This is a genomic window from Micromonospora sp. NPDC047465 (assembly GCF_040643125.1).
Lineage (GTDB): Bacteria > Actinomycetota > Actinomycetes > Mycobacteriales > Micromonosporaceae > Micromonospora.
Genome location: NZ_JBEYTP010000042.1, coordinates 1982 through 59414, shown reverse-complemented (window position 1 = coordinate 59414; position 57433 = coordinate 1982). Strand labels below are relative to the sequence as shown.

General features: G+C 70.3%; 49 protein-coding genes and 4 pseudogenes. 19 read left to right on the top strand and 34 right to left on the bottom strand.

All coding sequences use genetic code 11. The annotated features are described in order from the left end of the window. The coding region (locus tag ABZ793_RS28320; protein ID WP_357462328.1) for an ATP-binding cassette domain-containing protein at positions 1–464 on the bottom strand (464 nt) is incomplete at its 3' end. A 187-nt stretch (positions 465–651) separates the two neighbouring features. Here ABZ793_RS28320 and ABZ793_RS28315 point away from each other — a divergent pair. Next, positions 652–1251, top strand: coding sequence for a hypothetical protein (locus tag ABZ793_RS28315; protein WP_357462326.1), 600 nt, complete (start codon positions 652–654; stop codon positions 1249–1251). 105 nt (positions 1252–1356) lie between these two features. On the opposite strand, the gene ABZ793_RS28310 is transcribed toward ABZ793_RS28315, so the two are convergent. From ABZ793_RS28310 to ABZ793_RS28300, 3 genes are all read right to left on the bottom strand, one after another. Next, the gene (locus tag ABZ793_RS28310; RefSeq protein WP_357462324.1) at positions 1357–1851 is read right to left on the bottom strand and encodes a hypothetical protein; all 495 of its coding nucleotides are present in this window, start codon (positions 1849–1851) and stop codon (positions 1357–1359) included. 86 nt (positions 1852–1937) lie between these two features. Further along, positions 1938–2171, bottom strand: coding sequence for a hypothetical protein (locus tag ABZ793_RS28305; protein WP_357462322.1), 234 nt, complete (start codon positions 2169–2171; stop codon positions 1938–1940). Further along, positions 2168–2578 carry a hypothetical protein gene (locus tag ABZ793_RS28300; RefSeq protein ID WP_357462320.1) on the bottom strand — a complete coding sequence of 137 codons (411 nt, stop codon included), beginning with the start codon at positions 2576–2578 and terminating at the stop codon, positions 2168–2170. The genes ABZ793_RS28305 and ABZ793_RS28300 overlap by 4 nt, the downstream gene beginning before the upstream one ends. A 518-nt stretch (positions 2579–3096) precedes the next feature. Here ABZ793_RS28300 and ABZ793_RS28295 point away from each other — a divergent pair. After that, entirely contained in the window at positions 3097–3294 is a 198-nt protein-coding gene (locus tag ABZ793_RS28295; RefSeq protein WP_357462317.1) for a hypothetical protein, read from the top strand. A gap of 403 nt (positions 3295–3697) precedes the next feature. Here ABZ793_RS28295 and ABZ793_RS28290 read toward each other — a convergent pair whose 3' ends face one another. From ABZ793_RS28290 to ABZ793_RS28240, 11 genes and pseudogenes are all read right to left on the bottom strand, one after another. Beyond that, complete coding sequence (locus ABZ793_RS28290; RefSeq protein WP_357462316.1) at positions 3698–4741, bottom strand: acyl-CoA desaturase; 1044 nt, start codon at positions 4739–4741, stop codon at positions 3698–3700. A 37-nt stretch (positions 4742–4778) separates the two neighbouring features. Continuing rightward, positions 4779–4943 (bottom strand): hypothetical protein, encoded by a 165-nt coding sequence (locus ABZ793_RS28285; protein ID WP_357462314.1) that lies wholly within the window; start codon positions 4941–4943, stop codon positions 4779–4781. A 429-nt stretch (positions 4944–5372) separates the two neighbouring features. After that, positions 5373–5600, bottom strand: a complete 228-nt coding sequence (locus ABZ793_RS28280; RefSeq protein WP_357462311.1) for an STAS domain-containing protein — start codon at positions 5598–5600, stop codon at positions 5373–5375. A gap of 195 nt (positions 5601–5795) precedes the next feature. Further along, positions 5796–6011, bottom strand: a complete 216-nt coding sequence (locus ABZ793_RS28275; protein ID WP_357462308.1) for an ATP-binding protein — start codon at positions 6009–6011, stop codon at positions 5796–5798. Positions 6012–6413: 402 nt separating this feature from the next. After that, entirely contained in the window at positions 6414–6710 is a 297-nt protein-coding gene (locus ABZ793_RS28270) for a helix-turn-helix domain-containing protein (protein ID WP_357462305.1), read from the bottom strand. Positions 6711–7988: 1278 nt separating this feature from the next. Beyond that, positions 7989–8204 (bottom strand): annotated as a pseudogene (locus tag ABZ793_RS28265) (disulfide bond formation protein DsbA); the annotation flags it as partial. Between the two features lie 129 nt (positions 8205–8333). Further along, complete coding sequence (locus ABZ793_RS28260; protein ID WP_357462302.1) at positions 8334–9800, bottom strand: NAD(P)/FAD-dependent oxidoreductase; 1467 nt, start codon at positions 9798–9800, stop codon at positions 8334–8336. Then, positions 9797–10057, bottom strand: coding sequence for a (2Fe-2S)-binding protein (locus ABZ793_RS28255; RefSeq protein ID WP_357462300.1), 261 nt, complete (start codon positions 10055–10057; stop codon positions 9797–9799). The genes ABZ793_RS28260 and ABZ793_RS28255 overlap by 4 nt, the downstream gene beginning before the upstream one ends. Positions 10058–10100: 43 nt before the next feature. Continuing rightward, the gene (locus ABZ793_RS28250) at positions 10101–11288 is read right to left on the bottom strand and encodes an FAD-dependent oxidoreductase (protein WP_357462297.1); all 1188 of its coding nucleotides are present in this window, start codon (positions 11286–11288) and stop codon (positions 10101–10103) included. After that, positions 11285–12205, bottom strand: coding sequence for a dihydrodipicolinate synthase family protein (locus ABZ793_RS28245; RefSeq protein ID WP_357462295.1), 921 nt, complete (start codon positions 12203–12205; stop codon positions 11285–11287). The genes ABZ793_RS28250 and ABZ793_RS28245 overlap by 4 nt, the downstream gene beginning before the upstream one ends. Before the next feature lie 73 nt (positions 12206–12278). Then, the gene (locus ABZ793_RS28240) at positions 12279–12815 is read right to left on the bottom strand and encodes a helix-turn-helix domain-containing protein (RefSeq protein WP_357462292.1); all 537 of its coding nucleotides are present in this window, start codon (positions 12813–12815) and stop codon (positions 12279–12281) included. Between the two features lie 300 nt (positions 12816–13115). On the opposite strand from ABZ793_RS28240, the gene ABZ793_RS28235 reads away from it, so the two are divergent. The 11 genes and pseudogenes from ABZ793_RS28235 to ABZ793_RS28185 form a co-directional block, all read left to right on the top strand. Then, positions 13116–14723 carry an ABC transporter substrate-binding protein gene (locus ABZ793_RS28235; protein WP_357462290.1) on the top strand — a complete coding sequence of 536 codons (1608 nt, stop codon included), beginning with the start codon at positions 13116–13118 and terminating at the stop codon, positions 14721–14723. 7 nt (positions 14724–14730) lie between these two features. Further along, positions 14731–15819: an ABC transporter permease gene (locus ABZ793_RS28230; RefSeq protein ID WP_357462287.1), complete on the top strand. Its 1089-nt coding sequence runs from the start codon at positions 14731–14733 to the stop codon at positions 15817–15819. Further along, positions 15816–16733 carry an ABC transporter permease gene (locus ABZ793_RS28225; RefSeq protein WP_350710275.1) on the top strand — a complete coding sequence of 306 codons (918 nt, stop codon included), beginning with the start codon at positions 15816–15818 and terminating at the stop codon, positions 16731–16733. Before ABZ793_RS28230 ends, ABZ793_RS28225 begins: the two co-directional genes overlap by 4 nt. A gap of 2 nt (positions 16734–16735) precedes the next feature. Then, positions 16736–17713 (top strand): ABC transporter ATP-binding protein, encoded by a 978-nt coding sequence (locus ABZ793_RS28220; RefSeq protein ID WP_357462284.1) that lies wholly within the window; start codon positions 16736–16738, stop codon positions 17711–17713. Beyond that, positions 17710–18693 carry an ABC transporter ATP-binding protein gene (locus ABZ793_RS28215; protein ID WP_357462281.1) on the top strand — a complete coding sequence of 328 codons (984 nt, stop codon included), beginning with the start codon at positions 17710–17712 and terminating at the stop codon, positions 18691–18693. The genes ABZ793_RS28220 and ABZ793_RS28215 overlap by 4 nt, the downstream gene beginning before the upstream one ends. Before the next feature lie 10 nt (positions 18694–18703). Continuing rightward, positions 18704–19942 carry an amidohydrolase family protein gene (locus ABZ793_RS28210; RefSeq protein WP_357462279.1) on the top strand — a complete coding sequence of 413 codons (1239 nt, stop codon included), beginning with the start codon at positions 18704–18706 and terminating at the stop codon, positions 19940–19942. After that, entirely contained in the window at positions 19939–21585 is a 1647-nt protein-coding gene (locus ABZ793_RS28205; protein WP_357462276.1) for a DUF885 domain-containing protein, read from the top strand. The genes ABZ793_RS28210 and ABZ793_RS28205 overlap by 4 nt, the downstream gene beginning before the upstream one ends. Before the next feature lie 45 nt (positions 21586–21630). Continuing rightward, the gene (locus ABZ793_RS28200; protein WP_357462273.1) at positions 21631–22008 is read left to right on the top strand and encodes a nuclear transport factor 2 family protein; all 378 of its coding nucleotides are present in this window, start codon (positions 21631–21633) and stop codon (positions 22006–22008) included. Further along, entirely contained in the window at positions 22005–22331 is a 327-nt protein-coding gene (locus tag ABZ793_RS28195; RefSeq protein ID WP_091105867.1) for a TIGR04076 family protein, read from the top strand. The genes ABZ793_RS28200 and ABZ793_RS28195 overlap by 4 nt, the downstream gene beginning before the upstream one ends. Next, on the top strand, positions 22328–23338 hold the full coding sequence (locus ABZ793_RS28190; RefSeq protein ID WP_357462271.1) for an LLM class flavin-dependent oxidoreductase: 1011 nt from the start codon (positions 22328–22330) through the stop codon (positions 23336–23338). Before ABZ793_RS28195 ends, ABZ793_RS28190 begins: the two co-directional genes overlap by 4 nt. Positions 23339–23645: 307 nt before the next feature. Then, positions 23646–23894, top strand: a pseudogene (locus tag ABZ793_RS28185) (SitI3 family protein); the annotation flags it as partial. An 81-nt stretch (positions 23895–23975) separates the two neighbouring features. On the opposite strand, the gene ABZ793_RS28180 reads toward ABZ793_RS28185, so the two are convergent. The 4 genes from ABZ793_RS28180 to ABZ793_RS28165 all read right to left on the bottom strand — a co-directional run bounded on the left by ABZ793_RS28180 (position 23976) and on the right by ABZ793_RS28165 (position 32782). Continuing rightward, entirely contained in the window at positions 23976–27788 is a 3813-nt protein-coding gene (locus tag ABZ793_RS28180; RefSeq protein WP_357462269.1) for a S8 family serine peptidase, read from the bottom strand. 265 nt (positions 27789–28053) lie between these two features. Beyond that, on the bottom strand, positions 28054–31035 hold the full coding sequence (locus tag ABZ793_RS28175; protein ID WP_357462266.1) for an AAA family ATPase: 2982 nt from the start codon (positions 31033–31035) through the stop codon (positions 28054–28056). A 420-nt stretch (positions 31036–31455) separates the two neighbouring features. After that, positions 31456–31614, bottom strand: a complete 159-nt coding sequence (locus tag ABZ793_RS28170; protein ID WP_357462263.1) for a hypothetical protein — start codon at positions 31612–31614, stop codon at positions 31456–31458. 595 nt (positions 31615–32209) lie between these two features. Beyond that, positions 32210–32782 carry a hypothetical protein gene (locus ABZ793_RS28165; RefSeq protein ID WP_357462261.1) on the bottom strand — a complete coding sequence of 191 codons (573 nt, stop codon included), beginning with the start codon at positions 32780–32782 and terminating at the stop codon, positions 32210–32212. 167 nt (positions 32783–32949) lie between these two features. On the opposite strand from ABZ793_RS28165, the pseudogene ABZ793_RS28160 reads away from it, so the two are divergent. Together ABZ793_RS28160 and ABZ793_RS28155 are read left to right on the top strand one after the other, a co-directional pair. Further along, a pseudogene (locus tag ABZ793_RS28160) lies at positions 32950–33042 on the top strand (IS5/IS1182 family transposase); the annotation flags it as partial. Positions 33043–33524: 482 nt separating this feature from the next. Beyond that, the gene (locus tag ABZ793_RS28155) at positions 33525–33842 is read left to right on the top strand and encodes a hypothetical protein (RefSeq protein WP_357462258.1); all 318 of its coding nucleotides are present in this window, start codon (positions 33525–33527) and stop codon (positions 33840–33842) included. Between the two features lie 325 nt (positions 33843–34167). Here ABZ793_RS28155 and ABZ793_RS28150 read toward each other — a convergent pair whose 3' ends face one another. From ABZ793_RS28150 to ABZ793_RS28120, 7 genes are all read right to left on the bottom strand, one after another. Continuing rightward, positions 34168–35178 (bottom strand): dipeptide ABC transporter ATP-binding protein, encoded by a 1011-nt coding sequence (locus tag ABZ793_RS28150; RefSeq protein WP_357462256.1) that lies wholly within the window; start codon positions 35176–35178, stop codon positions 34168–34170. Continuing rightward, positions 35175–36170 carry a succinylglutamate desuccinylase/aspartoacylase family protein gene (locus tag ABZ793_RS28145; RefSeq protein WP_357462253.1) on the bottom strand — a complete coding sequence of 332 codons (996 nt, stop codon included), beginning with the start codon at positions 36168–36170 and terminating at the stop codon, positions 35175–35177. Before ABZ793_RS28145 ends, ABZ793_RS28150 begins: the two co-directional genes overlap by 4 nt. A gap of 4 nt (positions 36171–36174) precedes the next feature. Continuing rightward, complete coding sequence (locus ABZ793_RS28140) at positions 36175–38136, bottom strand: dipeptide/oligopeptide/nickel ABC transporter permease/ATP-binding protein (protein WP_357462250.1); 1962 nt, start codon at positions 38134–38136, stop codon at positions 36175–36177. Then, positions 38126–39115 (bottom strand): ABC transporter permease, encoded by a 990-nt coding sequence (locus tag ABZ793_RS28135; RefSeq protein WP_357462247.1) that lies wholly within the window; start codon positions 39113–39115, stop codon positions 38126–38128. The genes ABZ793_RS28140 and ABZ793_RS28135 overlap by 11 nt, the downstream gene beginning before the upstream one ends. Before the next feature lie 28 nt (positions 39116–39143). Then, complete coding sequence (locus ABZ793_RS28130) at positions 39144–40634, bottom strand: ABC transporter substrate-binding protein (protein ID WP_357462245.1); 1491 nt, start codon at positions 40632–40634, stop codon at positions 39144–39146. Between the two features lie 90 nt (positions 40635–40724). Next, positions 40725–42221, bottom strand: coding sequence for an ABC transporter substrate-binding protein (locus ABZ793_RS28125; protein ID WP_357462242.1), 1497 nt, complete (start codon positions 42219–42221; stop codon positions 40725–40727). Continuing rightward, positions 42211–43923, bottom strand: coding sequence for an ABC transporter family substrate-binding protein (locus ABZ793_RS28120; RefSeq protein ID WP_357462239.1), 1713 nt, complete (start codon positions 43921–43923; stop codon positions 42211–42213). Before ABZ793_RS28120 ends, ABZ793_RS28125 begins: the two co-directional genes overlap by 11 nt. 395 nt (positions 43924–44318) lie before the next feature. Here ABZ793_RS28120 and ABZ793_RS28115 point away from each other — a divergent pair, with 395 nt between their 5' ends. Further along, complete coding sequence (locus tag ABZ793_RS28115; protein WP_357462236.1) at positions 44319–45077, top strand: IclR family transcriptional regulator; 759 nt, start codon at positions 44319–44321, stop codon at positions 45075–45077. Positions 45078–45190: 113 nt separating this feature from the next. Here the strand turns inward: ABZ793_RS28115 and aceB are convergent, their stop codons facing one another. Next, on the bottom strand, positions 45191–46777 hold the full coding sequence (gene aceB, locus ABZ793_RS28110; protein ID WP_357462233.1) for a malate synthase A: 1587 nt from the start codon (positions 46775–46777) through the stop codon (positions 45191–45193). Positions 46778–47792: 1015 nt separating this feature from the next. On the opposite strand from aceB, the gene ABZ793_RS28105 reads away from it, so the two are divergent. Next, positions 47793–47957 (top strand): hypothetical protein, encoded by a 165-nt coding sequence (locus ABZ793_RS28105; RefSeq protein ID WP_357462230.1) that lies wholly within the window; start codon positions 47793–47795, stop codon positions 47955–47957. Positions 47958–48223: 266 nt separating this feature from the next. Here the strand turns inward: ABZ793_RS28105 and ABZ793_RS28100 are convergent, their stop codons facing one another. The 6 genes from ABZ793_RS28100 to ABZ793_RS28075 form a co-directional block, all read right to left on the bottom strand. Beyond that, positions 48224–49153 carry a PfkB family carbohydrate kinase gene (locus ABZ793_RS28100; RefSeq protein ID WP_357462227.1) on the bottom strand — a complete coding sequence of 310 codons (930 nt, stop codon included), beginning with the start codon at positions 49151–49153 and terminating at the stop codon, positions 48224–48226. Then, a complete protein-coding gene (locus tag ABZ793_RS28095; RefSeq protein WP_357462224.1) occupies positions 49150–50037 on the bottom strand; it encodes a PfkB family carbohydrate kinase in 888 nt (295 codons plus the stop codon). Before ABZ793_RS28095 ends, ABZ793_RS28100 begins: the two co-directional genes overlap by 4 nt. 13 nt (positions 50038–50050) lie before the next feature. After that, a complete protein-coding gene (locus ABZ793_RS28090; protein WP_357462221.1) occupies positions 50051–50896 on the bottom strand; it encodes a hypothetical protein in 846 nt (281 codons plus the stop codon). A gap of 29 nt (positions 50897–50925) precedes the next feature. Further along, the gene (locus tag ABZ793_RS28085) at positions 50926–51915 is read right to left on the bottom strand and encodes an ABC transporter substrate-binding protein (RefSeq protein ID WP_357462219.1); all 990 of its coding nucleotides are present in this window, start codon (positions 51913–51915) and stop codon (positions 50926–50928) included. Positions 51916–51968: 53 nt separating this feature from the next. Further along, the gene (locus ABZ793_RS28080; protein WP_357462216.1) at positions 51969–52922 is read right to left on the bottom strand and encodes an ABC transporter permease; all 954 of its coding nucleotides are present in this window, start codon (positions 52920–52922) and stop codon (positions 51969–51971) included. A 65-nt stretch (positions 52923–52987) separates the two neighbouring features. Then, complete coding sequence (locus ABZ793_RS28075) at positions 52988–53755, bottom strand: ATP-binding cassette domain-containing protein (RefSeq protein WP_357462213.1); 768 nt, start codon at positions 53753–53755, stop codon at positions 52988–52990. 271 nt (positions 53756–54026) lie between these two features. Between ABZ793_RS28075 and ABZ793_RS28070 the strand changes: the two genes are divergently transcribed. Together ABZ793_RS28070 and ABZ793_RS28065 are read left to right on the top strand one after the other, a co-directional pair. Then, a complete protein-coding gene (locus ABZ793_RS28070; RefSeq protein ID WP_357462211.1) occupies positions 54027–55433 on the top strand; it encodes an FAD-binding oxidoreductase in 1407 nt (468 codons plus the stop codon). Continuing rightward, positions 55430–56371, top strand: a complete 942-nt coding sequence (locus ABZ793_RS28065) for a YhfZ family protein (protein WP_357462208.1) — start codon at positions 55430–55432, stop codon at positions 56369–56371. Before ABZ793_RS28070 ends, ABZ793_RS28065 begins: the two co-directional genes overlap by 4 nt. 807 nt (positions 56372–57178) lie before the next feature. Here ABZ793_RS28065 and ABZ793_RS28060 read toward each other — a convergent pair. Continuing rightward, a pseudogene (locus ABZ793_RS28060) lies at positions 57179–57433 on the bottom strand (hypothetical protein); the annotation flags it as partial.

Sequence of the window (57433 nt, the reverse complement as noted above, 5' to 3'; positions counted from 1 at the left end):
TCGGCGGCGGTGAGCAGGCCGAGGTCGTCCAGCGGTACGGCGTCGGCGCGCACACGGCCCAGGACGTCGGCGTAGATCTCCTCGGCGGTGCGCTCTGGCCGGTCGAACACCGTGTCCTGGGTCAGAACGCCGATGCGCAGGTCGGGGCGGCGCCGGACGTGACCGGCCAGGTCCAGCCGGCCGGCGAGGACGGCGAGGAGCGTGGACTTGCCCGCACCGTTGGCGCCGGTGACCAGCAGCCGGTCGGTGGCGGCGAGGTCGAGACGGTCGAGGGTGAGTCGGCCGGGTATCCGCACGTGACGCAGGCTGACGAGGGTCCCGTCGGCGGTGGCGGTGGCGGTGGCGGTGGCGAGCGCGGTGGCGCGGAACCGCAGCGGTTCGGGTGGTGACGCGACGGCGGCACGTTCGAGGTCGTCGAGCCGGCGGCCGGCGGCGCGTACCCGTCGGGCGATCTGGTTCTGCACCCTGCCGGCGGTGTCAATGATGAGTTCATTCGCCCAGGTTGAGAGACCGCGAACACCCCTACTTCTGAACCACCGAAGCCAACGCGACGATCATCTGGTGTACGGTGCTGCCGGCCGAGACGGGGACGGGATGCACGGTATGACGAGTACAAGAGCGAACGGCGCCCGCAGGCGGCTGACTGGCGTCGTGGTCGTGCTCCTGACCGGGCTGCTCGCCGCGACCGGATGCACACGACCCGGCGATACCCGCAAGTCAGAGGCGCAGCCGGCCCTGTCCCCCACCACCACTGCCATGCGACTGGACAAGCCGAAACGGCTGCTGGACCGCTGGCCCGAATCGGTCGACCGATCACTGCTCGAGACCGCCCAGCAGAACATGGGAAGCCTCAAGAAGCTGCTCAGCGGTCAACCGACCAGCGCCATCAGCACCGCCTACGTCACCTGGGAAGGCGAGTACTCGCCGGAGCGCGGCTGGTACCGACCAGCCGGAGGCAGCACCGTCCTCATCAGTGGAGTGTCCGGCACCGTCAGCGACCCCACGGCCTCACTCGACGCCACCTTCGCCAACCTGACCCGCCTCACCACGGTCGCCCCCACCGCGCCTGGCCCGCTCGGCGGCGAAGCCCGCTGCGGCACCGGCCAAAACAAGGGCATCCACGTCGAAGCCTGCGGCTGGGCCGACAATCACACCGTCGCGCTGGTGACCTTCATCGGATTCCCCGCAGCGCAGAGCCGAGCCGACGACTTCCGCCAGATCCGATCACAACTGGAAAACCCGGTCCGCTAATACTCCAACGTCACGCCTTTGCTGGCGATAACCACAGTTGGGCCGGCAGGACCGAGGTGGAATACGTGTCACTGGACGCCGCACGCCAAGTCGCGGAGCGCACCCTCAACAGTGTGGGCATCCGACCGGTGTCGGCGCTTCGGGGAAGTCCTCGCGTTCGTCCAGCCAGCCGCACAGCCGATCAGCCAGCGTGAAATCTTCGGGAAACAGCGCATGCTCAAGGCAACGGACGTTCGGATCCCACCCCCACATCCGGCCGTCCGGCGTGCTGAAGTCGACCAGCGACCAGATCGCGCAGCCCCAAGCCAACAAGGGAACGACCGAGGCAGGATGGTTGGGGCGCCGGCACCACCCCAAGTACTCCACCAACAGCCGCTCGCTGTCGCTGAAGCTGTAGGTCGTGTCGGTGAGGGACAAGGCCTCACCCCCGCGGCCGAACCCGCCGTCGGCGACTTCGAGGTAGATCCGCTTGAGCAGCGCAGGCATCGAATGCCCGACCGCAGCTTCGAGTTCAGCCACGGCCTCAGGTGGCGCGGGTGGTGGCAGCTTGCCGGCCGGCGTCTGCTCGCGGATCCGCTGGATGATCTCGTCGTCGGTCACGGCGGCATCGATAGCACCTGCCACCGCCATCAAAGCCAGCCGCGCATCCGCGCCCGTGCCAACTGCCGGTAGGTAATGAGCCTCGGCTATTCCGACAGCTGGGCGACCGCCTGCTCGATCTTCTTCGCGGCTGTTGGCTTCGCCCGTCCTGTGGCTCGGACCAGCACTGTCCCGTCGCTGCTGCGGTAGTGGTACTCGGTGCCCAGGATCGGCGCGTTCTTCAGCAGCCCCTGGTGCACGATGAGCAGATCGCGGGCCGGGATCGCCGCCAGGAGCACCGCCTGGTGCGGGTGGATGCCGCACATCCGGATCAACGTCATCCGCGACACCGACACCGCCAACCGATGCGCCAACCGGCTGCCCGGCCGACCACCCAACGCCACCGCGACCGCCTCCAGATCACCCGCCGCCGGCACCGTGTGACGCGCATACCGCCCCGGGTCAGCCCCGGCACCTGCTCGACGAACGTCCGCCGCCGGCAGTTGCTGTTGACGCAGGTGAACCTCCGGACAGTCAAAGCGACCAGCACCTCATGGCCGCCCAACCTGATATCGGCCAACCGCCGTACATATCGGTCATGCATCGTGGTCGACCAGGCGCCGCAGGCTACGTATGCGGCCCGCACCGTCCTCGTCGCCGCGTCGATCCTGACCCCGATGCCCCGCACCACCACCGCTTCCAGCCGCAGACCAACCAGATGCGGCAGCAACGCCAAGATGATCTCCATCCGGGAACCCAACCCGAACTACCGACGAGCACGACTCACAAAATGTGTGCCAGAGCCAGTTTCAGGCGGAGCCGACATCTACGGCGCATCTCGATTCCTGGTTGTGCTACACCCCAATGCGGGTTCGGCGAAAGACAAGCCGCCGTGCGTGCCCTTGCAGGGCTTTCGCGCTCGGACGGCTGCCCGCGTCGGGGTACGCCAGCGACCAGTCCTGCTGCGCCAGTTGCTACCGGCCTTGGCCAGACCCCGGCTACCCGGGTAGCCGATGGTCAGCAGCGTGATGAGAAACCATGCCTGGTTGTCGCGAACGATGTCCACCCGACAAAGCTCCAACAGTGTGCTGCGGCGCACGACGGATGGCGACGCCAGGTATGGTGCAGTGTGTGTCGCCGGGCGGTCGCCCGCGATCCAGGCACCGCCACCGGGTGCCAGCGCGAACGCGGGCCTGTCACGAAGACGGCGTGGCAAGAATTGCCCGCGACCCAAGGCACTCCTCTCCCGAAGATTCGGACTGCTGCATGATTCTGAACGGCAATGATCGTCCGGCGTTGTTTCTCGCCATGCCGGCCGCCGACGGGCTCGACGACCCGGGCATGACTTTCGACGGCAGCGAGGAGGCGATGCGGCGACTACGCCATCCGTTCGCGGTGAACCCGGCCCGTCCATCGCTGCGGCCGACGGCAACTGGGGGCGACAACCCGGAGCAGCGCGTCTGATCCCGCAGGTCGGAGGACACGTGCGCTCCAGTCGTTGATCATGGGGCGTGTGGTGGCCCTGCATTGGCTCGCCGTGATCCTCGCGATTGCCACCGGCGTCCTTGTCTCCGGAATCGCCGGCGGTCTGGTGGCCGTACCGCTGCTCGCCGTGTTCAATACCGTCGGCCGATACCTGGCCCGTCGTCCCGGAGGCGAGCAGACTCCCGACCGGACGCCCGCCGGGCACCCAGCCCACCGTCGGCTGGCAGGCCGGGATCGAGGAGCGACCGACCGGGCCGATCAGCGCGGCGATCCGGCCGCGCCGCCACCGGCGGACACCTGCGGGGACCGGGCCGACGAGGTACGTGGGGAACATCGACGACCAGCGCCCCGCTCACGCTGTCATCGAGGCGGCGTGGCAGCGTCAGCGAACGGTGACGTCCGTTCGCGGTTCGCGGGATCCGATGTGGTGCAGGTGGCGTAGTGCCTCTGCCCAGGAGCGGCCCAGGGTGGTTTCGTGGTAGTCAATGTCGTGCTCGGCGCAGAACCGCCGGATCAATGGCCGGGCATGGCGCAGGTTGGGACACGGCATGCTGGGGAACAGGTGGTGTTCGATCTGGTAGTTCAGGCCGCCGAGCATGGTGTCGACGAACAGCCCGCCGCACACGTTGCGGGAGGTGAGGACCTGCCGCCGCAGGTAGTCGACGGTGTCCTCGGCGCCGAGGATGGGCATGCCCTTGTGGTTGGGGGCGAAGGAGCAGCCGAGGTAGAGACCGAGCACACCCTGGTTGACGAGGATGAACGCGATCGCCTGCGCGGGGCTCAGGACGAGGAGCACGGCGGCGAGGTAGCCGCCCAGGTGCAGGGTCAGTAGTCCGGCTTCGGCGGGCCGGCGGGGGACGCGGCGCGGGCCGAGGACGGCCCGCACGCTGTTGGCGTGCAGGTGCAGGCCTTCCAGCAGGAGCAGCGGGAAGAACAGGTACGCCTGGTAGCACGTCACCAGTGCGCCGACGCCACGCCGTCGGCTGGCCTGGTCGGTGGTGAAGGACAGGGGCGCCACGGTGATGTCGGGGTCCTTGCCTTCGGTGTTCGGGTGGGCGTGGTGCCGGTTGTGCTTGTCCAGCCACCAGCCGTAGCTAATCCCGGTGAGGAGGTTGCCGTGCACCAAGCCGATCAGGTCGTTTGCCCGGCGCGAGCGGGCTATCTGCCGGTGTCCCGCGTCGTGGCCGACGAACCCGGCCTGGGCGAAGACCACCGCGAGGGCCACCGCGACACCCAACTGCCACCACGATTGACCCAACCAGGCGAACAGTGCCCACAGTCCGGCGAAGGAACCCACGACGAGACCGATGCGCACCGCGTAGTAGCCCCGCCGCCGCCCGAGCAGACCCGCCGCGCGGACCTGCCGGGACAGGTCGGCGTAGTCGCTGCCCCGCTGGCGGTCGGCGCCAAGGCTGGTGTCGCTCATGCTGACTGCTCCCGTTCGCCCTCGTCCGCCGGCTGTCTCAGCGACGCCGGCCCGACCAGCCGGTCAGCCGGGCCATGAGCTGTTGAAGCTTCTGCTGCATGCCGGGTTCGGCCGCCTGGCGGCGGCCACGCCGCATCAGGTCACGCCCCCGCGGGCTGTTGATCAGGCCCTTGATCCGTTCGCTCACCGAACCCGACGTCACGGTGCACTCCCTCCTGGCCGGCCGTTTCCGGCTGACTCTCGTGCCTCTTCACGTTCAGTCTGGCCCGATCGTCGGGCCGGCTAGGGTGCATTGCGCGGATTGCGGCCGAGCGCCACCGGGACCCGCTGTCGGCGTGGCATGGAGCCGGTAGGCGGGGGTAGCGCCCGTGCCGCCTCCACGGGCCTGACCGACGAGGGGAGAACGGATGACGAGCGGGGAACATTGCCCGGGCGGGCCGGGCCGCAAGGCCGGTCAGGCCCGGGACGCAGCCGTCGGCGTCGGCCACGACGCGGCACGGGCCGGTGGCCGGGTGTCGCACCAGGTTGTGGAACAGCGCGGGGAGGTGACCCCCGAGACCCGCCGACTGGCGCGCAACCTCGTCGAGGAGGCCACGACGCAGGCACGGGTGCAACCCCCAGCCCCACGCGCTCAGATCGCGACGGGTGGCAGCTCTGCTACCCGGCCCAGCATCTGCATGATGCCGGTCATGTCGAGGACCCGGCGGACCTGCCCAGCGGCGTTGACCAGGGTAAGGTCCACTCCCCGGCTGGCCGCGTGGTGCGCGCCGACCAGGGTGCTGATCACGGTGGAGTCGATGAAGGTCAACCCCGCCAGGTCCACCTCCACCGTCCCGACCTGGGCGATCGTCTCGTGCACAGGTCGTCGAGCCGGTCGGCGCCCGACATGTCGATCTCACCGGACAGCGCCACGACACTACAATCGGCACCGGCGTCGACACGTTAGTGCCAGGTCTGCTCCGGGACCACTGTCACCGTCCCTCGTTCACGGTCGATCGGGCGGACAGCCGCGCTGTCACCGAGGCGTTCGTTCCCTGTCCGGAGTTGTCGATCATCAGTCCTTCGGTGAGCTGCTGTGCCAGCCACAGTCCCCGGGCGACGGCAGGGCGACGGCCATCTCACCCAACCCAGGCCCGTTGTCTCTGACTTGGCAGGTCAGCATGTCGTGGTGCTGCCACAGACGCACCTCGCCGCTGCCCCCGCCATGGCGCACCACATTGGTGACCAACTCGTGCGCCGCCAACACGAAGTCCTCCAGCCCGTGGCCCACCAGACCTGCCGAACGAGCTGCTGCGGCGACCGCGTGACGCAGCGCGTGGTCACCCGTGCAGCGGTGATCTCTTCCGACAACGCCACTTCGTCGGCGGCATGAGAGGTGTTCCACCCGGCACCCACGTCGCCCGTTCCGCAGCTGCCCATGGTCGGACGCTACATGCCGCCGATCCGCCGTGCCCGGGCACGGCGGCCGGCGTCCGATGGCGGCACCTCGGACTGCCGGTCTCGCACAGCATCCCGGCCGCCGGCCGGGATGTGAAGAGGTGCGACGAGCGGGAGTACAGGCTGCCAGGACCGAGGCGGGGACGGGGCTTCGCTCTGGCGGGCCGGCCGGCTCACTGCCCGTCGACGACCTCACACGAGAGCGGGCCGGCCGGTCCTGCCGCTGCGGCCCACGCTACTGCTTCTCGTTCTGCCGAAGGGCTTCCTCGAGTTGGTCTTCCAAGATGATGATCCGGCAGGCGGCCTCCAGGGCGGTGCCCTGGTCGACCATTTCCCGGGCCCGGGCTGCCAGGCGCAGTTGGTAGCGGGAGTAGCGGCGGTGCCCGCCGGTAGAGCGGTGCGGGTTGATCAATTTCGCCTCGTCCAGGCGGCGCAGGAAGTCCTGCGTGGTGCTGAGCATCTCCGCGGCCTGGCCGATGGTGTAGGCCGGGTAGTTCTCGTCGCCGAACATGTCATCGGGGTTTTGCCCCATGTCACCTCCACGTCGAGGGCCCCGGCGCGTAAGCGCCGGGGCCCAGGGTTACGGGTCAGAACACCATCTGCCGACAGGAACGTCGGCTTGTCGTATCCGCACCAGCCGCAACTGACGGCTTCGGGTGCGGGGATCGCATAAGCGTGACCGGAGACCACCTCTCGTTCGATGGAAACTGCGGTGTCCGCCCGGCCTGACATGACGGCCGACGGCGGGCGATCCAACGGTGTACGGCCCTCCCTTTCCTCTGCTACTTCTTCCCCTTGCTGTCGTACGGTCCACCGGTGCCGGAGCCCACGCGACTTCATGGCCCCTACACGTACGGCGAACATCAGGTGAAGCCCCAAAAGAGCCTTGGCCCCACCTGCACCCCGGCGCGTATCACGCCGGGACTGACGTGCTCCTACTGCCTCTCGGGAGGGAACGGTGAAGAATGTTCCTCTCCTCGCCGCCCGTCGTGACCCCACGGCCGGGCGGCCCGTCTGCGTCTTGACGGATCTTTCCTCTCGACTGAAAGAAGACTATTCCATGCCACAGAAGATGTCTAGTCGTTCCAGCCTAGATTTTCTGGCCTCCGGTCATCAGAGTGACTGGCCCGTCGAGCAAGCATGGCGAGAGCCGTGGCGACAACGACCCGACGCCGATGCCGCCCACCAGCCGATGAACACCGCCGCACGGTCGAGGAGGAACCCAGGCCGGCCGCGTTGGTCGCGCTCGCCGCCCACGACGCAGCACTCCGGAGGCCCTCGCCGGCGGGTACGGCCCACGCATTCCTCGCCATCGCCGTGTTCATGTCGGCGTCGCCGCGACGGCCATGCTCCCGCCCGCGTTCCTGGGGCTCGGGGCATCGGGGCTGGCGACGATCACCACACCCGGCCGTGGACAGCCGGGCCGTGATCGAACAGGCCAAGGACATCGCCATGGGCGAGTGCCGGTGTACTGACTAACTCCCGACGCAAGGGCCAGCAAACCTGGACCAGCAGCGTCGGCCTCAAGCAGCACCTCGACCAGAGGGTTCAACGCCTCCCACCCGTCTGCGGCAGCAGCGTCGACCGCGCGGCGCACCGCGCCGAGCGGCCCGCCCTCCTCCAGCACCGGTGGCTGAACCCGTGTCCCCCAGATCACCCCGCCATCCTGCCCGCGCTAACAAACCCGCCCGAACCCGTTTTCCCCGCAGCGGCCCATCCGGCAGCACAGCGCCGCACCGGAACGCGTGCACCAGAGCCCCCTCCACGACAAGTAGATCTCTGCCGGCTTGACCGGCGACGGGTGGAGCTACAGCGCCTCGTTGCCATGCTTCTGCTCGGCGGCGATCGCCACCCGTACCGGGCCCATGCCGGGCCTGAGCCACTCCCGGTACCACTCCTGCGACCCGTCACGGCCATCGTTGAGCACGGACAGGCTCATCACGTGGAAGCGCACGGTCACCGGGCGGACCCGTTCCACCTCCAGCAGCCAGCGGGAGGCGTTCCAGGCCCACGGGCAGCGCGGCACATGTCAGCGGTCGTCATGGCGAAAGCTCCAGCCCTTCAGCGGTCGCGGGAAGCGTCCCCGCGAGCCTGACGGCCCGATCGGCCCGATGGCAGGGCCGATCTGCGCCGCGTCGACTGGGCCGATCCTCGGTCAGTCCGCGGCGGGCGGTTCGTCGCCGACCGCGAGGGCGCGCAGCGGGACGGGCTTGACCGGCGCCTGAGCGGTGAACGCGCCGACCTGTTCCGGCCCCCGGCCGGTCAGCGTGGAGATGAGCTGGCAGAGGCCCGGCTGGCAGGACCGCCCCTGGCACAGGCCCATCCCGGCGCGGGTCACCAGCTTCACGGCGTTCGCGGTGCCGAGGTGCGGATTGGCCCGCAGCGCGCGGCGCACGTCGCCGGCCCGCACCTCCTCGCACCGGCAGAGCACGGTGTCGTCGGTGACCAGGCTGCCCAGGGCCGCCCGGTCCGGCGCGAACCGGTCGAGCACCTGCGTGACGAAGCGTCGCCGGCGGCGCAGCTCCCGGCGGACCGGGCGGGCCAGCGTGACGGCCCGGTGCTCGTCGAGCAGCCCCAGGTCGCGCAGCACGCCGAGGGCGGCGAGCCGGCCCTCGACCTCCGCCTGCTCGGCACCCGCGACGCCGGTCAGCTCGCCGGCCACCGCGATCTGAGGCACCGAGGTCCGCAGCCACTCGTCGTGCCGCACCACCCAGCCGCCTGCGGGGGAATCCCAGGTCACCGCGCAACCGGCCTGCCGGGCCAGCTCGACGGAGGGGACGAAGCCGTACCCCAGCGCCAGCACGTCGCAGGGAACGTCCCGGTCGGTCCCGGGCACCGGCAGCCCCGTGGGTCCGACCTCGGCGAGGGTCACCGTGGTCAGGTCCGGGTCGCCGGCGGCGCGGCGGACCACCGTGCCGAACCGGACGGGCACGCCCGCCCGGTGTAGGACGCGCAGCGCGTCGACACCCTCGGCGATCTTGCCTCCCGCGCCCGCCACGGCGGCCAGCCCGGCCGGTCCGGGCAGGAGGTCGCGGCGGCGCTGGATCAGCGCGACCTCGACCACCCGGGCGCCGGCCCGAACCAGTTGGGCGGCCACGACCAGCAGCAGCGGGTGGCCCCCGGCTAGGACGAACCGGCCGCCCGGCAGCAGGCCCTGTGCCTTGACGAACGTCTGCACACCGCCCGCCGTGAGCACTCCCGGCAGGGTCCAGCCCGGAAACGGCACCGGCAGGTCGTACGCGCCGGCGGTGAGCAGCACCGCCCGGGGTTCGAGCAGGCGGACCCCGGCCGGACCGTGCGTGGCGACCCGGTAGCGGCCCGGCGGGGGCTGGTCGCCGGCGTACCCGTCGAGGCCGGCCCGGGTGCCGAGGACGCCCCACACCGTGGTGTCGGCGAGCCACCGGACGCCGGGAGCGGCGGTGGCCTCGGCCAGGAGCGCCCGACCGGCGGAGGACGATCCGGCCGGCGGGGTGAACCCGGCCGGCGGTTGGCGGTAGATCTGCCCGCCCGGCTGCTCCTGCTCGTCGACGACGGTGACGGCGGCGCCGTGCCGGCCGAGGGTGGCGGCGGCGGCCAGCCCGGCTGGGCCGGCGCCGACCACCACCACGTCGGGCGCGCTCACCGGGGCACCGCCGTGCGGACCCGCATGCCGGCCCGCACCCGGATCAGGCAGGAACGCTGGCAGGGCACGTCGTCCACCGTCACGACGCACTCGAAGCAGATCCCCATGTTGCAGTAGGGCGCCCGGCGGGCACCGCCGCGCGTGGTGCCGACGGACCGCTCACCGGCGGCGAGCAAGGCGGTGGCCAGCGACTCGCCCGGGTGGGCGGGAACGGTCCGCCCGTCCACCTCGATGGTGACCGGCTCGGGTCGGCCCATCGGGGTGCGCCTCGGCTTGTCCGGAGGGTTCGACGGGCGGTGTTCAGACAAAGTTCAGCGCTCCGAAGCGGGAGGGTGAGTAGTCCTCGATCGACCGGTCGGTCTCGCCGGTCACGACCATGCCGGCGAGGAGCCGGGCGTAGGTGAGGCCGAGGGTGAAGGCCGAGCCGCCGGTGGCGACGAACAGTCCGGGCCGGCGCGGGATCGCGCCGAGCAACGGCAGGTGGTCCGGGGTGAGCGTGGTCATGCCCGTCCACGTCCGGATCACCGGCAGGTCGAACACCGCCGGGACCACCCGGGCGGCGTCGGCGTTGCCGACCAGCGACTCGTACCGCAACTCCGGGTTGGTCTCCAGGTCGACCTGTCCAGCCCGGCTGACCAGCTTGGCCGGCCATCCGCCACCGATCAGCACGTTGCCGTCCTCGGTCTGCTTCATCGACAGCCGCCGGCCGACGTGCTGGATCAGGTGCGGCAGGAACGGCCGGCTGCGGGCGGTGGCGCTCATCGTCAGCCCGACCGGGAAGACCGGCAGCCGGACGTCGGCCATCGAGGCCAGCTCGGCGGTCCAGACCCCGCCGGCGAGTACCACCGTGTCGGTCAGGTGGGTCTCCCCGGCGGTGTCCCCGGGCCCGGTCACTGTGCGCAGTTCCCAGTGCCGGCCGCGCCGGTGCAGCCCGGTGACCCGGCAGCCGGTACGCAGCACGGCGCCGTACCGGCCGGCGGCCCGGGCCAGCGCCGGGGTGACCAGCCGGGGGTTGGCCTTGCCCTCGCCGGGCACGTGACCGGCGGCGAGCACGGTGTCCGCCAGGTACGGCGCGAACCGGCGCAGCTCCGGGCCGGAGAGCACGGCGACGTCGAGGCCGTACTCGCGTTCCAGGGCGGCCTTCCGGTCCAGCACGGCGATCTCCGCCGGGGTCTCGGCGAGCATCAGCCCGCCGGTGCGGGACACCCCGCATCGCTCACCGAGCTCGTCCTCGACGGTGGCCCAGGCCCGCATGGCGTCCAGGTGCAGCGGGAGCGCGCGGGCCGCCGCGCGGGCCCCGTCGTCGCCGTGCTCGACCATCCGGAACTCCAGCTGGAAGTGGAGGCTGCCCGCGTTCTGCCCGGAGGCGTGCCGGTTGACCTGGTCCTTCTCGACGAGCAGGACCCGGTTGCCGGCGCGGGCCAGGTGCCAGGCGGTCGCGCAGCCGAGCAGACCGCCGCCGATGACCGCCGTGTCGTACGAAGTCATGGGAGCAGGTCGAGCTGGGTCATGGTGGCCCGGACGCGGTCCTGTTCGGCGGGGGTCAGCGGGAGCAGCGGCGCGCGGACGTGACCGGCCGGTACGCCGCGCAGGGTGAGCGCGTACTTCATGATCGCCTGCGCGTTGCCGAACCGGGCGCCGTAGTCCGGCCCGAACCAGTCCTCCATGATCACCCGGTCGCGGGCGCCGAGGACCCGGGCCCGGTCGAGGTCCCCGGCGCGCAGGGCGCGGAAGAAGTCGGGGTGGTCGGCGCCGAGCACGGCGCCGGCTCCCATCAGCCCGTCGCCACCGATCGTGGTCATCAGCTCGATGCCGACCTCGTTGGTGGGGATGCCGAAGTAGCGCACGCGGTGGCGCAGGGCGACGAGGCTGCGGACGAATCCGCCGAAGTCCGGGGTGGAGTTCTTGACCGCCACCACGGTGTCCAGCCCGCTCAGCTCCGACAGCAGGTCGGCGTCCAGGTCGACGCCGGTGCCACGGGGCCAGTTGTAGACGCAGAGCGGCAGGTCGACCGCCTCGGAGACGGTCCGGTAGAAGGCCACGATCTCCGACCGGGTGGGCACCACGTACGGCGGCGGGGTGAGCAGGATGCCGTGCAGGCCGGCGTCCCGGGCGGCCTCGGCGTGCCGGATCGCCTCCGCCGGCGTGTACGCGTTGCAGCCGCCGAGCACCGTGAGGCGGTCGCCGACCCGTTCGGCGGCCGTCCGGAACAGCGCGGCGCGTTCCTGTTCGGTGAGGCTGAACCACTCGCCCGTGGTGCCCCCGACGATGATCCCGTGCAGCCGCTCGGCGGCGAGCCAGTCCAGTTGGACGCGCCAGGCGGCGAGGTCCAGCTCGCCGGTGGCGGTGAACGGGGTGGTGACGGCCGGCAGGTAGCCGAACCAGTCGACGCTGTCGCGGTCCACTGCGGGGTCCTTTCGACGGGCGGCGTCGTACCGCCCGCGTGCGCGACGCGGGCCGGGTGACGTGCCGGGTGGGTCAGGGGGTAGGCGGGGTGACCGCGATGATGAGCCGGGCCCGCTGGTCGCTGGCGTTGCGGTAGAGGTGGGGCAGCCGGGAGTCGAAGGTGATCGCCTCGCCGGTGCTCAGCACGTACTTCTCGCCACCGATCTCGGCGACGACCTCGCCGGTGACGGCGATCGCGCACTCGGTCGAGGGGTGCGCCCACGGCTCGCCGGAGCTGGAGTCGCCGGGCGCCAGCTCGGCTTCGAGCACCTCCAGGTCGCCCCGCCCCGGGGTGAGCCGGTCGTAGGCGATCTGCCCGGGGGGAGCGGCGAGCCGGGTCCGCGAGCCGGGCCGGCTGATGTGCACCAGCGGCGCGTCCGGCTCGGAGAACAGCGCCGCGATGGAGGTGTCGAAGACCTTGGCGAGCTTACGCAGGGTGGCCAGGCTGGGGTCTGTGGCGCCGTTCTCGATCTGGCTGAGCAGGGCGGGCGAGACGTCGGCCGCGGCCGCGAGCTGGCGCAGCGTGAGGGAGTGCTGCTGGCGCAGGTCGCGGAGCTGGTCACCGAGCATGCGTCTTTCCTCGTTCCAAAACAGTGTGGCTAGAAATGTTTGACGCAACTATACGCCCCTGTCTAGCATGGTCAAACACAAGGCGAACGTGTTTGGCGTAACTAGACAAGCGACGTCGGGGCACGAACCGGACAGGACTCCCGTCCGGATACATCCAACCTCATGACGGTCTACGGGCGAAGCCCCGCGAGCCGCCATCGGTTGGCACCGGCCCCCGACCTCGGCGTCACCGGCGACGTCGGCGCGACAACCCCCAGAGCCCGTCCCGCGCGGGCCGGCCCATACGAAGGTAGGAACAGCATGTCGGTGTCCCCTCGCCGGCTCCGCGTCGGAGCAATCGCTCTGGCGGCGCTGGTCACAGCCTCCAGCACCGCGTGCAGCGCGGGCGGCAGCGGAGGAAACGGTAACGGTGGTTCGGCCAAGACCCTCACCGTCAACACCTCGTTCGTCCTCAAGACGCTCGACCCCGGCCGGATCTACGAGGCGACCGGCCTCACCGCCGTGCACTCCCTCTACGACACCCTGCTGACCTTCAAGGGCTCGGACGTCAGCAAGCCCGTCCCGGCGCTGGCCGAGTCGTACGAGGCCTCCGCCGACGCGAAGACCTTCACCTTCAAGCTCCGCGAGGGGGTGAAGTTCTCCGACGGCAGCCCGCTGACCGCCGACGACGTGGTCTTCTCCCTCAACCGGCTCAAGAACGTCAAGGCCAGCCCGGCAGTCATGGTCAGCGGCCTCACGGTCGCCAAGACCGACGAGCGGACCGTGGTGGTCACCTCGGCGACCGCCGACCCGAACATCCCTGTGGTCCTCGCGATGCCCTCGACCGGCGTGGTCAACTCCAAGGTCGCCAAGGAGAACGGCGCGACGGACGCCGCGGACGCCGCGAAGACCGACACCGCCCAGCAGTACCTCGACAAGAACTCCATCGGCAGCGGCCCGTACGTGCTGAAGTCGTACGACCCGTCGGCGCAGGTGGTGCTGGAGGCCAACCCCAACTACTGGGGCACCAAGCCAGAGTTCGGCCGGGTCGTGCTGCGCAACATGGACGTGCAGACCCAGAAGCTGACCATGCAGCGGGCCGGCGGCTCCGAGATCGCGCTGGACATCTCCGGCAAGCTGCTGGAGGGGCTGCCGGACACGCTGAAGACCTCCGCCATGCAGGACACCGTCTACTTCCTCTTCCTCAACGCCGACCCGGCCGTCTCCGGGGTCACCTCGAACGCGAAGTTCAACCAGGCGCTGCGGGCCTCCATCGACTACCAGGGCATCGCCGGGCTGTACGGCAAGGGCGCCGCCCCCGGCGCCGGGCTGGTGGCCCCGGCCTACCCGGGCGCGCTGCCCGCCGGCGAGGAGTCGAAGCGTGACGTGGCGAAGGCCAAGGCGTTGCTCGCCGAGGCGGGGCTGACCAACCCCACCGTCAAGTTCAACTACCCGGCCATCACGTACAAGGGCGTCGACCTGGGCACGGTGGCGACCAAGGTGCAGGGCGACGCCGCCGAGGCCGGCATCAAGCTGGAGCTGACCCCGCAGCCGCTGACCACGTTCCTCGACGAGATGCGTACGGGCAAGATGGCGCTCGGGTTCACCCCGCAGAGCCTCAACTACCCGGTCGCCGACTCGCTGATCAACAACATGTCCCCCGGCCAGGCCACCGCGCTGCGCTCGGGCTGGACGGTGGAGCGGGCCGACCCGGCCGTCGTGGCCGCCGGCAAGAAGGTCACCGAGACCCTCGACCTGGCCGCCCGGGCCACCGCCATGCAGGAGTGGCAGCGGGCGATGAACGCCGCCTCGCCGTACGTCGTCCTGGCCAACAACTCCTCCACCGTCGTGGCGAGCAGCGACCTGACCGGCACCGACTACACCGCCGCGGGCTGGCAGGTCGACCTGGCCGCCGTCGGCCGGGAGTAACCATCTCATGACAACGACAGTCGACGACGCCGAGCCGGGCGCGGTCACCACGACCGCGTCCCGGCCTCGGCCGCACCGGTCGCTGCTGGTGTTCCTGGCCAAGCGGGTGGCGATCACGGCAGGCCTGCTGCTGGGCGTCACGATCGTGACGTTCGGCCTGGTCACCGTGGTGCCCGGCGACCCGGTCACGGCCAACCTCTCCGACCAGGCGCTCAACGACCCCGCGACGGTGGCCGCGTTCCGCGAGAAGTGGGGCCTGGACCAGCCGCTGTACGTGCAGTACCTCCAGTACCTGGGCAACCTGCTGACGGGCGACCTCGGCATCTCCCAGCAGACCGGCCGCACCGTGACCGACGACCTGTTGCAGTACGTGCCGGCGACCATGGAACTGGCCATCCCCACCATGGTGCTGGCGCTGCTGATCGGCACCGGGATCGGCATGCTCGCCGCCGTCCGCAACGGCCGGATCACCGACCAGCTGATCCGCGTCGGCGCGCTGCTCGGCCTGTCCACCCCGCCGTTCTGGCTGTCGCTCGTCGTGCTCTACGTGTTCTTCTACCAGCTCGGCCTGGCGCCCAGCGGCGGCCGGCTCTCCACCGACTTCAGCCCGCCGCCGACGGTGACCGGGATGTACACCGTCGACGCCGCCCTCGCCGGTCAGTGGGACGTCGCCTGGGACGCCGCCCAGCACCTGGTCCTGCCGGTGCTCGTGCTGACCAGCCTGACCGTGGCGATGCTGGTCCGGTTCGTCCGCTCGTCCATGCTGGAGGTGCTCCAGCAGGACTACATCCGGGCCGCGTACGCCAAGGGCCTGCCCGCCCGGGTGGTGTTCCGCCGGCACCTGTTGCGGGCCGGGCTGGTCCCGGTGATCACCGTCTCCGGTCTGGCCTTCGCCTCGCTGCTCTCCGGCACGGTGCTGGTGGAGAACATCTTCGGCTGGCCGGGCCTCGGCCAGTACGCGTACCGCAGCGCGACGGCGCTGGACCTGCCCGCGATCCTCGGCGTCAGCCTGTTCGTAGCGCTGGTCTACACGCTGGTCAACCTCGCCGTCGACCTGCTGTACGGGCTCATCGACCCGAGGATCCGGCTGTCATGACCACACTCGCACCCGACCCCGTAGCGCCCGACCCGAAGGCGACCGACGCGCTGGCTCGGCGCCGTTTCCTGGGCCGGCTGCGCGGTCGCTCCACCGGGCGGCCTATCTGGCGGCAGCCGATCGCCGTGGCGGCCCTGGTCATCCTCGGCGGGTGGCTGCTGATGGCGCTGTTCGCGCCGGTCGTCGCGCCGTACGACCCGTTGGCACAGAGCCCGGACGCGTACGCCCCGCCGTCGGGCACGCACTGGTTCGGCACCGACTCCCTCGGCCGGGACGTGTTCAGCCGGGTGATCCACGGCTCCCGCCTGTCGATCCCGCTCGCGCTCGCCATCGTCTCGCTCGCCCTGCTGATCGGCGGTCTGCTCGGCCTGGTCGCCGGCTACGTGGGACGGTTCGTCGACGAGGCGCTGATGCGCCTGACGGACCTGGTCTTCGCGTTCCCGCAGATCATCCTGGCGATGGCGGTGACCGCCGCGTTCGGGCCCAGCACCCGCAACGCCGTCCTCGCGCTGGTCATCGTCTCCTGGCCCGTCTACGCCCGGGTCATCCGCAGCGCCGTGCTGACCATGCGCGGCGAGGACTACCTCAGCGCCGCCCGGCTGCTCGGCATCGGGCCGGTCCGCGCGCTGCGCCGCGACGTCCTGCCCAACAGCGTGGGGCCGGCGATCGTGCTGGCCACCCTGGAGCTCGGCAACGCCGTGCTGCTGCTGTCCGCGCTGTCCTTCCTCGGCCTCGGCCCCCGCCCGCCGGCGGCCGAGTGGGGCTCGATGGTGGCGCTCGGCTCGCAGGACCTCTCCATGTGGTGGGTCAGCGTGTTCCCCGGCCTGGCCATCCTCACCGTGGTGATGGCCTTCAACGTGCTCGGCGACGCGCTGCGCGACCGGATCGACCCCCGCTACGCGAAGGGACGTTGAGAATGCGACCGCTGCTCGAAGTCGACTCCCTGGCCGTCACCCTGCCCGGCCCCACGGGGCCGCTGCCGATCCTGCACGACGTGTCGTTCACCGTCGGTGAGGGCGAAATGGTCGGCATCGCGGGGGAGAGCGGGTGCGGCAAGAGCCTCACCGCGCAGACCCTGCTCGGGCTGCTGCCCGCCGGTGCCAAGGTCACCGGGTCGGCCCGGTTCGACGGGACCGAACTGCTCAGCCTGGACACCAGGCGCTGGCAGAAGGTGCGCGGCGCCGGCATCGCGATGGTCTTCCAGGACCCCACCGCGGCGCTGCACCCGATGCTCACGGTGGGCCGGCAACTGACCGAACACATGCAGGTCCACCTGGGCCTGGACCGGCGGGCGGCGGACCGGCGGGCGGTGGAACTGCTCGACCAGGTCCGCATCCCCGACCCGCAGCGGGCGGTGCGGGCGTACCCGCACCAGTTCTCCGGCGGCATGCGGCAGCGGGCGGCCATCGCAATCGCCCTCGCCGCCCGCCCCCGGCTGCTGATCGCCGACGAGCCGACCACCGCGCTCGACGTGACGGTGCAGGCCGGCATCCTCGCGCTGCTGGACCAGTTGCGCGCCGAGACCGGGCTGGCCGTCGCCTTCATCACCCACGACCTCGGGGTGCTCAGTGCGCTCACCACCCGCGGGTACGTCTTCTACGCCGGGCGCGTGGTGGAGACCGGCCCCACCGGAGCGCTGCTCACCGCGCCGCGCCACCCGTACACGGCCGCGCTGCTCGGCGCCCGCCCGCACGGCACCCAGGCCGTCGGCACGCTGCGTCCCATCCCGGGCGGGCCGCCGACGCCGGGGCAGGCGCCGCCCGGATGTCCGTTCCAACCCCGGTGCGGGTACGCCGAGCCGTCCTGCGGCACCGCGCCTCCCCCGCTGTCCCCCGCCGGCACCGACCGGTCGGTGGCCTGCGTGGTCCGTCCGCACCTGGAGGTGGCGGCATGAACGAGCCGGTCGGGTCGGGCAACCTGCTCGAGATCAGCGACGTCGAGGTGGAGTACAAGCCGCGCGGCCGGGGGCCGGTCCGGGCCGTGGCCGGGGTGAGCCTGGAGGTGGCGCCCGGCCAGATCGTCGGCCTGGTCGGCGAGTCCGGCTGCGGCAAGTCGTCGCTGGCCCGGGTGGCGGTCGGGCTGGCCGCGCCGAGCGCCGGGACGATCCGGTTCGCCGGCCGCCCGATCACCCCGCTCGGCTGGCGGCGCCGGCCGGTGCCGGAGGTCGGGCTCCAGATGGTCTTCCAGAATCCGTACGCGTCGCTGAACCCCCGGCGCACCATCGGCGCCCAGCTCCTCGACGGGGTGCCGGACACGGTGACCGGCGCCGCCCGCCGGGCGAGGGTCGCCGACCTGCTGGACCGGGTCGGCATGCCGGCCGGGGCCGCAGAGCGGTACCCGCACCAGTTCTCCGGCGGCCAGCGGCAGCGGCTCGCCATCGCCCGGGCGCTGGCGCCGGAACCCCGGATGATCATCGCGGACGAGCCGGTCACCGCGCTGGACGCGTCGTCGCAGGCGCAGGTGGTCAACCTGCTCGTCGGGCTGGTCCGGGACCTGGACATGGGCATGCTGTTCATCTCGCACGACCTCTCCCTGGTACACGAGATCGCCGACGTCACGGCGGTGATGTACCTGGGCCGGATCGTCGAGACCGCGCCCACCCGTCAGTTGTGGTCCTCGCCCCGGCACCCGTACAGCCGGGCGTTGATCGACGCGGTGCCGCAGATCGCACTCTCCCCGCAGCTGCCCAGGACGCTCGCCGGGGAGGTGCCCGACCCGGCACACGCGCCGGTCGGGTGCCGCTTCCGGCCGCGTTGCCCGCACGCCTTCGGGCCGTGCGGCGAGCAGCCGCCCACGCTCGACCTCGGCGGCCGCACCGCCGCCTGCTGGCTCAACGACCCCACGGTGGCGCAGACCACCGTGCCCGCCGCGTAGAGGACACCGCATGCACATCCCCACCGAACAGGTCCTGGTCAACCTCGCGCTCTACGACGGCGTCCGGGACGACGTCCAACGCGACAGCGGCATCTGGATCGGCGCCGACGGCACGATCCGCGCGGTCGGGCCGGTCGACGACGTCCTCACCGAGGCGGGCGGCGTCCGGGTGGTCGACCTGCACGGCGACCACGTCATGCCGGGCCTGACCAACATGCACGTGCACCTGTCGCTCGGCCTGCCCGGCCACTTCGGCGACGAGGTGCACCGGTCGAACCTCGCCGAGCTGGTGCTGCTGATGGCCGACTCGGCGCGCCGGACCCTGCACTCCGGCGTCACCACCGCCCGGCTCGTCGGCGAGAGCCGGTACGCCGACTTCGCCCTGCGCAAGGGGATCGAACGCGGCGCGGTGGACGGCCCGCGGATCTTCACCGCCGGGCACGCCCTCTGCTGCACCGGGGGACACGGCTGGGAGGCCGACGCGCTGGAGGCCGACGGGGCGGACGGGTTCCGCCGGCTCACCCGGCAGCAGATCCGGGCCGGCGCCGACCTGATCAAGGTGTGCATCTCCGGTGGGATCGCCGGCGAGTTCGAGTCGATCGACACCCCCCAACTGCTCGACGACGAGCTGGCGGCGGTGATCCGGGTGGCGCACGACTGGGGGCGCAAGGTCACCGCGCACGCCGGCCCGGCCGAGTCGGTGCGCCGCGCCGTGGAACTCGGGCTGGACTGCGTCGAGCACGGCTACGAACTGACCGACGAGGTGACCCGGCTGATGGCCGAACGCGACGTCTGGTACGTCCCGACCATCGTGGTCAGCCGCTGCGAGCAGTTCTTCCGCGACTCCGGCGTGCCGGGCTGGCTGATGGACCGCGCCCTGGCCGCCGGGCCCCGGCACTGGGAGAGCCTCCAGCACGCCATCCGCAACGGGGTGCCGATCGCGCTGGGCAGCGACATGCCGCCGCACGCCGGCTACGACGAGACGACCGCGACCGTGCGTGAGCTGGAGTTCATGGTGGACGCCGGGATGCCCGTCGCCGACGCCCTGAAGTCCGCCACCATCCGCCCCGCGCAGTGGCTGGGCCAGGCCGACACGCTCGGCAGCGTCGAGGTGGGCAAGCACGCGGACCTGCTGGTCCTGCGCGACGATCCCACCCGCTCGGTGTCCGCGCTGCGCACCCTGCACACGGTGCTCAAGGGTGGCGTCTCCTACCGCGACGACCACGGCCGCCTCGGCGTCGCCCGATGACGACGATCACCGAGGTCGCCGACCGGTACCTCGACGTGCTCGCCGGGCTGGATCCGGAGGCCGCCGAGGCGGCGGGGCGTACGCCCGACTCGCACTTCGCGGACCTCTCCCCCGACGGCTTCGCCGCCCGCGCGGAACTGGCGCGCAGCACCGCCACGGCGGCGGACGGCGCCGGTGTCGACGGCACGGCCCAGCGGGCCCTCGCCGGCGCGCTGATCGACCGGCTGGCCAGCGAGGTCGACCTCTACGACGCGGGCTTCACCACCCGGCTGCTCGCCCCGCTGGCGACGCCGGTGCACCTGGTCCGGCAGGTCTTCGACAACCTGCCCCGCAACATCGCGCAGGACTGGGCGGTCGTCGCCGCGCACCTGCGCCGGGTGCCCACGGCCCTCGGCCAGTACGCCGAGACGCTGCGCTGGTCGGCCCGGCGGGGGCACCTGGTCGCCCGCCGGCAGGTGCTGGCGGTCGCCGACCAGTGCACCGCCTGGGTCACCTCCGACGACTTCTACGGCCGGCTGGTGGCCGGGTGTCCGGACGGGCCGCTGGCCGGGGAGCTGGCCGCCGGGGCCCGCTCGGCCGCCGCCGCGACGGCGGACTTCGCCGCGTTCCTGCGTACCGAGCTGGCGCCACGGGCCACCGACGTCGACGGCGTCGGCCGCGACCTGTACGCCGTCACCGCGCGCAGCTTCCTCGGCGCGACCGTCGACCTGGACGAGCTGTACGCGTACGGCTGGGAGGAGCTGGCCCGGACCGCCGCCGAGCAGCGCGCGGTCGCCGCCGAGCTCGGGTACCCGGACGTGGCGGGCGCACGGGCCGGGCTGGACGCCGACCCCGCCGGTCGGGTGCCGGTCGGGCCCGACCTGGAGGAGTGGCTGCGGGAGCGCACCGAGCGGCTCACCGACGCCCTGGACGGCGCGCACTTCGACATCCCGGCCGCCACCCGCCGGGTGGTGTGCCGGATCAGCCCCGCCGCCTCCGGGGTCATGTACTACACCCCGCCCGACGCCGGGTTGACGCGCCCGGGCGGGATCTGGTGGTCGACGCCCCCCGGCGAGTCGACGGTGCCGGTGTGGCGGCACGTCGGGACGCTCTGCCACGAGGGGCTGCCCGGGCACCACCTCCAGCACGCGATCACCCTCACCACCGTCGACCTGCACCCGTGGCAGCGGTCGCTGTGCCAGGTGCACGGGTACGCCGAGGGCTGGGCGCACTACGCCGAACGCCTCGCCGACGAGCTCGGCCTCTACGCCGGTCCCGCCGAGCGGCTCGGGATGCTCGACGGGCAGATGTGGCGCGCCGCCCGGGTGGTCATCGACCTCGGCCTGCACCTGGACGTGCCGATCCCGGCCGGGACCGGCTTCACCGACGCGCGCCGGTGGACCCCCGAGCTGGCCGTGGACTTCCTGGTCCGCGTCGCCGGGCTGGACCCGGCGACCGCGCGGTTCGAGGTCGACCGGTACCTCGGCTGGCCGGCGCAGGCGTTGGCCTTCAAGGCCGGGGCGCGGCTCTGGCAGCAGGCCCGCCGGGAGGTCGAACGGCGTGAGGGCGCCGGGTTCGACCGCAAGCGGTTCCACCAGCGGGCCCTGCGGCTCGGGCCGATGGGGCTCGATCCGCTGCGCGCCCGCCTCGCCGAGCTCTCCTGATCCACCCCCGACACCCCCGTCCGCCCCGACCGGAAGCGAGCCCCGATGACCGTTGACGATCTGACCGCCGCCATCACCGACATGTACCGGTCGTTGGGCGACCGGGCGGCGTTCGACGCCCGGCTGCACCCCGAACTGACGATCTGGGAGTCCGACGCACCCGACCTGCTGGACGGTCTGGCCGCCCTGGACGACCTGCGGGACCGCCGGGCGGCGGCCCGGGGACCGGCCGCGCCCCCGACCTCGGTCGCCCCCGAGCAGTTCCGGGCCGAGGCGTGGGAGGACACGGGCCTGGTCCGCTACGTCCTGCGGGCCCGGTACGCGACCGGGCAGCCGGACGACTGTTTCCGGGTGACGGACGTGCTGCGCCGCGACGAGCGGGGCTGGCGGATCGTGCACCACCACGCTGAGGCCCTCCGATGAGCGCCGAGGAACCGGTCACCGACCTGTACGACCTGCGGGTCGTGGTGGAACGGATCGAGGGCCGCTCCGTCTGCGGCCTCCAGCCGGGCGACCACATCGACCTGACCGAGTCGAGCCGGCTCACCATCCCCACCGGCCGGCACTTCTGCCTCTACGCCCTCGCGGCGTGCCTGCCGCTGCTGCCGGCCAAGCAACGTCCGTTGCCGCCGGAGGACTGGCTGGCCCGGGACTGCCACGTGGCCTGCCCGGATCCGGACGAGCGGGTCATCCTGCGGATCGAGCGGACCGCCCGGCGACAGATCCCGACTGGAGAACTCACGTGAGCACCGACGAAGGACGCCGGCTGGTCGGCATCGGACTCCAGTCCGACAAGAGCGCCGACGAGTACGCCGCGCTGGCCGAGCTCGCCGAAGGGCACGGCTTCGACGTGCTGTCGGTCTTCGGTGACCTGATGTACCAGCCGCCGTTCTTCCCGCTGCTGGTGGCCGCGCGGCACACCCGACGGATCCGGCTCGGGTCGGCCTGCCTCAACCCGTTCACCATGCACCCGGTGGAGATCGCCGGGCAGGTCGCGGCGCTGGACCTGGCGTCGAACGGGCGGGCCTACCTCGGGCTGGCCCGGGGCACCTGGCTGGATCAGATCGCGGTGCCGCAGGCCCGGCCGCTGCGGCGGATCACCGAGACCGTCGACGTGGTCCGGCTGCTGTTGTCCCGCGACGAGGGGGGCTTCCAGGGCCGGGAGTTCACCGTGGCGCCCGGTACCGCCCTGCGCTACGCCCCGGTCCGCGCCGACGTGCCCGTCCTGGTGGGGACGTGGGGTCAGCAGACCGCCCGGACGGCCGCCGCGTTCGCCTCGGAGATCAAGGTTGGCGGTTCGGCCAACCCGGCGATGGCCAAGACGATGCGGGCCTGGCTGGACGACGCCGCGCCCGCCGGTCGGGCCGGTGACCAGGTCGGCGTGGTGCTCGGCGCCGTGACCGTGGTGGACGAGGACGGCGCGCTGGCCCGTCGGGTGGCCCGTACGGAGGTGGCCATGTACCTCGCCGTGGTCGCCGCCCTCGACCCGAACGTCGACATCGATCCGGAGCTGCTGTCGCGGATCCAGCAGCACGTCGCCCGCCAGGAACACGACCTCGCCGGCGCGCTGATCGGCGGGGACCTGCTCGACCTGTTCGCCTTCTCCGGCACCCCGGAACACGTCGCGGCGCAGGCCGCGGCGGTGTTCGATGCCGGGGCCACCCGGGTGGAGTTCGGCACCCCGCACGGTCTGACCCCGGCGGGCGGTGTCGACCTGCTCGGCCGCCGGGTGCTGCCGCTGCTGCGGGGCTGACGCCGTGGCGGGGGTGGGCATCGACCGGCCCGCCCCCGCCACGGTCTTCTCCGTTCCCCGCCAGCGCGATGGGACGGGACCACGGTCGGCCGCCGTCGACTGTGTGACGTGTCAGCCATTCACCGCTGTTGAACAATGTTGATCTATATGCCCTACCGCCACCTTTACTCATCGCAGAAATAGCGGAAACCTCCCCTTTCGGATTCAGGCACGGCCCGCAACCGAGGCGTGACGCATTGCCTTCTGTCGTTGCGCAATGGTCGCCGCACGCGCTGTCGCGCCGTCGGGACTGAAGGAGGCAGCGGACGTGGCTCTCGAGTTCCGATTGACGCTGGCGGGCAATATCCCCTTGGAGCAGATGGCTGAGCTCGCCGCTCCCGAGGCCACCGAGAAGCCGACGCTCCCCGATCAGTCACGACTTCTCAGCGTCGACCTCTACGAGCAGTGCGGGTACGCGGTCAGCATCACCGCCGGCAGCCACGGCTACTACGACGCCGAGAACAACGACGGCTCCCGCTGGGAGTGGGAACCAGACACCTACGTCAACATCGGCTTCCCCGCTCGCGTTACATCGCGAGTCGTACACCCGCGGTGGCGTGCGACCTCGACTGTCGCACGCCACCGTCGATCGTTTGACCTAGCGGGGTGCCAACCGCCAGGCGCGGGTAATCTCTTGCTCGATGCGGTTGCCGTTGGTGTCCCAGGCCTCCACTCGCACCGAGGCGTACCCGGTCGGGGTGTCGCCGGCGGCCGTCGAGTCCAGGATCGCCTGGAAGTTACCGGCCCCCGGCGTGACCTTTGTCGGTCGTTCCTGCCAGGTAACCCCGTCGTCGTACGAGATCGACACCTTGGCTCCGGCGACGGTGCCTCCGACGTACCCGGCCTGGTGCCGCACGTGCAGCTTCAGGGTGGCCGGACCGTTGCGATCACTCGGCAGCACGGCGGTGTTGGTCCGGTCGAGCTGCGTGTCGTAGTCCACCACCAGCATCGGCACCAACGCGGGTGCACTCGGGCGTGCCGTCCGCACCGTCCAGTTCGTCACGGTCTTGGTGGAGGTCTGCCACCACGGCGCGTTGCGAGTGGTGGTCAGCTCCAACCGCGCCGTCGACTCGCCGGGCGGCAGGCTGCTCAGCTTCACCATCGGGCGGGACGCCTGACCGATGTATTTCCCGTCGAGGTAGAACTTGATCGGCGAGGTATCGGTGCTGCCGCCGTTGCCGTAGTGTTCCGCGCTGCTGCTGTCCGACCACTCCGGAAGCTGGAGTGTGATGACGTCCCCGGTCCGGGTCACCGGGTAGCCAGGGTTACGCGGACCCGCCGGGTCGAGCACGGTGGGGTGGTTCGGGCCGCGGAACCACTCGTGCTTGACGTGTTTGACGCCCGGGTAGATGACGTCGCGCTCCTGCAGCGTGCCCCCGGAGGGATACTGAGCGTTGACGGCCTGCCGGTACAGCGAGTCCGTCCCGGCGGTCACGTACTCGGTGCGCTGCTGCGCGGCTTTGACGGTCGACAGCTGCGACGCCGCGAACAGCAGGTAAGGCCGCCACAGTGCCCGGTACTCACCCAGCGACCCGCCCGGTTCGCCATGGAACGCGTTGTCCACGGTGACGAGGTCATCGGTGTGCACAGTCTCATCGACGCCGTCCGGAAGCGCACCGGATCGGATCAGGGCCAGGTCGTACAGGTACGGCGACCAGGACGTGCCCGACACCCGCACCGAAACCTTTCCGGTCGCGAGCTGGTCACGGAGCTGCTGGCCCGCCTCGCCGCTGATCGCCATGGACGGGATCTGCGCGTTGGTACCTACCGACCCGAAGAAGTATCCGCTGGTGTCGTGCATGATCACCAGGGCCTTCGCTCCGTGCGCACGCGCGGTCGCCTCGATCGTCGAGTACGCCGTAGCCGACCGCCGCACCAGCACCGCCTTGCCCATGGTGTCCAGGCCTGTGTAATCGGCCTCGGCGCCTTGGCCGGCGTACACCAGGTCGAGGTCCATCGACGTGTCGATCTTTGGCGTACCGGCCAGCGGCTGGATGTACACGTCCTCAGCCCGTGGCGACACCACCTTCAGCTCCAGCGGTGCCGCTGCCAGCCGGACCTGCTGGACGAACTCCAGAGGCTTCACCTCGGCAGGCCCGGACTTCAACACGTACGTCGGTGTCCACTTCCCGATCCACTGCGGCGCAAAGTTCTCGGTCGAGCGCGGCCCGCCGTACCCGATCACCGTCTTCGCCATCTGATCCACCGGCGACGCCTCGGGATGATCCGGGGTGCCGACCGAGATCGCCTTGGCCTGCCGTGCGTCGAAGGTCAGCGCGATGTCCTCGGTGAGACGCACCGTCGGGGACCCGATCATCGTCCTGTTCAGCATGTACCTGTTGGCGCCGTCCATCGTCTGGATCGCGCCGACGATGTAGTACGTACCCGGCGTAAACCGCCCGCTTGCAACGCCGTTCTCGAAGCGCAGCTCCTTCCAGGGCTGTGCCGGGTCGTTGGCGTTGAGGACGTAGACGACGCTGGCGCGGGTCGCCGGGCGGCCGTCCCGCATGATCCCGGTGAGTGTCAGGCCGGCCATCGGTGGTTCCACGGTGAACCCGACCGGAACGCGGACATTGGCAGCTCCGCCCTGCGCCTTCAAGTAGCCGCCGTAGACACCCTTCGGCAGGTTCCGGACGTCCAGGCTCACGGTCGCCGTAGCGGTGCCGTCGCCAGGGATCGTCAGGGTGGCCGGACTGACCGACAGCGCCGCGCCGGGTGCCGCGGTGCCGTCCTTGTGCCTGACATCCAGCGCCAGGTCGAGAGTGACGGCCGCATTGCTGCGGTTGGTGAAGGTCACCGGTTTGGCAGTGACCGGAGTGTTGTCCTGGGGGTAGGCGAAGAAGCCCACATTCAACGGTTCCGGCGTCGCCAGGACGGGCGCGTTGATCGCTGCCGGGACGTCGATCAGGCCACCGCCTTGCTCGTAGACGCTCGCGTCCGGGCTGGGGCGTCCGGTGGCGATCAGCTCGGCCTTGACCTGCTTCGCGGTCAGCTCTGGGTTGTGCTGCATCGCGATGGCGACGGCTCCCGAGACGTGCGGGGTGGCCATCGAGGTGCCGCTCGCGGAGGTGTACAGGGTGTTCACGGGCGTCCCCATGGCCGTCCCAGCGGCGCGCGCCGCCACGATCCCGACACCTGGTGCGGTGACATCCGGTTTGATCGCATAGTCGCCCAACCGCGGACCGCGGCCGGAGAAGTAGGCCATCTTGCCTTGCTTGTCGACGGCGCCGACGGTGAGCGCCGCGTCGGCGGAACCCGGCGACGCGATGCTGCCCGCGCCCTGCTGACCGTTGTTGCCGGCGGCAACCACGAACAGCGTGTGCGGATGGCTTGCGCTCAGCTGGTTGATCGCCATCGACTCCGGCGAGGTGCCATTGTCACCGGCGTTGCTGCCGATGCTCATGCTCACCACGTCGGCCAGCGGTGCGGCCCATTCCATCGCCCGGATCGTCGCCGAGGTCGGGCAACTGCCCGACGCTGTGCAGATCTTGCCGATCAGCAGGTCGGCTCCCGGAGCTACCCCTTTGTACTTGCCGTTCGATCCGGCACCCGTACCGGCGATGGTGCTGGCCACGTGGGTACCGTGACCGTGCTGGTCGGTGATGCTAGCTTCGCCGGTGAAGATCCGTGTTCCGGCGATCTGCCCGGCCAGGTCCGGATGGCTGAGATCGACGCCGGTATCCAGCACCGCCACGGTCTCGCCGGTTCCGTCGAAGCCCTGCGACCACCCCGCGGGTGCGCCGATCATCGGCACGCTCGTGTCGAGGCTGACTTCGGCGATCTCATCCAGCCAGACCTTTCCGGGGTTGGTCAGCGTCCTCGCGGTACCGCCGGCGGCGGGCGCGATCGTCGACCACCAGCCGCCGTCGGGCTTCACCGTGGCGGCGTACCCGTTGATGCTCGACAGGCGGGTGGTCACCGCCAGGCCCTTGGTGCTCGCCGCAGCGACGCGCGCCGGCGTGTCGGTCACGATCACCGAGACGCCGTCGGTGTAGCCGTAGTCGGCCAGCTTGGTGACGTTGAACAACTCCCGGTCCAACCGATCCGGAATCAGTATCGCCGCGTCGGACGGGATGACGTAGAGGTCGTCGCCCTTGTCGAGCACCTCGAACTGGGGCTCCTGCCCGGAGGGACGCGGGGCCGGCTCGACGACGGCGACATGTCGTCCGTCCTCGGCCGGTTCCAGCCGTACCTGGTCACCGGTGATGAGGGTGATCGGGTCTGGACTGGCGGAGCCGCTAGGCAGCGCGGACACCACCACGCCGGCCGGTGTGGCTCGGGGATCGTCGGCACCAGCGCCGGGGGACGCGGCACCGGTGAGCAGCGTCACTACCAGCGCGGGTGCCGCCAGCAGCGACAGTGGTCGGCCGAGGCGGGATCGTCCGCCCAGCGGAGCAGGTCGTGGGGTCATCGACACTCCTTGGTTGCCGCCGGCAGGGCCGGTCACAGTGGTTCGTAGTGCTTCCCGCCGGCGTCGCCGGCCTGGTCTTCGTCGCGGCGTCGAGCCGACTGCCCGTCATCGGGGTCGGGCGGCGGAGTGCGGGCAGGGCTGCTCCGATCAGCCGGCGAGCCGGCTGACGCCCTTTCGGCCTCCTGCGCTTCAGGCGGATCGTTGGCCATACCGGCAAGCATCGCGAGCGAAGTGGTCGCTAGCGACCGTGCAGACTACGTGGAATTCATCCCGCACCGACCGAGTCCTCGCCGTCCGCGCGATGAAGCCCGGCCTCGACCGCAGCGAGGGCTAGGGCGGTCCGCGACGTCACGCCGAGCTTGCGCATCGCGGATTTGACATGACCTTCCACGGTGCGGGGCGACAGGAACAGCGTCTCGGCGGCCTGCCGATTCGTCATGCCGCGGACGACCAGACCCACCACGTCGAGCTCGCGCGGGGACAGCCGGTCGCCGTATCCGCGGCGCCCGCCGCGCCACGTGCGAGCAACCTCTCCGCCGTGCTCCCGCACCACGTGGGCCACCCGATCCGCGTCCCACCGGGCGCCCAGGTCGTGCAGCCGCTGCTGGGTGTCGGCGAGCAGCTCCAGCGCGCCAGCGCTCTCGCCGGCGGCCAGCAGCGCCCGGCCCTGCCGCTCCCTGCTGAGCAGCTCGTCATAGGGCCGCGGCAGCGCCGCCCACAGCCGGGCCGCGTCCGCGAACAGGCCGGCGGCCCGGCGTGGGTCGTCCGCGGCCCGGGCCACGAGGGCCTGACACGTCACGAGCGCGGCCGCCGGTGCCGGAAAGTTTCGATCGGCGACCTCGTGCGCAAATGTGGCGACGAAGTCATCGACGTCGTTTCCCGCGGCCATGCCGAGCAGCGCGTCCACGTGGACCGGCGCGATGTCGGTGATCCACAGCCACACACCCTTGTGCGCGATCAGGTGCACCACTGGTCCGGTGATCGAGAGCGCCTCGGCCGGGTTGCCGTCGGCCAGGTGCAACCGAGCTAGCGCCGCCGGCACGGCCACCGCTTCCGGCTCCATGACACCGAGCCGAGTCTGCTCCGCGGCGACCTCGTGCAACTCACGCCGGGCCGCGAAACGTCCGCCGGCGGCCAGCTGCAGCAGACCGCGAACCTGCCGCGCATGGAGCCTGCTTTCTGCGTCGCTGTCCTCGCGCCCAGCCAGCTCCGCCACCCTGGCGTCAAGCCCGGACCAGTTCCCCACGTACCAGTCGATCCGAGCCTGCACAGCCAGGGCGAGGTAGGTGAGTCGCGACGAGTCGGCGGCCTCGAGGTGTCGGCGGCACAAGGCTAACTGCTCGCGCGCGCCGTCGAACCGGCCCCACGCCAGCATCGCCCAGACCGCGTTGACCCGGGTGCTCGCGATCTCACGTTCGCCCGCCCGGGTCGGCGCCGAGTCTGGGAGGTGCCTCAGCGCCTCCCAGCCCGCCTCCTCGCCGAGCAGGAGCAGCGCGGTCATGCGCATGTCCAGGAACGCCCGCCGGTCCTTCGTCGCGACCTGATCGAGCAACTCGCCGGCGCGGTCCAACCAGTGTCGGTGCCGGCTCACCGGCCAGTCCGGGATCAGCGGAAGCACCATGTTGGCCATCGCCCGGATCGCCAGATCCGGGCGATGGCCAAGATCGGGAACGGCCGCCTCCCACTGCTCGAACGAGGCGGACCGCTCGCCGACCGCCCACAGCATGCGGCCCAGCAGCAACCGCAGCTCGCCCCGGTCAGACCGGGCGATCTCACCCGACTCCAGAACCCGGCGAAGGACATCGACCACGTGCTCGGCGAGATCGCCGAGAGCGGCCGCACCGAAGAAGGCAGCCTGACCCAACTGACGGGCCAGCCGGACCCGCCGACCGATCGGATGCTCGGCGGCGTTCATCACCTGCAGGAGCGTCTCGACAGCGGTTCGATCGTCGCCGGACTCCAGGGCCAGCTCGGCGCTCGCCTCGGCGTACCCACACCACTGATCGTCGTCCCCGGCCTCGCGGAAGTGGTGGGCGAGCCGCGCCACCGGCGGGTGGTCTTTTCGCCGCAGCGCCCGCGCGGCCCGCTCGTGCATCCGGCGCCGCTCCGAGACCGGCATCGCGCCGCTGATCGCCTGCGCGTCCAGCACGTGCCTGAAGGTGAATCGGCCAGTCGAACGCTCGCGCAGCAGGCCGGAGGCCAACGCCCGGGCCACACCGCTGCGGGCGGCCGGCTCGTCGAGGTCGGCGACCGTGGCCAGCAGCGGCTCGTCGGCCGGGTCCATCAGGATGCTGGCCGCCTCGAGCAGTCGCTGGGTGTCCCGGTCGAGTCGGTGGACCCGCTCCAGGACCGATTCGCGCACGGATGCCGGCACGTCGAGCTCGGTGAGGACCCGGCGAGTCCAGTGGCCATCTTCCCGGGTGATGTCGTCCCGGTCCTCCAGCAGCAGTAGGTACTCCTCGACGACAAGCGGGATGCCGTCGGTCGCGCCGTACAAGAACTCGGCGAACTGCTCGGACACCTGGTCGGTGGCATACATCGAAGCCACCAGCTGCCGGATCTGCTCGATGCCCAGCGGCTGCAGGCCGATGCGGAGGCGGGACATACCGGCCGGCGTGCGCGCAGTCAGCCGGGGCAGCAGCGAACCCGCCGGTACGTCCCACGGACGGAAGGACACCACGATCGACAGATCACGCACGCCGGCGGGCTCGTCCGCGCACAACGTCAACAACCACTCCAGCGTGGCGGTGTCGGCCCAGTGGACGTCCTCGAGGACGAGAATCGTCACCCCGAGACGGTCGACGAGCTCGGACAACGCTCGAAACAGCACATGCCGGACCGCGGACGGGTCGTCCAGCGGCTCCGGCGCGGGCGGGAGATCTTGCGACCACTCCGGGAAGAGCGGCCGCAGAGCGCCGCCCAGCGCACTCATGCCATGGGTGTCCGGGTTCGGTGCCAGGCGCCGGATGCCGGCAACCACGGCACCCAGCGGGGCCGGCTCGGGCACCGGTGGACAGGTCGCGAGCAGCACACGGTTGGCAGGCGAAGGCGGGCCGTCGAGCGCCGCCAGGACCTCGCGCAGCAGGCGGGTCTTACCTATCCCTGCCTCGCCCTCCACCACCACGAGCGCCGAGCCACCCGCGAGGGCGCCTGTCACCTTGCTGAACGCGTCGTCGCGGCCGACCAGCGCGGGCGTCGTCGTCGAACGGCCCGCCGGCCGCCGACGTCGTTCGGTACTCGCCGTCACCTCGACCTCCGCAGCATTCCGCCTAAGGCACGATTCCGTCGACAGCGGTCAACGCCGACATCGTCAAGGCCGAAGCACTCGTGGCCCCTCAGCAGCGGCTCCGCCGTTCCCCCGCACGGTGCCCGACAGTCCCAACGCGGTCAAGCCCGCCGCCCAACCAGTGGCCACCTACCGGCTACTCACGGTCCCGTTCGCCCGCGTACTCGGAAGCCAAGATGCGTCACGTCCGGCTCCTCGTCGACTCCGACACGCTCCAAGCCGATCGGGTCGCCGCTCGACTCGTCGACAGGAGCGTCAACGACGCCACGCTCGGGGTCCCAGGACCAGCCCCGGACAGACCCGACCGGGATTGTGCGGCGAGTCGTCGGACTACGAGTCACCCGCCGGTGGGGACCGGCCCGGGTCTGTTCATCCGAGTGGCTACTGCCCGAAGGTGCAGCGCAGATTCGCATTGATCAGTTCGTTGAGCCGCTTGCGGAGATGCCCGAGGAGCGACGGGTCGGGTAGGGGCTCGGCGACCAGCAGCGTCCAGCGCAGCTGCGTGCCTTCTCTGCCGTCGGACTCCAGGTCGAAACGCACCTGGGCATCCGGCCGCTTCGGCCACAGGGATGACCAGATGACCAGGTGTGCGTGCTCGGCGCGCAGGACCTGCGGCGATTGTTCGTCGTCCAGCAGCCGCAGGCTGCATAGGACGCCGGCTACTCAGGATGAATGGCCCATCCCTCCGATCGCCTAACCAGGCCACCTGCCAGGTTGGCTATACAGCCATCCACACAGCCAAGCCCGCCCGCTGGCGCCGACGCTGCCCGACAACGACGGACGGGCTGACCAGGAGCGCCACCACCGGGCCAGCCATCCGCGATCTTCTTCTAATCCCCAGGCCGGTCGGTTGCCTGACGCATATGGGGACGCGAGCCCCGACGCTCAGGGTTTGGGCACTACCTGGACGATGCTGCCGCCGCTCGCCGTGTTGCCGCCGTCGACCACGGAGGTGACCAGGTTGTAGTAACCCACCCGGAACCACGGGGTCAGTTTTCAGGCGGAGCCGACAGCCGCAGATGTATGCGGTTGGGGGCGCGTCGGTCGCGCCGAGGCAGTGGGCGTCGGGCACCAACCTGCTCCCCCACCCAGGACTCCCGGCCTCTGTGGGGCAACGGCCTCTGCTGTGGCACGGTCAACGGTGGACCGTCGTTCCGCGGGCCTCCAGGCGGGTCAGGACATCGGGGTCGTCGAGGTGTGCCATCGAGACGTCGAGGGTGTGTAGCGCAGGCAGCGACTCCAGCGCCGCCGCTCCCGTGCATTTCCCGGTCAGTACCAGTTCCGACAGGGCCGGGTGGCCGGTCAGCGGGGTCAGATCCAACGGCCCTCGACGGTAGCCGTGACCGTCCAGGTCCAGGGACCGCAGGCTGGACAGTGCGTGAATGCCCTCCAGCGACGTCACGTTGTAGTCGTCGGACTCGCCACCGGTGTCGATGTCCAGGGTCTGCTCGATCAGCATGTAGATGTCGCTGCCGCCGTCGAACTGCAAGTGGGTGATCGCTGCAGCCTCGGCCGACGGCACCGCGACGGCATGTAACAGCTCTAGTGACGCCTTCAGGCGCGGGCCTGGACCTGGGTAGCCGTCCTCCGGGCCATCGGGGCCGGTCGACTCGATGAGCGCCTTGAGGTCGTCGGCAGCGATCGCGTCATCCAGCAGGGCGTCCAGGACGCCCAAGTGCAGGCCGAGGTCGGCGAAGATGAGGGTCATGATCCCGACCGTATCTTGTTACCGGCTTGGCTTGGGACGCGGAGCGGGTCGTCGTTCGAGTCAGGCGGGGCTGGTGACGGTTCGGAGGCGGCCGGTGCGGTGGGAGCGGACCAGCCGTCGGGTCAGGACGACGACCATGGCCCACTGCGCCATCGCGGCGGTGCACCCGATGACGTCGTCACCGTGGTGTCGCCACCCGCTACGGCAAACTCGCCGTCCGTTTCCAAGCCGTCCTGACCATCACCATCATCACCGAGTGACTCTTACCGACTTGTGAAACACGCCTGAGCCCGTGTTTCACAAGGCCTGGAGGTACTGGTTGATGGCCGCGATGGTCAGGGTGGCCTCGTAGCGCACGGCTAGTGCCTCGTCTTTGAACGTTGATCGTGTAATCCGTCGGTTCTGAGGGCTCGTCGGGCAGGCTGTCTCTCATCGTTTTAGGGTGGGAGGTGTTTGTCGGGGTGTTGGTAAGAACCGCGACACCAGGGGCCAAATAGTTGATCTTCACGTGTCGCCTGGGGTGGTCGGTGGTCGTTGAGCTGGTGTCCCGTTAGGCCCGTCCGTAGTTTGCGGGCGCGCTGACCGGCCGTATCCGCCACGTCCTCGCCGCTGACCGCACGCCGCGCGCGTACAGCGACTACCGGCCCGAGCTACGCCCTGACGACCTGCCCGACGGGGTGGTCTTGACGACCCTGGTTGATGCCTGGATCCTGGCAACGTCAGCCGACTCGTCAATGCGGTAGTGGATGTACGCCGTGACGGCAAGGCCGGAGGGAAGAGTGGCTTCGCCGGTGAGCTCGACCTGATGGCCACCCCACACGCCGATGAGGCCCTCTGCCGGAAGTACGGCCGCAAGGTCCACGCCGTTCCGTTCACCGCTGCCACGGACGACCAGGGCCGACTGGTCGAGTTCGCCATCCAGATGAACGCCCTCGGACCCGACCTGGGCACCGCGCGCACAACCTGGCACAAGGTCGACGGACAAACCAGCCCATTAAAGCCAAGAAACGTCGAACCGGCTGGCGACGTACTCGCCCTACTCAAGGCGCTAGAAAGCTAGCGTCGCAAAGACACATGCCGCCGGGGGCGTGCGGGTCGTCACTGCGGTAGGTAGGCCAGCCGGGGTCGGGTCGACGTTGCTGCCGACGATGGCGGCACGTGCGTGTTGCAGGGCCGCGATGAGCCGGTCGACGCCAATCTCGTTGAGATCAGTGCCTTCGCCCTCTGCCGCTGACTGGCGGGGCTCCACTCCCCCGTCGGTGGGCGGCCGGGGCCGGTCGCCCACCGACCACCGGGTACCGGGGCCCCGCCCGGTACGGGCTCCTGACTCCTTGAGTGCGGGAGCCGGTGCCAACGGGTCCGGCACTCAAGGGAGCCCGGGGGGCTCAGGCGACGATCGGCAGCCGTCGCGCGGTAGGGGGCACCTCGTTGATGCACGCCACCGGATGCCCGGCGGCGCGCTCGATCAGGGCCGGCGGCTCGTCCGCGCAGGCGTCGAGCGCCTGCCAGCAGCGGGTCCGGAACCGGCAGCCGCTCGGCGGGTTGACTGGGCTGGGCGGGTCGCCGCGGAGCAGGATCTGCTCGCGCTGGTGGTGTGGGTCGGGCACCGGTGCCGCCGAGAGCAACGCCTGGGTGTACGGGTGCGCCGGTCGATCGAAGATCTCCGCCACGGTGCCGGTTTCCACCACGTTGCCTAGGTACATCACGGCGACCCGGTGCGAGATGTGTCGCACCACGGACAGGTCGTGGGCGATGAAGACGTACGCGAGGCCGAGGTCGCGCTGCAGCCGGCGGAGCAGGTTGATCACCTGCGCCTGCACCGATACGTCTAGCGCCGACACCGGTTCGTCGCAGACCACGATCTCCGGTTGGAGCGCCAGGGCGCGGGCGATGCCGATGCGTTGCCGTTGGCCGCCGGAGAACTGGTGCGGGTATCGGTCGATGTGCTCGGGGTTGAGGCCGACGGTTTCCAGCAGCTCCTGGACTCGGCGGCGGCGCCGGTCGGCAGTGCCCAGCTCTCCGTGCACGGTGAAGGGCTCGGCGATGATCTGCCCAACGGTCATCCTCGGGTCGAGCGAGGAGTACGGGTCTTGGAAGACGACCTGGATGCGCCGGCGCAGGTCGCGTAGCTCCCGGCCGCGCAGCCCGGCGATGTCGGTTCCCCGGTAGCGGATCTGTCCGCCGGAGGGTTGTTCCAGCCGGGTGAGCAGCCTGGCGAGGGTGGATTTGCCGCATCCGGATTCGCCGACGACGCCGAGCGTCTCACCGGCGCGGAGTTGGAACGAGACGCCGTCGACCGCCTTGACGACCCCCACCGACCGGCGGATCAGGTTGCCCCGCCGGACAGGGAAGTACTTGGTCAGCCGCTCGACCTCCAGCAGCAGCTCGCCGGTCATGGCGTGCTCCGGCGGGGTCGGCCGATGACAAAGCCGAAGTTGTACGGGTGCACCGGGTGGTTGCGTGGGACGGAGAGCAGGATCCCGTCCCCGGGCGTGCGGTATTCCTCGATGACGGTCAGCTCGACTGGGGAGAGCAGTCGGCCGAGCAGTTCGCCCTCGGTGGTCGGGGTGAGCAGGCGGTCGACGCCGATCTCGGGGATCAGCATGCCGCCGTGCCTGGGGCGCAGGTCCCAGGCGACCTCGACGTCGGTGACTGGCCGGGGTGGTACCGGCTCGTCGAGCATGCCGAGGTGGGCCATCACCCGCCGCACGCCTTCGACGTTGCGGGCGAGCCAGTCGTCTTCGCTGCGGGCACCGAAGCCGAGGCCACCGACCTCCACACCGATGGCTGGCACCCCAGCGGCGGTGGCCGCGTCGAAGACCGAGTTCGGGAAGACCACGGCGGCGTCCTCGCCCTGGATGTAGGGCATGCCGAAGGCCACGGCCAGTTCCCGGCTGGCTGCCGACAGCGGGCCGGTCGCGTCGTAGAGCACGACTCCCCAGGTGGTGCCCCAGGGGCCGGGGTGGAAGTCCAGCAGGTGGGTGGAGCGCTTGACGATTTGCTCGACGAGGACCTGGCCGGTTCGTCCGGTGATCGACTCGGTGTCGCGCAGGATCGCCTTGTTCATGTTGACGAAGCCGACCTGCTGGATGTCGTTGGAGTACCGGGTGGCGGTGCGGAGCGCGTACGGGTTGGCTGCCGGTACCAGCACCAGGGTGCCGCGCAGTGTGGCGGGGTCGGTGTCGGCCAGCATCGCGCGTAGGACGGCGTGCGAGAACCACTCGTTGCCGTGCACCCCGGACAGCAGGGTGAGGGTCGGTCCGTCGGCGGTGCCTGTGATCACGTGTGCGTGGATGGCCAGTTCCGAGCCGTCCAGGTCGGTCAGGACGGGGAAGCGGAGCAGTCGGTTCTCTCCGGCCGGGGCACGCAGCGGCGTGCGAGGGGTCATGTCGTCATGGCCTTTCGTGGGTCGGCGTGGTGGTGGCGGGCTCCGGCGGGGGGTCGCCTGTCGGGGTGAGTCGCAGGCACGCGGCCCGGTGCCCGGCGGTCAGCGGGACGAGTTCTGGCACTGCCGTTGAGCAGTCCGGGGTGCGGAATGTGCAGCGCGGGGCGAACGCGCAGCCGGCCGGTAGGGCGGTCATCGCCGGTGGTGAGCCGGGGATCGCCCACAGTTCCTCGTCTGCGGGCCGGTCGAGGCGGGGCACTGAGTCCAGCAGCCCGCGGGTGTAGGGCATCGCGGGGTGGTCGAAAACGTCGGCGGCGGTTCCGACCTCGACCAGCCGGCCGGCGTACATCACTGCGATCCGGTCGGCGATCTCGGCCACGATGCCCAGGTCGTGCGTGATCATCAGGATCGCCGTGCCGGTCCGTTCCCGCACCGCCCGCAGCGCGGCGAGCACTTGGGCCTGCACGGTCACGTCCAGGGCGGTGGTGGGCTCGTCGGCGATGATGAGGTCGGGGTCGTTGGCGATCGCCATCGCGATCACGACTCGTTGGCGCATCCCGCCGGAGAACTGGTGTGGGTAGTCCCCGAGCCGGTTGCGGGCGTCGGGGATGCCTACCGTGTCCAGCAGTTCGATGGCCCGTTCCCGGGCTTCGTTCCGGGAGCAGGCCCGGTGGATGCGGACCGCCTCGGCGACCTGGTCGCCGATGGTGTGCACCGGGCTCAGCGAGGACATCGGGTCCTGGAACACCATGGCGATGCGGCTGCCGCGCAGCCGCCGGAACCGGGGCTCGGTGAGCCCGATGAGTTCCTGGCCGGCGAAGCAGATCGAACCGCTGACGGTGGCGGTGGGTGGGAGCAGTCCCATCATCGCCGCGGCGCTAACCGATTTGCCGGAGCCGGACTCGCCGACCAGGCCGACCACCTCGCCCCGGCGCAGGTCCAGGTCGAGGTGGCGCACTGCCGGCACGTCGCCGCCGTCTGCGGCGAACACCACCCGCAGGTCCCGCACGGAAAGCAGCACGTCCTCGCTGACCGCGTCGGTCCGCGCAACGGGCCGGGCTAGGTAGCGGCGGCGGCGCGGTCCCTTGGTCTGGGTCGGGTCGAGGGCGTCGCGCAGCCCGTCGCCGATGAAGTTGATGGACAGCGCGATGAGCAGGATGACCAGTCCTGGGAAGTAGAACAGCCAGGGCCGGGTGGCGACTGCGGACTGGGCGTTGGCCACCAGCAGGCCGAGCGAGGTGTCCGGGGGCTGGACCCCGAAGCCGATGAACGAGAGCGCGGTCTCGGCGAGGATCGCGGTGGCGACCAGGATGGTCACCGAGACGATGATCGGGCCGGCCACGTTGGGCAGGATGTGCCGCGCCATGATCCGCAGGTCGGAGGAGCCCAGCGCGCGGGCGGCCGAGACGAACTCCCGTTCCCGCAGGCCGAGCACGACGCCGCGGACCACCCGGGCGACGCTGGTCCACATCAGCGCGGCGAGCACGACCGCGATGAGCACCCAGCCGCCGCTGCTGCCGGCGAAGTTGTGTCCGAGCACGGCGGCGACCGCGATTGTCGGCACGGTGAGGAACAGGTCCACCAGCCGCATCAGCAGCGCGTCGACGGTGCCCCGGTAGTAGCCGGCGACGATGCCGATGACGGTGCCGACCACCGCCGCGCCGAGCGCCACGGTGAGCGCGATCAGTAGCGACTGCTGGGTGCCTCGCATTACCTGGGCGAGTAGGTCGTGGCCGAGCGAGTCGGTGCCGAGCGGGTGGATCGTCGACGGCGGCTGCGAGTTGTCGGGGGTGATCTCGTCGTGGCCGTAACGCCACAGCAGCGGGCCGACGAAGGCAAACAGCGCGACGAGGGCGAGCACCACCAGCGCGGCGGCGGCGAGCCGGTGCCGACGGAACCGGGCGAAGACGGCGCGCCACTGTCCGGGCGTGGCGGCGGTGGCGGGCACCGGTGGCGGGTCAGCGGACACGGCGGATCCTCGGATCGAGAGCGGCGTACAGGATGTCGGCGAACAGGTTGAACACGACCACCGCGACCGCCGCGACGAGCAGCCACGCCATCACGCCGTTGACGTCCCGCCCGTTGATGGACTCCAGCAGGTAGTCGCCCATGCCCCGCCACTGGAAGACGGTTTCGGTGACCACCGCTCCGGCGAAAACCGCGGTGAAGTCCAGAGCGATGACCGTTACCAGCGGGGTGAGCGCGGTACGCAGGGCGTACTTGCGCAGCACGGTACGCCGCCGCAGCCCTTTGGCGGTGGCCAGCTTGACGTAGTCGCTGCCGAGTACGTCCAGCATGGACGAGCGCTGGAACCGGCTCCACGCCGCGAAGTTGATCAGTACTAGGGTGATGGTCGGCAGGACCAGGTGACCGGCGAGGTCGGCGATCCGGCCGCCCAGGGTGGGCGGCGGGATCACTGAACTGTCGCCGACGGTGTAGATCAGGGTCTGACCGGCGAGCGTGTTCAGCTCGATGCCGCCCTGTTTGAGCAGCACTGCCAGCCAGAACGACGGCATCGCCAGGAACAGGAAGCCGGTCGAGGTGAACAGGTAGTCGAGCCAGGAGTACTGGCGGACCGCGCTGACGACCCCGACCAGGATCGCCAGCACGGCCGCGATCAGCATTGCGATGAGGACGAACCGCATCGTGATGCCCAGGCGCGAGCCGATTTCCATGCCGATGTCGGCGTTGCGGTCCACCGACGGGCCGAGGTCACCGTGGAGGACCCCGGTCAGCCAGTTCCAGTACCGCTGTAGCACGGGCTGGTCCAGCCCGAGCCGTGCCTCCTCGGCGGCGATCGTGTGCGGCGGTACCGGTGGTTGTCGTTCCCGCAGTTCGGCCAGCGGGTCACCGGACTTGGCGACGGCCAGGAATATCAGGAACGTCGACACGAACAGCACCGGTATGGCGACGAGCAGCCGCCGCAGGGCGAAGCCCACGATCTCCATGAGGAACCCTTCCCGCGCCCGCTGCCGGTTAGCCTTCGCCGCCGGTGATCTTCCGGAGCCGACCCCAGTGCCAGAAGGGGATCCGGAAGTCGACCTGGTCGGCCCAGCCGAAGAACTCGTTGCTGCGCAGCAGGTAGATGCAGTACCAGAAGAGCGGGATGACGCTGACGTCCCGCGCCCACACCTCCTGCAACCGCCGGTAGTGCGCGATCCGCTCGGCGCGGTCGGTGGTCGACCGGGCGGCGACGTAGCAGGCATCGGCGTCGGGGTTGGACAGCGCGAGGTGGTTGCGCTGCCCGTCGCTCTCCAGCCGGCTGGCGGTGATGTCCGGGTCGGGCATCATATTGCCGCCGCTGATGGTCAGGTCGAAGTCGCCCTCGCGACCGATCTGCCGCGCCCAGGTCTCCGAGTCCAAGCCGGCGAACTCTACGTGCACGCCGATTGCGGCGAGGTCCTCGGCGACGCTGCGGGCCAGCCCGCCGTGGCCGTCGAAGGTCGCCATGTAGTACATCCGCAGCGACAGCCGGCGCCCGTCCACCCCGCGCGGGTAGCCGGCCTCGTCGAGCAGCTTCTCGGCTGCTGCCGCGTCGTGTCCGACGGCGGTGACGTCGCGGGCCACGGCGAAGCTGCTGCCGGGGAAGAAGTTTGCCCACGGCTCCGACCAGCCGGGCTCCGCGAAGCGCTCCAGGCGGCTGCGGTCCACCGCGTGGGCGATCGCCAGCCGCAGCCGGCGGTCGGCCCACCGCTCCTGGCGGTAGTTGAAGCTCAGCAACGCCACGCCCGGCCCGCGCTCGCGGTACACCGTGGCGTGGGCGGAGCCCTCGGCCAGCGGCAGCCGCTTCATGGTCAGCACGTCTTGCGGGGCAAAGTGCGCCCGGCCGTCGGCGATCATGCGGACGCACTCGTCGAGGTCGGGTTCCACGACGATGGTGACCCGGTCCACGCCGGCCGGCGGCCCCCAGTACCCGTCCCAGGCCTCCAGCACGATCCGCCCGCCGGGCTCCATCTCGACGAACCGGAACGGCCCCGAGCCGACCGGCTTCTGGTTGTACGGGTTGGTCGCCCAGTCGGTGCCCTCATACAGGTGCTTGGGCAGGACGTGGGTGGCGGCGAAGTTGCCGAGCTGGGTGAGGAAGGCGGCGTTGGGCTGCGTCAGGTGGTACTCGAGCAGGTGGTCGTCGAGGACCTTGATGTCGGCGATGCCGTGCAGGAAGGATGCGGCGTGGTAGCCGTTGGCCAGCGCGGTGAGGTGGGTGTAGGCCACGTCGTGGGCGGTCACCGGCTGGCCGTCGTGCCAGCGGGCGTGACGGTTGAGGGTGAACCGCCAGCGCCGGGCGCCGTCCAGGCACTCCCAGTGCTCCGCCAGGTCCGGGTAGGACGCGGCCCCGCCGACCTCGGTGACGACGAGGCGGCTGAAGATGTTGTTGGCGACGAAGTAGCCGGCGCCCCCGACGACGTTGCGGTACGACTCGTTGATCTCGGTCGTGCCCTCGGGTACGACGACGATGTACTCGTCCAAGTCCTCTCCTCGGTGTGGTGGGGTGCCCGGGGATGCCCCGGGCCGGTGGGGAAGGTCGGTGCCCGGGGTGTCCGGGCGACTGGCGGCGGGTCAGGTCACGGGCCGGATCCGGCCCCAGTGCCAGAACGGCACCCGGAAGCCGACCTGGTCCGGCCAGCCGAAGAAGCTGTCGTTGCGCAGGTAGTAGGCCGCGTACCAGAACAGCGGCACCCAGTCGACGTTGCGGGCCCAAACCCGTTGCAGCTCCCGGTAGTGCTCGCCGCGCTGGGTTCGGTCGGTGGTGGCTCGGGCGGCGCCGTAGCAGGCGTCGGCCTCCGGGTCGGAGAGCCGGGCGTGGTTGCGCCCGCCGCCGGTCTCGAACCGGCTGGCGGTGATCTCCGGGTCGGGGACCATGTTGCCGCCGCTAATGGTCAGGTCGAAGTCGGCGTCCCGGCCGATCTGATGCGCCCAGGTCCGCGAGTCCAGGCCGACGACGTCGACCTCCAGCCCGACGGTCCGCAGGTCCTCGGCGACCGCGGCGGCGATGCCGGCGTGTCCGGTGAAGGTCTTCATGTACGCCAGCCGCAGTGCCGGCCGCCAACCGGCCGAGGTGATGCCGGCCGCGTCGAGCAGCCGGACCGCCTCCGCCGGATCGTGGGCCAGCGCGGTGGCGTCCTCGGCGAACGCCCAGTCCACACTGCGCGGCAGGTAGTGGGCGTACGGCTCGGACCAGCCGGGATCGGCGAGCGGGACCAGCCGTCGGCGGTCCACGGCATGCGCGATCCCGGCTCGGGCCCGCCGGTCGCGCCACCGGTCCTGGGTGTGGTTGAAGCTGAGCACGGCGATGCCGGGGCCACGCTTGCGCCAGACCGAGGCGGTCGTGCTCCCCTCGGCCAGGTGCAGCCGGGGGAAGGTGAGCACGTCCTGGACCATGTAGTGGGCCCGCCCGTCGGCGACCTTGCGGACCGCCTCGTCCAGGTCGGGTTCGATGTCGAGGATGACCCGGTCGATCTGGGGGCGGGGGCCCCAGTACCCGTCCCAGGCTTCCAGGACCACCCGCTCACCGGGCACGTGCTCGACGAACCGGAATGGCCCCGAGCCGACTGGCTGCTGGTTGTACGGGTTGGTGGCCCAGTCGGTGCCCTCGTACAGGTGCTTGGGCAGGATGTGGGCGAACACCAGGTTGCCCAGCTGGGCGAGGAACCCGGCGTTGGGTCGCCGCAGCACGTACCGCAGCTCGTGCGGGCCGAGGACCTCGATGTCCCGCACGTCGTGCAGGAACGACGCGGCGTGGTACCCGTGGGCCAGCGCGGTCAGGTGGGTGTACGCGACGTCCTCGGCGGTGACCGGTTCCCCGTCGTGCCAGCGGGCGTGCCGGTTGAGCTGGAACCGCAGGGTCCTGGCGTCGGGGGCGATCTCCCAGTGCTCGGCGAGATCCGGGTAGGCCGCCGGGGAACCGGTGTCGAAGACGACCAGCCGGCTGTAGATGTTGTTCGCCACGAAGTAGCCGGCAGAGCCGACGAAGTTGCGGTAGACCTCGTTGAATTCCACGGCCGGGGCCGGGACCTCCACGATGAAGTCCCGGCCGGGCCGGAGCTCAGCCGTCACTCTTGATTCCCCACTCTTGCGTGTTGTAGCTGGTGCCGAAGCGGGTCGGGTTGACCCGCACGTTGCCGAGGTCGCTGCGGTACGCGATCAGAGTCGGCGTCTGGTAGATCGGCAATGTCACGGCCTGCTCGCTGATCCGGGCGTCGGCCTTGTTCAGCAGATCGATCACCTGCTGCGGGTCCAGGGTGCGGGCGGCGTCGCTGAGCCAGCCGTCGATCTCCTGGTCTCGGTAGCCGGTGTGGGTACCCTTCGAGCCGAACACCGACTGGGCAGTGGCGGTCGGGATCACGTCCAGGTTGGTGCCGAAGACGATCAGGTCGAAATCACCGGTGTTGACCGTGGTGCCGAGGCTGTCGGTCTCCTGGAGTTGAAGCGTGATGCCGAGCTGCTTGAGCTGGTTCTGGACCAGCACCGAGGTGTCGAGCCGGACCTGGTTGCCCTTGCTGTAGCGCATCCGCAGCGGCGGCACCGGCTTGCCCTTGGGGTCGGTGAGCCGACCATCGCCGATCACGTAGCCGGCGTCGGTAAGGATCTTCTCGGCCGCCTCGATGTTGCCGTTGCCGAGCCCAGTCGAGGTCACGTTGTCGGCGTACGCGTTGACGCCGTCCAGCTTCTGGCCAGGCATGAAGTTGCGGTTGCCGAGCGGCTTGGTGCCGGCCGCGAACTGGCCGATGGTCTTGTCGATGATCGCCTGCCGGTCGACTGCGGTGAAGATGGCCCGGCGCAGGGCGACGTCGGCCAGGGCCGGGTTCGCGGTGTTGATGTCCAGGTGCTCGTAGACCAGCCCCGAGGCCAGCGCGGTGGTCACGTTGTTGATGCCCTTGAGCTGCTGGACGAGGTCGAGGGTGGGGCGGGGCGCCACGACCTGGATCTCGTTGTTGGCCATCGCGGTGACGGCCTGCCGCTCGTCGGTGAGGATCCGGAAGACGAGCTGGTCGAGGTGCGGGCCGTCGCCGTACCACTTGGGATTCTTCTTCATGGTGACCGACTGGTTCGGCACGTACTGGTCGATGAGGTACGGCCCGCCGGACCAGGTCGGCACGGTGGTGCTGAAGTACTCGTTGAACGAGGTGGCCAGGTCGCCGTGCTGGGCGGCGATGTGCGCCGGGAGCAGGTGCGGGAACATCAGCCGCCACGGCTGGTAGGTGTTCTTGAACTCGACGGTGACGGTCTTGCCGTTGTCGCTGCCGGTGATCGAGGCGACCTGGTCGTACCCGGCCTGGGTGGCGGGCTCGCAGGTCGGGCACTGCTGCGGGTCCTGGACCTGCCAGGTGTACTTGAAGTCGTCGGCGGTGATCGGCGTGCCGTCCGACCAGGTGGCCTCCGGGCGGATCCGATACTCGACGGTCTGCGGCGAGTCCTTGATGACCTTCGCCTCGGTGAGCAGCGTGTCGTTCTTGGCCATGGTGAAGTCCGGCAGGGAGATCATCGCGTGCGGGAGCACGGGGTTGAGGATCTGCCGGTAGCCGAAGACGTCACCGGTGGCGTGCAGGATGTTCCAGTTCTTGACGTCGACGTCGATCGAATAGGCGAGCGTTCCGCCGTCGGCGACCTTGGCCCGGTTGGCGTCGAGCTGGCCGGCCTTGACGCCGGAACCGACGTTCTCACCCCCCGCCCCGCTGGTGCAGGCGGTGAGAACGGTCAGCAGGGTGAGGGCGGCTGTCGCCGCCCGGAGACGGCGGTGGGGGTTTCGATTTGACACGGGGGACCTCCCGGTACGTGGACGTGCGTGGCGCCGCGGGGGCTGGCATCAGACGGGTGATGCGCTGGTACCGGGTGCTGTACGCCGGCCAGCCGAGGTCACTCCGTGGTGCGCGGCGGGGCCGGTCGGCCTTCGCGAACCGGCGTGACTTTCCACACTGCGGATAGTAGTATCCGCATCGCGCCTGTCAAGTGCTCTTTCAGTGGAACTCCCGTCCGCCGGGCGGGTACTCCACCGGCGGCGACACGGCCCGCTCGGGTGGCGGCAGCACGGACCCCCCTGTACGGCATACGATGTGCGCCGCGCGGGCATCGGCGCGCGAAACCACGGCGGCACGGGAACGAGGGGATATGGCGCGCGGGAGCGAAGGCGACAGCGAAGGCGCGGGTGGCGGCGTGCAGTCCGTCAAGCGGGCGTTGCAGATCATGAACGTCATCGCCGCCACCGGCGCACCGTGCGGGCTGTCTGAGCTGGCGAGCGCCACCGGACTGCCGATCGCCACCATCCACCGGCTGCTCCGGACCCTGATCGGCGCCGGCATGCTGCGTCAGGAACCGGACCGGCGGTACGCGCTCGGCACCGCGCTGATCCACCTCGGCGACCAGGCCCTGGCGATGATCGCTCCGCTGGTCCGGCCGCACCTGGCGGCGCTGGTGGACACCCTCGGCGAGACCGCCAACGCGGCCCGACTCGAGGGAACGCAGATCGTCTATCTCGCGCAGGTGCCATCCCGGCACCAGATGCGGATGTTCACCGAGGTCGGCCGCCGGGTGGAGGCGTACCGGACCGCGGTCGGCAAGGCGATGCTCGCCCAGCTCGACGACCAGGTGATCGCCGAGGTCTACGCCAACACCGAGTTCGTCGCCACCACACCGACCACCATCACCGACCTGGACGACCTACTGCGGGAGCTGCGGACCGTACGGAAGAACGGCTACGCGATAGACGACGGGGAGCAGGAGGTCGGAGTGCGCTGCGTGGCGGTGGCGGTACCCGGACCGCCCGGCACGCTGGCACTGTCGGTCTCCGGGCCGACTGCCCGGATCAACGACAGCCTGGTCGCCAAGGCCGTACCGCTGTTGCAGCAATCGTCCTCGGCGATCGCGGCGGCGGCCAGCTACGTCGGGCTGCCGGCTCCCCGGGCGGTTCGCTAGCCACGCCCGGAAAAGCCGGCGCACCCGCCGCGGTGGCACACCGCTGACCGGCCGCGACACCCACGGCCGCAACGCCGGCCGCCTGGCCCGCGACCGGCGTTGCGGCGACCGGTTCAGCCGGCGAGCAACCGGTACGCTGGCAGGGTCAGGAAGTCGACGTAGGTCGCCCCGAGTGCGACCTCCTCGAACACCTCGCGGGCCGTTTCGTACCGGCTGGCGGCGAACCACTCCGCGCCCAGCTCGGCCCGGAGCGCGTTGACCTCCTCGGCGATCAGGCCCCGAACCCGCTCCGCCGTGATTACCTCACCGCTGTCCAGCGCCGTACCGGTGTGCACCCACTGCCACACCTGGGACCGGGAGATCTCCGCCGTGGCCGCGTCCTCCATCAGGTTGAAGATCGCCACCGCACCGGTACCCTGCAGCCACGCCTCGACGTAGCGCAGCCCGACCGCGATGTTGTTGCGCAGCCCCGCCTCGGTCACCGCGCCCGGCGTGGCCGCGATGTCGAGCAGATCGTCGGCGGCGACCTTCACGTCGTCCCGCTGCCGCTCGACCTGGTTGGGCCGGTCCCCCAGGACCGCGTCGAACACCTCCCGGCAGACCGGCACCAGATCCGGGTGTGCAACCCAGGAGCCGTCGAAGCCGTCGCCGGCCTCGCGCTCCTTGTCCGCCCGCACCTTGGCCAGAGCCGCCGCGGTGACCTCGGGCTCCCGGCGGTTAGGGATGAAGGCCGCCATCCCGCCCATCGCCACCGCGCCCCGCCGATGGCAGGTTGCGACCAGTAGGTCGGTGTACGACCGCATCATCGGGGCCGTCATCGTCACCGAGTTGCGGTCGGGCAGCACGAACCCGGATCCGGCGTCACGGAATGTCTTGATGATGCTGAACAGGTAGTCCCAGCGCCCGGCGTTCAGTCCGGAGGCATGCTCGCGCAACTCGTAGAGAATTTCGTCCATCTCGAACGCGGCGGTGATGGTCTCGATGAGCACGGTGGCGCGGATCGTTCCAGTGGGGATGCTTAGCGCCTCCTGCGCGTAGCGGAACACGTCGTTCCAGAGCCGCGCCTCCCGGTGCCCCTCCAGCTTGGGCAGGTAGAAGTACGGCCCGCTGCCGGCGGCCAGCAGCCGTCGGGCGTTGTGGAAGAAGTAGAGGCCGAAGTCGACCAGCGCGCCGACGGCCGGCGCCCCGTCCACCAGCAGGTGCCGTTCGTCGAGGTGCCAGCCGCGCGGCCGGACCACGATCGCCGGCAACGGTCCCTCGCCGAGCTGGTAGCGCTTGCCCTCCGGGCTGGTGAACTCGATTCGCCGTTCGATGGCGTCGGTAAGGTTGAGCTGACCGGCGACCACGTTCGTCCACGTCGGGGCGGTGGCATCCTCGAAGTCGGCGAGCCACACCTTGGCCCCGGAATTCAACGCGTTGATCGTCATCTTCCGGTCGGTCGGACCCGTGATCTCCACTCGCCTGTCACGCAGGTCGGCCGGGGCGGTTGCCACCCGCCAGTCGCCCGCCCGGACATCGGCCGTCTCCGACAGGAAGTCCAGCCGCCTGGTCCGGGCGATCTCGGTACGTCGGCGCACCCGCTCGGCCAGTAGCCGGTTTCGGTCGCCATGGAAACGGCGGTGCAGGTCGGCGACGAACGCGAGCGCGTCGGGGGTGAGCACGTCCTCGCTGCCCGTTACAGCCGGTCCAACGATCCTCACCGAGGCCTCTGTGGCCACGCTCGACCTCCTGTCTTTCGTATGGCGAATACTAATTTCCGCATGGTGGAAGACTTGGACACCATACCACCAGCATGGGCCTTCCGGAACCACGTCCGACGCCAGAGAACCCGGATGCGAGCCTCCCCCGTCGATCTCCCCACGACCCCGTTCCATACCTGGTGAGCCGGCCCGCCGCCGGCCACCAACCCGGGACCGAACTCAACCGTTCAGGCGAGTCCGCCCACCGTCCGAAGTCCACACCGGACGGAGGATCCGGGCCGACGTCGTCGTCAGCGAGCTACCGTTCGCCATCCACCTCCCGAGATAGCTCCACGTAAAGCCACCGCTCCGCCTGGCAAACGTGCACGCGCCGTGACCCTCCTGCTGCCAGGTCGGGTAGAGGTGAGTTTGCCGCTCGGCGGCATGTTCGACAGGCCGCGCCGGTGACCGATGCGCAGCGCCTCCAAGAAATGATCGACGGGCTTTGCATGGCCCCGTGCTCGTCGCCGGCGTGACACCGACCTGTCCGGGGAGGAAGGCCGCGGGCGTGGCCCGTCAATGGCGAAATGCCGGCCTGAGAGCTTGCAGGCGGCACGCGTCGCACCACGCTGGTTGGGGATACGACGGAAGTGCCTCGGTGCTCGGCGTGGTCACGTTGAGGCCGGGTGACGGGCAACCAATCGTGCGAGGGAAACCGGGCCGTCGTTCCCCGTCCGCGGCAAGGGCGGTATGGAACGCTCGACCGGCGTGGACGGCAACGGGATCCCGCTCGGGTTGACCGGCGCGGCGTCCAACCGCCACGACTCGCCGCTACTGCGCGACCTTCGACGGTGCAGCACCCAACTGCGGCATCGCTGGCCCGAGCAGGTCACCGCGCGTCTAGACCGCGCCTACGACAACGGCCCGACCGCAACCTGCTCGACGAGTTGGACTTATACGCCGACAACGCGCGCAAGGGCATCCCCGCCCCGGTCCAGGTCGGCAAACGCTGGGTAGTCGAGCGAACGAACTCTGGATGAGAGGGGTCGGCAAGGTCCGCCACGGCACCGACCGCAACGCCAAGACCATCGTCTTCTACCGGTACCTGGCAGCAGCCATCGGCACAATCCGTCACATCATCCGCCGTGCCCGAACTCTCTACCGCTGGGATGCCCGGCCCACCACCTGCAGGCTCAAGTGACACCTGCTGCCGGTCGCTCTTACCTACCAGGCTCTACGCCCTTTGATCTTGCGTTGACCAGCAGCAGCTCGTACGCCTCGGCCCCGTCGGCCGCCACATCGACGGCGTACCCGGCCCGGGCCAGGCCGACGCGCAACGCACCGGCCAGGTCCGTCTCGTCCTGGACGACCTGGCGCCGCGCACACTGCTGCGCCAGCCGGTACGGCGGGCCTGAGACCCCCTCAGAGGCTGTAATCAGACAGCCACCAAAGTCGTGGACGGAACGTTCAGATCGCGGAGATCCGCACCGCGGACAGTTCGGCCTTGACCTGGTCCCAGCTGATATCTCCCGCGGGGAGCTGGCGGGCGTTGGCCCGGGCCGCTGCAGCCGCGACCCGGAGTGCCTCGGCCGGTTCCGACAGGCCGCCAAATGGCGGGCCGGAGGCGCCGCCAAGCCATACTGCGGTGAGGCCGGCCAGGAAGGCGTCGCCGCTGCCGACGGGCAGAGCGTTGGGGATCGCGTCGTGCGAGACCGTCAGACGCGAGCCGTCCGCGCCGAGGAAGCGCGCCCCAGTCGGCCCGGTCGTGACCACTACGGATTCCGCGCCCAGTTTCTGCAGCTGGCTTAGATCTCCTGGTGCCGCAGCGGCGGCCTCGGCAGCGTTCACCTTGACCAGTGTCGGCCCACGCCGGATGGCCTCAATCAGCGACGGCCCGTCGGAGTCCACGACGACCGGTACCCGACGGGCGACCGCCAGATCGACGATCTCGGCGAGCGCGTCCACGGGCAGCCCGGGCGGCACCCGTCCCGACAGTGCGACGAGATCACACTCTTCGATCTCGTCGGCCACCGCGGAGAGAACGGACGGCCAGATTGTTGATGAAACGGGCAGGACTGGCTCGTAGACCTCGGTCAGAACCGCGTCGTCGCCGAGCAGGCAGAGGCATTGCCGGGTCTCTGCGCCGCTGTCAACAAACCGCACATCCAGCGGCGGCGCGAGCGCCCGCACGAGCTGCCCGGTCTCACCGCCGGCCAACGAGACCGACCGCACGCGGACGCCAAGCCCCGAGGCGGCCCTCGCGGCGTTCAGGCCTTTACCACCGGCGCGGACCAGCACTTCGCGCGGCCGGTTGATCGCGCCGAGCCGCAGCTGCGGCAACCAGGCGTACCGGTCTAGGGAGGTCGCTAGCCCGACGATCAGCAGGCGGCCGCTCACTCGGCCAGCAACCCGGCGTCAGGCACGACCGTCATCGGCCCCTCGGTCTGGATCGCCGCGGCTGCTACCCGCGCCCCGGCCCGCGCTGCGGCCACCGGGTTTTGGCCGGCCAGCGTCGCCGCGATGAAGCCGGCCGCGAACGAGTCCCCCGCCCCATCCGTGTCCACCGGTTCCACCGGCAGCGCGTCGATGTGTGTGGTCCCGGAAGCGTCGGTGACGGTCGCGCCGCCCGAGCCAAGCGTCGTGCACACCGTCGCGCCCGCGGCCACCAGGGAGACTGCGTCAACGCCGAGCGCCGCGAGTTCGCCCTCGCTGGGCAGCAGCACGTGCGCAAGCCCGAGCACCTCGATCAGCGCGCTGCGGGCCGAGCGGTGCAGGGCTTCGGGCCGCACGTTCGGGTCGACCGAGATCCGGGCGCCGGCCGCTCGGGCCCGACGCAGCGCGGACAGGGTCGTCGCGGCGAGCGGTTCGCCGAAGATCAGCGCGGAGCCCGACATGTGCACCCAGTCGGCCCGCTCCGGCAGGTCACCGAGATCCCGTTCGTTGATCAGCGTCGCGGCCGTGCCGGCCACCCGGAAGTCGAAGTCGCGCGCCTCTCCTCGGTAGGTGATGTAGGCCGTTGCGGTCGGGGCATCCGCGGCTATCGCGAGGTGGTCGGTCACCACATTCCCGGCGGCGAGGCCGTCCGCCATCACCTTGCCGTGACTGTCCCGGCCGACTCCACCGACGAACATGGTGGGTACGCCGAGCCGGGCGGCCACGTACGCGGCAATCGCGGGCGAGCCGCTCGGCCACGGCCCGGTGTACGGAGCGTCGGCGTGTGAGCCGTCCGCGCCGATGTCCCGCTGGTAGGCGACGATCGCCTCACCCACGATCAGCAACATTGGCGTCCGTCCCTCACAGTCGGGCGAGGGCGTCATCCACCGACGCACCCTCGTGGACGACGCTGCGCAGCCCGGCTAGCACGGCGTCGGGGCGGGAAGCCCGGAAGACCCGGCGGCCGAACATCACTCCGGCCGCGCCGGCCGCGATCGAGTCAGCGGCAAGCTGAAGCGTGTCCTTCTCGTCCTCACCGCCCGGGCCGCCTGCGACCAGGATCGGCGCGTAGCAGCTCTGCGCCACAGGTGCGAACGCGTCCACGGACCCGTTCCACAGAACTTTTACGAGGTCCGCGCCGATGTCGGCGGAGATCCGGCAGTACAGGCTAAGCACCTCGGTGCTGAGTGCGTCGCCTCCCTCGGCCTCCAGCGACGACCGAGGCTCGACGATGACGGCGACGCCGACCTTGGCCGCCTCGGCGACGATCCGGGCATTGCGCTCGATCTCGGCCCGTTCGAGCGTGCTGTCGCGCTGACCGATGTACAGGTAGGTCATGACCGCGTCGACGCCGGCGGCGGCCACCTCCTCGAGCGAGGCGAGCTGGGCCAGAACGCCCTCGCTGCGCCCGTCCTTGCCGGGGGTGTAGATCCTGCGGCCGTGGTTCTTCCAGTCCAGGTGCAGGACCGCGGCGGGGCGGCCCCTGCCGACGTAGAAGTCCTCGAGGAGCGGCAGCATGCCGGGGGACACCATGACGCCGTCGGCCGCCCCCATCTTGGCGAAGGCCGCATCGATCTCGGCCCGGGTCCGCAGTCCGGCGGGCGGACCGCTCATCACACCGTGTGAGGCCGCGACGACGACCGACCTTCCCGTTGTCGGGCTCAGCAGACGGCCGAGCCTGATCTTCTTACCGGTACGCGAGTCCATGTCTACCTTTCGCCAAGATGGGGTGGAGATCAAGCCGCCGGGCAATCGAAGCTGTAGAGGTACTTCTTGACCTCGGGGCTGTCCAGGTTGTCCTTGGTGGCCACCACCGCGCCGGTCGAGATGACCTTGGTGACCGGCTTGCCGGTAAGCGCGTTGATGGCCTGCTCGCCGGCCGCCACGCCCTCGTCGTACGGCTTGAGCACGACCTGCGCGGCGACCTCGCCGTCGCGGATCTGCTTGACGCCGGGCGGGTTGGCGTCGAAGCCGACGACCGTCACCTTGGTGTCCTTGGCCGCGCGCAGCGCCGCGACGGCCCCCTCGGTGTTGAACGCGGCCGTGGAGAAAATGCCGACCAGGTCGGGATGGGCGGCGATCGTCGACGAGACAATCGAGGACGCGGTCTGCACACTGTTGTTGGAGTACTGCTGGCCCAGGTCCTTGAGTGCCGGCGCGGCCTTGAGTCCTTCGGCGAAGCCCTTGAAACGGTCGTCGGTAGTGGTGACGCCGGCCGACAGGTTGACCGTGAGAACCGAGCCGGACCTGTTGCCAAGCAGCTCGATCAGCTTGGCCGCGGCGGTCTTGCCGGCCTCGACGTTGTCGGAGCTGACCTGCGCTTCCGCCAGAGACGGGTCCTCGAGCGTGGTGTCAACCAGGACCACCTTGATGCCCTGGGCGACGGCCTGCTTGAGCGGCGCATACAGCGCTTTGCTGTCGGTCGGCGCGATGATGATCGCGTCAGGCTTCTTGGCGATGACCGCCTGCAGGATGGGGATCTGGTCGGTCGGGCTGAACGACTTTGGCGCTTGCACCTCGACGGTCGAGTTGCTCGCCTTCGCGGCGGCCTGCACGCCGCACGCTACGGAGCCGTAGTAGGCGTCGTTCGCGACGCCCGGGATCAGGGCGATCTTGAAGCCGCTGGTCTTGTCGCCGGAGCCGCCGGAGTCGTTGCCGCCGCAGGCGGCGAGAGAAGTCAGGAGCATGGCCGCGGTCGCGGCAGATACCCAGCGGTAAGGACGCATGGGGGGATTCCTTCCTGGGTTACTGAAAGAGGGGGTGGTAGGGGGGGGTGGGTTCAACGCCTGGTGCGGGACCGCCGGCGCAGCTGGTCGAGGTAGACGGCCGCGACGAGGACGACGCCGACGGCGAAGTCGCGCCAGAAGGAGTTGAGGCCGACGATCACCAGGCCGTTGGCGAGCACGGCGGGGATCATGGTGCCGACGAGGGTGCCGAACATGGTGCCGACGCCGCCGAAGAGGCTGGTGCCGCCGATGACAACCGCGGCGATTACCGCGAGGTTGTCGGTGCCGTGGCCGCTCAGGGTCGTGGAGCCGAACTGGGCGTAACTCATGATTCCCGCCAGGCCGGCGAGCAGCCCCGCGACCGTGTAGACGCTGATCAGATGCCGGTCGACGTTCATGCCGGCCCGCCGGGCTGCCTCGGCGTTCGAGCCGATCGCGTAGGTGCGCCGCCCGTAACGGGTGAGCGCGAGGATCAGACCGCCGACGAGCGCTACCAGTAGCGCCACCCAGACCAGCCAGGGCAGGCCAACGAAGCGCCCGACACCCAGGGTGTCGATCAGCTCGTTGGGCACGTCCTTGAGGTCGTTGCCGTTGGTGACGATCTGGGCCAGGCCCATCGCGGCCCCAAACGATCCGAGCGTGGTGATCAGCGGCGGCACACGCAGTTTTGTGATCACGATGCCGTTGATCGCGCCCCAGACAGCGCCGGCCAGCATCGCGACGACGACGCCGACGATGCTGGCGCCCCAGCCTTGCGGACCCATGGCGATCATCACCTTGCCCGCGATGACGCCCGAGAAGACGAGCACCGAACCGACCGAGAGATCGACGCCGCCGGTGATCAGCACGAACGTCGCGCCGACACCCATCACGATCAGCAGGGACGCGTTGATGAGGATGTTGATCAGGTTCGCGCTGGTGAAGAACGCACCGAAGTCGAGGATGGCGAACAGGGCCACGATCACGAGCAGGACCGCGGTGATGTCGGTGGCCGAGCCGAGCAACACGCGGCGGCCGCGGGGCGGGACGGCGCTGCCAGCCGGCGTCTCGGTGGGCGTCTCGGTAGTCGATGTCATGCCGCGTCCTCACTGGTGAACGCGCCGGTCATGGCGCCCACGATCTGTTCCTCGGTGGTGTCCCGGGTCGTCAACCGGGCGACACGGCGGCCGAGCCGGAGCACCTCGATGCGGTCGGAAACGGCCATGACGTCGGGGAGGCTGTGGCTGATCAGCACGACCGAGCGGCCCGAGTCACGGACCCGGCGGATCAGGTCGAGCACCGCGCGGGTCTGGGGCACGCCCAGCGCGGCGGTCGGCTCATCCATGATCACGAGCTTGTTCGCCCAGGTGACGGCCCGTGCGACGGCGACGCTCTGCTGCTGGCCGCCGGAGAGCATGGCGACCGGAGCCGAGGCGTCCTTGATGTTGACGTTCAGTTCGGTGAGCACCTGCTGGGCATGCGTCGCCATCCGCTTCTTGTCCAGCACCCCGAGCCGGCCGAGCAGGCCCTTCGCGAGCAACTCACGACCGAGGTAGAGGTTTGCGGCGGTGTCCAGGTCGGGCGCTAGGGCGAGGTCCTGGTAGACCGTCTCGATGCCCATCGCGTGGATCTCGCTGGGCGTCCAGCCGGCGATTGACTTGCCGTGGAAGAGGATCTCACCCTCGTCAGGGCCGTGCACCCCGCAGATCGTCTTGATCAAGGTGCTCTTGCCGGCGCCGTTGTCGCCCATGAGCGCCACGACCTCACCGGGATGGACGGAGAAGTTCGCTCCGCGCAGGGCCTCGACGGCGCCGAAACGTTTCCTCACCCCTCGCGCCTCGAGCAGTGCGTGCGCTGTCACCGCTTCTCACCTTCCCGTAGTGGGTGGCGGCCTGTGGGCCCGTCCTCGAAAATTCAGAAGTCTGTCTGCTGAGCAGCAGGCTAGGAGTGCCGTTTCCAACATGTCAAGGGTTTGCTTCGGCAGACTTCCTGGTCCTGACGCCTCCCTAGGGAGGGAGGGCCCATCGGTCCCGCAACCCGCACAACACGTCTTGACAACTCAGTTTTTTGAGGATTGGGTAAGCGCACCCGGAGCGTGACAGGCGGTCCGATTAGTGATCAGGGAGTAAGTCATGTCGGCCGCCTCGGTAATCGACCAACTCCGCCACGCCTTCGGCCCGGACGCGCTGCTCACCGACGACGCCGACCGTGACGCCCGCAGCCACGACACGTGGCCTGTCGCCACCGTGTGGGCCAAACTCGGCAGGCACCCCTTCCGTCCGGACGCGATCGTGCGCGCTCGCACTGTCGCCGACGTCGTCGAGGCGCTGCGGATTGGCGCCGAGACGGGCACCCCCATCACCGCCTGGGGCCTGGGCTCCTCGGTAACCGGCCAGCCGCTGCCTGTCGCGGGCGGCATCGTGCTCGACATGGCCGAACTGGTCTCCGAACCCGAACTGAACGAGGTCGACCGCACGGTCACCGTCGCGGCCGGCGTACGCGGCAGCGACCTCGAAGCCTGGCTCAACCAGCGCGACCTCACACTTAACCACTCACCCCAGTCGCTCGGCCGGTCCACTATCGGCGGCTGGATCGCTACTCGGGCCACCGGCCAGTTCTCCTCCCGCTACGGCGGCATCGAGGACCTCCTCGTCGGCTACCAGGTGGTCCTGGCCGACGGCACGATCGCCGAGCTCGGCCAGCGCCCACGCGCGGCGATGGGCCCCGACCTGAAGCAACTGTTCATCGGCTCCGAGGGCACCCTGGGCGTGGTCACCCAGGTGACGCTGAAGGTCTTCGCACGCGCCGAGCACCGGATCGTCGAGGCGTTCGCACTACCGACCGTCGACGCCGGTCTGGCCGCAATGCGGCGCATCAGCCAGGCCGGGCTGCGACCGTTCCTGGTCCGCTTCTACGACCTCGACGAGGCCGCCCACGCCGTCCCCACCACGCCCGCCACCGCACCGGTATTGTTCCTTGGACACGAGGGCCTGGCTGACGTCGCGACCGCCGAGCACGCCGCGGCCACCGCGATCGTCGCGTCGCTGGGAGGAACGAGCATGGGGGCCGCACCGGTCAACGCCTGGCTCGACCGCCGCTACGACTTCTCGACGGTGGAAAACCTCCTCGCCCGGCCAGGTGGGTACGCCGAGACCGTCGAAGTCGCCAACCTGTGGAGCCGGATCGGCCCGATGTACGCCGAGCTCAAGGAGCAGCTCGCCCCGCTAGCCGGCGAGGTGCTGGGTCACTTCTCGCACGTGTACGACCAGGGCTCGTCGCTCTACTTGATTCTGCTCGGCCAGGCCGACGACGACGAGGTGGCGCTGAGCCGGCTCGAGGAAATCTGGGCCCGGGCCATGAAGGTGGTGATCGCCCACGACGGCGAGATTTCGCACCACCACGGCGGGGGTCTGGCCCGACAGCCCTGGGTCGAAGAGTCCCTGGGCACCGGCTATCCGGTGCTCCGCCGGCTCAAGGATGCTCTGGACCCCAGCCATCTGCTCAACCCCGGCAAGCTCGGCCTCGGTTCCCGGCCGTGACTGCGACCGCCGAACCCGATGTCCGCGCCCACGTGGCGCGGATACTGCTCGCCCGCGAGGTGGGTCAGCGCATCCCGACGGTGCAGGAGTTGCAGGCGAGCACGGGCGCGGGCACGGGCACGGTAGTCAAGGCGCTGCGCAACCTGCAGGACGCCGGAGCAGTGACCCTGACCGCGCGGGGCCATCAGGGCACCGTGGTGGTAAGCCGGGACATCGGACAGCTATGGAACGCAGCCGCCCTCGGCAACTTCCGGATGATCCTGCCGCCGCAAGGCCCCGTCGAGCAGCAGGGCATCCTCGAAGCGATCCAGAACGCGCTCGCCGACCTCGGCATCGCGGTAGTCGCCGACTTCCGCCCGGGCGCGATCACCCGGCTCGAGGATGTCTACCACGAGCGGGTGCACGCCACGGTCACATCGGCCGGGGCGCTGGAGCGGCACAAGGAAACCCTGCCCGGACTGGCCGGTCTCGACCTGGGCCCGGGAACCTTCTACTCCAACGGCTCCCTCGTCGTTGTCGAGCACGCCACCCGCAGGCCGGGCACTCCCCTGCGGGTGGGCATCGACCGCAACTCGTACGACCACCAACGGCTGAGCGAGGCCGAGTTCGGCGACCGCAACCCCGAGTACGTGCAGTGCCCATTCGTCTTCGCCCCGGCAGCCGTGCTCGCCGGGGACATCGACGCGGCGGTCTGGCACTCGATGCCCACCGTCATCCCGCCCCAACTGGCCGGCCTGCGCCTGCGCCCGCTCGCCACAGCTGCGGGAAAGAGGGCGTGTACCCAGATCTCCCCCGCCGTCATCGTCACACGCACCCTCGACGCGAACGTGAACGCGCTGCTACGCCACGTTAGACCGACCGACGTCGCCCGTACGCAGAACAGGCTCTTGCGGGCCGCCGCGAACAAGAGTTACGCGGGCACCCTGCGCCTGCACTGAGCCATGGCTCGCGCCACCTGCATCGTCATCACCCGCGCAGGTATCCAATGCCAGCTCCACCGCTACCCGCACACCCAACCGGTATGGCTCAACGCCCCCGGCCGCCCATGAACGGATGGGCAGCCAACCGCACCTTCCGTGACGGCCTCCGGCACATCGCCAGCATCACGCTGCCAACCGACTCCGTGATCCCCTTATGGGAGCAGCCTGACGCGATCTTCAAAGCAGCAGGTCACGGCCATTGAAAGAGTTCCCGGCAGCCAACAAGACCAACGACTAAAGACCAACCAAACCGAGGTGGTCCAGTTTCGGCCGGACCACGGTGGCCACGATTGAGGCGGCGTTGACAGCTGGCCGGCGCAGTCACGTTCGCCGCGATCGCGGACTGGGCACAGGATCTGGACCAGACCATCGCAGCAACAGTGAACCCAACATCGCCAGAGCCACCAGACGCGCCAACCGCCGACCCAACGACCTCATCGACGCCGTGACCAGGCGCAATACCCCTGGCTGGCTTGGTCGACACGTTCGAGCCGCAGATTGTGCGCAAACGACAGCGATGGCTGTCGGGGTCGACGATCGCGATGACCCGCCTCTATCTTGGCGGCACGCCGTAGCAGGTCAGCTCCTACACCACTCCCCGGGACGCGACGGCCATGGGTGCTGCCTCATCGCCGCAAAGCGCTACGCGAGAACGGGTCTGGTGGTTAGGAGTTGTTAGGGAATAGCCGAGAGGTGCCTTGTCGGCGGGTCGGCCGGGGCACCGTGTCTGGTGCCTGCGCCGACCCGCCCTGGTGAGTGGTTACGTCACATGACGTGTATGAAGGTCGCCCAGCCGTGTCCGATCCTGACCGGGTTGGCGAGGCCGGCTCCGCTGTGCGGGTAATACCAGAGGTTTCCGTTCGCATCGACTCCAAGGACATCGGCGGCACCGTCACCGCTCCAGTCCGCAGCCATGACGTGCTTGAAGGTCGCCCAGCCGTGTCCGATCCTGACCGGGTTGGCGAGGCCGGCTCCGCTGTGCGGGTAATACCAGAGGTTTCCGTTCGCATCGACTCCAAG

Excerpts from the sequence above, each read along its gene's own strand:
- ABZ793_RS28305 (WP_357462322.1), bottom strand. The coding sequence starts at position 2,171 with ATGACGTTGATCCGGATGTGCGGCATCCACCCGCACCAGGCGGTGCTC.
- ABZ793_RS28300 (WP_357462320.1), bottom strand. The coding sequence starts at position 2,578 with ATGGAGATCATCTTGGCGTTGCTGCCGCATCTGGTTGGTCTGCGGCTG.
- ABZ793_RS28295 (WP_357462317.1), top strand. The coding sequence starts at position 3,097 with ATGATTCTGAACGGCAATGATCGTCCGGCGTTGTTTCTCGCCATGCCG.
- ABZ793_RS28290 (WP_357462316.1), bottom strand. The coding sequence starts at position 4,741 with ATGAGCGACACCAGCCTTGGCGCCGACCGCCAGCGGGGCAGCGACTAC.
- ABZ793_RS28270 (WP_357462305.1), bottom strand. The coding sequence starts at position 6,710 with ATGGGGCAAAACCCCGATGACATGTTCGGCGACGAGAACTACCCGGCC.
- ABZ793_RS28255 (WP_357462300.1), bottom strand. The coding sequence starts at position 10,057 with ATGGGCCGACCCGAGCCGGTCACCATCGAGGTGGACGGGCGGACCGTT.
- ABZ793_RS28250 (WP_357462297.1), bottom strand. The coding sequence starts at position 11,288 with ATGACTTCGTACGACACGGCGGTCATCGGCGGCGGTCTGCTCGGCTGC.
- ABZ793_RS28240 (WP_357462292.1), bottom strand. The coding sequence starts at position 12,815 with ATGCTCGGTGACCAGCTCCGCGACCTGCGCCAGCAGCACTCCCTCACG.
- ABZ793_RS28235 (WP_357462290.1), top strand. The coding sequence starts at position 13,116 with ATGTCGGTGTCCCCTCGCCGGCTCCGCGTCGGAGCAATCGCTCTGGCG.
- ABZ793_RS28230 (WP_357462287.1), top strand. The coding sequence starts at position 14,731 with ATGACAACGACAGTCGACGACGCCGAGCCGGGCGCGGTCACCACGACC.
- ABZ793_RS28225 (WP_350710275.1), top strand. The coding sequence starts at position 15,816 with ATGACCACACTCGCACCCGACCCCGTAGCGCCCGACCCGAAGGCGACC.
- ABZ793_RS28220 (WP_357462284.1), top strand. The coding sequence starts at position 16,736 with ATGCGACCGCTGCTCGAAGTCGACTCCCTGGCCGTCACCCTGCCCGGC.
- ABZ793_RS28215 (WP_357462281.1), top strand. The coding sequence starts at position 17,710 with ATGAACGAGCCGGTCGGGTCGGGCAACCTGCTCGAGATCAGCGACGTC.
- ABZ793_RS28210 (WP_357462279.1), top strand. The coding sequence starts at position 18,704 with ATGCACATCCCCACCGAACAGGTCCTGGTCAACCTCGCGCTCTACGAC.
- ABZ793_RS28205 (WP_357462276.1), top strand. The coding sequence starts at position 19,939 with ATGACGACGATCACCGAGGTCGCCGACCGGTACCTCGACGTGCTCGCC.
- ABZ793_RS28200 (WP_357462273.1), top strand. The coding sequence starts at position 21,631 with ATGACCGTTGACGATCTGACCGCCGCCATCACCGACATGTACCGGTCG.
- ABZ793_RS28195 (WP_091105867.1), top strand. The coding sequence starts at position 22,005 with ATGAGCGCCGAGGAACCGGTCACCGACCTGTACGACCTGCGGGTCGTG.
- ABZ793_RS28180 (WP_357462269.1), bottom strand. The coding sequence starts at position 27,788 with ATGACCCCACGACCTGCTCCGCTGGGCGGACGATCCCGCCTCGGCCGA.
- ABZ793_RS28165 (WP_357462261.1), bottom strand. The coding sequence starts at position 32,782 with ATGACCCTCATCTTCGCCGACCTCGGCCTGCACTTGGGCGTCCTGGAC.
- ABZ793_RS28150 (WP_357462256.1), bottom strand. The coding sequence starts at position 35,178 with ATGACCGGCGAGCTGCTGCTGGAGGTCGAGCGGCTGACCAAGTACTTC.
- ABZ793_RS28145 (WP_357462253.1), bottom strand. The coding sequence starts at position 36,170 with ATGACCCCTCGCACGCCGCTGCGTGCCCCGGCCGGAGAGAACCGACTG.
- ABZ793_RS28135 (WP_357462247.1), bottom strand. The coding sequence starts at position 39,115 with ATGGAGATCGTGGGCTTCGCCCTGCGGCGGCTGCTCGTCGCCATACCG.
- ABZ793_RS28105 (WP_357462230.1), top strand. The coding sequence starts at position 47,793 with ATGAGAGGGGTCGGCAAGGTCCGCCACGGCACCGACCGCAACGCCAAG.
- ABZ793_RS28095 (WP_357462224.1), bottom strand. The coding sequence starts at position 50,037 with ATGTTGCTGATCGTGGGTGAGGCGATCGTCGCCTACCAGCGGGACATC.
- ABZ793_RS28090 (WP_357462221.1), bottom strand. The coding sequence starts at position 50,896 with ATGGACTCGCGTACCGGTAAGAAGATCAGGCTCGGCCGTCTGCTGAGC.
- ABZ793_RS28085 (WP_357462219.1), bottom strand. The coding sequence starts at position 51,915 with ATGCGTCCTTACCGCTGGGTATCTGCCGCGACCGCGGCCATGCTCCTG.
- ABZ793_RS28070 (WP_357462211.1), top strand. The coding sequence starts at position 54,027 with ATGTCGGCCGCCTCGGTAATCGACCAACTCCGCCACGCCTTCGGCCCG.